Origin of the sequence: Mesorhizobium sp. ES1-1 (assembly GCF_020164785.1) — a bacterium.
Lineage (GTDB): Bacteria > Pseudomonadota > Alphaproteobacteria > Rhizobiales > Rhizobiaceae > Mesorhizobium.
The window spans coordinates 1-56501 of the sequence record NZ_JAIUGX010000004.1 but is presented as its reverse complement, the minus strand read 5'-3'; the positions used below and the strand labels follow the sequence as shown (position 1 = coordinate 56501).

54 protein-coding genes and 1 pseudogene are annotated in these 56501 nt (G+C 65.2%); 34 read left to right on the top strand and 21 right to left on the bottom strand.

Annotation, left to right across the window (positions count from 1 at the left end; genetic code table 11):
* The first annotated feature begins 232 nt into the window (after positions 1-232).
* Positions 233-523 (top strand): hypothetical protein, encoded by a 291-nt coding sequence (locus LB513_RS08070; protein WP_224662954.1) that lies wholly within the window; start codon positions 233-235, stop codon positions 521-523.
* A 101-nt stretch (positions 524-624) separates the two neighbouring features.
* Complete coding sequence (locus tag LB513_RS08065; protein ID WP_224662953.1) at positions 625-822, top strand: hypothetical protein; 198 nt, start codon at positions 625-627, stop codon at positions 820-822.
* Positions 823-921: 99 nt separating this feature from the next.
* Here the strand turns inward: LB513_RS08065 and LB513_RS08060 are convergent, their stop codons facing one another.
* Entirely contained in the window at positions 922-2901 is a 1980-nt protein-coding gene (locus LB513_RS08060; protein WP_224662952.1) for an AI-2E family transporter, read from the bottom strand.
* A 38-nt stretch (positions 2902-2939) separates the two neighbouring features.
* Here LB513_RS08060 and LB513_RS08055 point away from each other — a divergent pair, with 38 nt between their 5' ends.
* A complete protein-coding gene (locus tag LB513_RS08055; RefSeq protein WP_224662951.1) occupies positions 2940-3077 on the top strand; it encodes a hypothetical protein in 138 nt (45 codons plus the stop codon).
* An 18-nt stretch (positions 3078-3095) separates the two neighbouring features.
* Here the strand turns inward: LB513_RS08055 and LB513_RS08050 are convergent, their stop codons facing one another.
* The 3 genes from LB513_RS08050 to LB513_RS08040 all read right to left on the bottom strand — a co-directional run bounded on the left by LB513_RS08050 (position 3096) and on the right by LB513_RS08040 (position 5295).
* Positions 3096-4169: a D-alanine--D-alanine ligase family protein gene (locus tag LB513_RS08050; RefSeq protein WP_224662950.1), complete on the bottom strand. Its 1074-nt coding sequence runs from the start codon at positions 4167-4169 to the stop codon at positions 3096-3098.
* A gap of 15 nt (positions 4170-4184) precedes the next feature.
* Entirely contained in the window at positions 4185-4799 is a 615-nt protein-coding gene (locus tag LB513_RS08045; protein WP_224662949.1) for a C39 family peptidase, read from the bottom strand.
* A gap of 67 nt (positions 4800-4866) precedes the next feature.
* Positions 4867-5295 carry a VOC family protein gene (locus tag LB513_RS08040; RefSeq protein ID WP_224662948.1) on the bottom strand — a complete coding sequence of 143 codons (429 nt, stop codon included), beginning with the start codon at positions 5293-5295 and terminating at the stop codon, positions 4867-4869.
* A gap of 316 nt (positions 5296-5611) precedes the next feature.
* Between LB513_RS08040 and LB513_RS08035 the strand changes: the two genes are divergently transcribed.
* Positions 5612-5866, top strand: a complete 255-nt coding sequence (locus LB513_RS08035; RefSeq protein ID WP_224662947.1) for a hypothetical protein — start codon at positions 5612-5614, stop codon at positions 5864-5866.
* A 17-nt stretch (positions 5867-5883) separates the two neighbouring features.
* Here the strand turns inward: LB513_RS08035 and LB513_RS08030 are convergent, their stop codons facing one another.
* Positions 5884-7083 (bottom strand): PLP-dependent aminotransferase family protein, encoded by a 1200-nt coding sequence (locus LB513_RS08030; RefSeq protein ID WP_224663339.1) that lies wholly within the window; start codon positions 7081-7083, stop codon positions 5884-5886.
* A gap of 355 nt (positions 7084-7438) precedes the next feature.
* Complete coding sequence (locus tag LB513_RS08025; protein WP_224662946.1) at positions 7439-7933, bottom strand: hypothetical protein; 495 nt, start codon at positions 7931-7933, stop codon at positions 7439-7441.
* 116 nt (positions 7934-8049) lie between these two features.
* Between LB513_RS08025 and LB513_RS08020 the strand changes: the two genes are divergently transcribed.
* Positions 8050-8643 (top strand): DUF922 domain-containing Zn-dependent protease, encoded by a 594-nt coding sequence (locus tag LB513_RS08020; RefSeq protein WP_224662945.1) that lies wholly within the window; start codon positions 8050-8052, stop codon positions 8641-8643.
* Between the two features lie 370 nt (positions 8644-9013).
* On the opposite strand, the gene LB513_RS08015 is transcribed toward LB513_RS08020, so the two are convergent.
* Positions 9014-9718, bottom strand: a complete 705-nt coding sequence (locus LB513_RS08015) for an SDR family oxidoreductase (protein WP_224662944.1) — start codon at positions 9716-9718, stop codon at positions 9014-9016.
* 306 nt (positions 9719-10024) lie between these two features.
* Complete coding sequence (locus LB513_RS08010; protein WP_224662943.1) at positions 10025-10642, bottom strand: helix-turn-helix domain-containing protein; 618 nt, start codon at positions 10640-10642, stop codon at positions 10025-10027.
* Positions 10643-10775: 133 nt separating this feature from the next.
* On the opposite strand from LB513_RS08010, the gene LB513_RS08005 reads away from it, so the two are divergent.
* The 3 genes from LB513_RS08005 (at position 10776) to LB513_RS07995 (ending at position 14827) form a co-directional block, all read left to right on the top strand.
* The gene (locus LB513_RS08005) at positions 10776-11909 is read left to right on the top strand and encodes an NAD(P)/FAD-dependent oxidoreductase (RefSeq protein WP_224662942.1); all 1134 of its coding nucleotides are present in this window, start codon (positions 10776-10778) and stop codon (positions 11907-11909) included.
* Between the two features lie 43 nt (positions 11910-11952).
* Positions 11953-13551, top strand: coding sequence for an ABC transporter substrate-binding protein (locus LB513_RS08000; protein ID WP_224662941.1), 1599 nt, complete (start codon positions 11953-11955; stop codon positions 13549-13551).
* Between the two features lie 172 nt (positions 13552-13723).
* Positions 13724-14827 carry a serine hydrolase domain-containing protein gene (locus LB513_RS07995; RefSeq protein ID WP_224662940.1) on the top strand — a complete coding sequence of 368 codons (1104 nt, stop codon included), beginning with the start codon at positions 13724-13726 and terminating at the stop codon, positions 14825-14827.
* Between the two features lie 18 nt (positions 14828-14845).
* Here the strand turns inward: LB513_RS07995 and LB513_RS07990 are convergent, their stop codons facing one another.
* Positions 14846-15583, bottom strand: a complete 738-nt coding sequence (locus LB513_RS07990) for a 3-keto-5-aminohexanoate cleavage protein (RefSeq protein WP_224662939.1) — start codon at positions 15581-15583, stop codon at positions 14846-14848.
* Between the two features lie 174 nt (positions 15584-15757).
* Between LB513_RS07990 and LB513_RS07985 the strand changes: the two genes are divergently transcribed.
* A complete protein-coding gene (locus LB513_RS07985) occupies positions 15758-15943 on the top strand; it encodes a hypothetical protein (RefSeq protein WP_224662938.1) in 186 nt (61 codons plus the stop codon).
* 37 nt (positions 15944-15980) lie between these two features.
* Here LB513_RS07985 and LB513_RS07980 read toward each other — a convergent pair whose 3' ends face one another.
* The gene (locus tag LB513_RS07980; protein ID WP_224662937.1) at positions 15981-18086 is read right to left on the bottom strand and encodes an EAL domain-containing protein; all 2106 of its coding nucleotides are present in this window, start codon (positions 18084-18086) and stop codon (positions 15981-15983) included.
* A 423-nt stretch (positions 18087-18509) separates the two neighbouring features.
* Here LB513_RS07980 and dinB point away from each other — a divergent pair, with 423 nt between their 5' ends.
* On the top strand, positions 18510-19757 hold the full coding sequence (gene dinB / locus LB513_RS07975) for a DNA polymerase IV (RefSeq protein WP_224662936.1): 1248 nt from the start codon (positions 18510-18512) through the stop codon (positions 19755-19757).
* 151 nt (positions 19758-19908) lie between these two features.
* Positions 19909-20973: a ribosome small subunit-dependent GTPase A gene (gene rsgA, locus LB513_RS07970; RefSeq protein ID WP_224663338.1), complete on the top strand. Its 1065-nt coding sequence runs from the start codon at positions 19909-19911 to the stop codon at positions 20971-20973.
* 23 nt (positions 20974-20996) lie between these two features.
* Here rsgA and LB513_RS07965 read toward each other — a convergent pair whose 3' ends face one another.
* Positions 20997-21530: a sterol desaturase family protein gene (locus LB513_RS07965; RefSeq protein WP_224662935.1), complete on the bottom strand. Its 534-nt coding sequence runs from the start codon at positions 21528-21530 to the stop codon at positions 20997-20999.
* Between the two features lie 163 nt (positions 21531-21693).
* On the opposite strand from LB513_RS07965, the gene LB513_RS07960 reads away from it, so the two are divergent.
* Positions 21694-22164, top strand: coding sequence for an NUDIX domain-containing protein (locus LB513_RS07960; RefSeq protein ID WP_224662934.1), 471 nt, complete (start codon positions 21694-21696; stop codon positions 22162-22164).
* 271 nt (positions 22165-22435) lie between these two features.
* On the opposite strand, the gene LB513_RS07955 is transcribed toward LB513_RS07960, so the two are convergent.
* Both LB513_RS07955 and LB513_RS07950 read right to left on the bottom strand, forming a co-directional pair.
* Positions 22436-22816 (bottom strand): RidA family protein, encoded by a 381-nt coding sequence (locus LB513_RS07955; protein WP_224662933.1) that lies wholly within the window; start codon positions 22814-22816, stop codon positions 22436-22438.
* Positions 22817-22920: 104 nt separating this feature from the next.
* On the bottom strand, positions 22921-24105 hold the full coding sequence (locus LB513_RS07950) for a Gfo/Idh/MocA family protein (protein ID WP_224662932.1): 1185 nt from the start codon (positions 24103-24105) through the stop codon (positions 22921-22923).
* A 240-nt stretch (positions 24106-24345) separates the two neighbouring features.
* Here LB513_RS07950 and LB513_RS07945 point away from each other — a divergent pair, with 240 nt between their 5' ends.
* The 10 genes from LB513_RS07945 (at position 24346) to LB513_RS07900 (ending at position 37789) form a co-directional block, all read left to right on the top strand.
* Positions 24346-25239: a MurR/RpiR family transcriptional regulator gene (locus tag LB513_RS07945; protein WP_224663337.1), complete on the top strand. Its 894-nt coding sequence runs from the start codon at positions 24346-24348 to the stop codon at positions 25237-25239.
* A 311-nt stretch (positions 25240-25550) separates the two neighbouring features.
* Positions 25551-26333: an SDR family oxidoreductase gene (locus LB513_RS07940; protein ID WP_224662931.1), complete on the top strand. Its 783-nt coding sequence runs from the start codon at positions 25551-25553 to the stop codon at positions 26331-26333.
* Positions 26330-27865, top strand: coding sequence for a mannitol dehydrogenase family protein (locus tag LB513_RS07935; protein ID WP_224662930.1), 1536 nt, complete (start codon positions 26330-26332; stop codon positions 27863-27865). Before LB513_RS07940 ends, LB513_RS07935 begins: the two co-directional genes overlap by 4 nt.
* Before the next feature lie 32 nt (positions 27866-27897).
* Positions 27898-28812 carry a sugar phosphate isomerase/epimerase family protein gene (locus LB513_RS07930; RefSeq protein ID WP_224662929.1) on the top strand — a complete coding sequence of 305 codons (915 nt, stop codon included), beginning with the start codon at positions 27898-27900 and terminating at the stop codon, positions 28810-28812.
* A gap of 86 nt (positions 28813-28898) precedes the next feature.
* A complete protein-coding gene (locus tag LB513_RS07925; RefSeq protein ID WP_224662928.1) occupies positions 28899-29933 on the top strand; it encodes an ABC transporter substrate-binding protein in 1035 nt (344 codons plus the stop codon).
* 267 nt (positions 29934-30200) lie between these two features.
* Positions 30201-31751 carry a sugar ABC transporter ATP-binding protein gene (locus LB513_RS07920; RefSeq protein ID WP_224662927.1) on the top strand — a complete coding sequence of 517 codons (1551 nt, stop codon included), beginning with the start codon at positions 30201-30203 and terminating at the stop codon, positions 31749-31751.
* A complete protein-coding gene (locus LB513_RS07915) occupies positions 31748-32719 on the top strand; it encodes an ABC transporter permease (RefSeq protein WP_224662926.1) in 972 nt (323 codons plus the stop codon). Before LB513_RS07920 ends, LB513_RS07915 begins: the two co-directional genes overlap by 4 nt.
* A gap of 217 nt (positions 32720-32936) precedes the next feature.
* Positions 32937-33989 (top strand): ABC transporter permease, encoded by a 1053-nt coding sequence (locus tag LB513_RS07910; protein WP_224662925.1) that lies wholly within the window; start codon positions 32937-32939, stop codon positions 33987-33989.
* A 223-nt stretch (positions 33990-34212) separates the two neighbouring features.
* Positions 34213-35361: an SMP-30/gluconolactonase/LRE family protein gene (locus LB513_RS07905; protein ID WP_411962688.1), complete on the top strand. Its 1149-nt coding sequence runs from the start codon at positions 34213-34215 to the stop codon at positions 35359-35361.
* Between the two features lie 304 nt (positions 35362-35665).
* Positions 35666-37789: a putative bifunctional diguanylate cyclase/phosphodiesterase gene (locus tag LB513_RS07900; RefSeq protein WP_224662923.1), complete on the top strand. Its 2124-nt coding sequence runs from the start codon at positions 35666-35668 to the stop codon at positions 37787-37789.
* A 51-nt stretch (positions 37790-37840) separates the two neighbouring features.
* On the opposite strand, the gene LB513_RS07895 is transcribed toward LB513_RS07900, so the two are convergent.
* On the bottom strand, positions 37841-38653 hold the full coding sequence (locus LB513_RS07895) for a class I SAM-dependent methyltransferase (RefSeq protein WP_224662922.1): 813 nt from the start codon (positions 38651-38653) through the stop codon (positions 37841-37843).
* A gap of 286 nt (positions 38654-38939) precedes the next feature.
* Between LB513_RS07895 and LB513_RS07890 the strand changes: the two genes are divergently transcribed.
* From LB513_RS07890 to LB513_RS07865, 6 genes are all read left to right on the top strand, one after another.
* Positions 38940-39116 carry a hypothetical protein gene (locus tag LB513_RS07890; RefSeq protein ID WP_224662921.1) on the top strand — a complete coding sequence of 59 codons (177 nt, stop codon included), beginning with the start codon at positions 38940-38942 and terminating at the stop codon, positions 39114-39116.
* Between the two features lie 124 nt (positions 39117-39240).
* The gene (locus tag LB513_RS07885; RefSeq protein WP_224662920.1) at positions 39241-39807 is read left to right on the top strand and encodes an OsmC family protein; all 567 of its coding nucleotides are present in this window, start codon (positions 39241-39243) and stop codon (positions 39805-39807) included.
* Positions 39807-41099, top strand: coding sequence for an NAD(P)-binding domain-containing protein (locus LB513_RS07880; protein WP_224662919.1), 1293 nt, complete (start codon positions 39807-39809; stop codon positions 41097-41099). Before LB513_RS07885 ends, LB513_RS07880 begins: the two co-directional genes overlap by 1 nt.
* A 396-nt stretch (positions 41100-41495) precedes the next feature.
* Positions 41496-43037: an ATP-dependent nuclease gene (locus LB513_RS07875; protein WP_224662918.1), complete on the top strand. Its 1542-nt coding sequence runs from the start codon at positions 41496-41498 to the stop codon at positions 43035-43037.
* Positions 43000-43191 (top strand): hypothetical protein, encoded by a 192-nt coding sequence (locus LB513_RS07870; protein WP_224662917.1) that lies wholly within the window; start codon positions 43000-43002, stop codon positions 43189-43191. The genes LB513_RS07875 and LB513_RS07870 overlap by 38 nt, the downstream gene beginning before the upstream one ends.
* Before the next feature lie 367 nt (positions 43192-43558).
* Positions 43559-43978, top strand: a complete 420-nt coding sequence (locus tag LB513_RS07865; RefSeq protein WP_224662916.1) for a hypothetical protein — start codon at positions 43559-43561, stop codon at positions 43976-43978.
* 280 nt (positions 43979-44258) lie between these two features.
* Here LB513_RS07865 and LB513_RS07860 read toward each other — a convergent pair whose 3' ends face one another.
* The 4 genes from LB513_RS07860 to LB513_RS07845 all read right to left on the bottom strand — a co-directional run bounded on the left by LB513_RS07860 (position 44259) and on the right by LB513_RS07845 (position 48131).
* Positions 44259-45227 (bottom strand): hypothetical protein, encoded by a 969-nt coding sequence (locus tag LB513_RS07860; protein ID WP_224662915.1) that lies wholly within the window; start codon positions 45225-45227, stop codon positions 44259-44261.
* Between the two features lie 78 nt (positions 45228-45305).
* Positions 45306-45548: a hypothetical protein gene (locus LB513_RS07855; RefSeq protein WP_224662914.1), complete on the bottom strand. Its 243-nt coding sequence runs from the start codon at positions 45546-45548 to the stop codon at positions 45306-45308.
* A gap of 471 nt (positions 45549-46019) precedes the next feature.
* Positions 46020-46985 (bottom strand): AraC family transcriptional regulator, encoded by a 966-nt coding sequence (locus LB513_RS07850; RefSeq protein WP_224662913.1) that lies wholly within the window; start codon positions 46983-46985, stop codon positions 46020-46022.
* Between the two features lie 177 nt (positions 46986-47162).
* Positions 47163-48131 carry an alpha/beta hydrolase family protein gene (locus tag LB513_RS07845; RefSeq protein WP_224662912.1) on the bottom strand — a complete coding sequence of 323 codons (969 nt, stop codon included), beginning with the start codon at positions 48129-48131 and terminating at the stop codon, positions 47163-47165.
* A 284-nt stretch (positions 48132-48415) separates the two neighbouring features.
* Between LB513_RS07845 and LB513_RS07840 the strand changes: the two genes are divergently transcribed.
* Together LB513_RS07840 and arr are read left to right on the top strand one after the other, a co-directional pair.
* The gene (locus tag LB513_RS07840) at positions 48416-48799 is read left to right on the top strand and encodes a VOC family protein (RefSeq protein ID WP_224662911.1); all 384 of its coding nucleotides are present in this window, start codon (positions 48416-48418) and stop codon (positions 48797-48799) included.
* Positions 48800-48804: 5 nt separating this feature from the next.
* Positions 48805-49227 carry an NAD(+)--rifampin ADP-ribosyltransferase gene (gene arr, locus LB513_RS07835; protein ID WP_411962693.1) on the top strand — a complete coding sequence of 141 codons (423 nt, stop codon included), beginning with the start codon at positions 48805-48807 and terminating at the stop codon, positions 49225-49227.
* 222 nt (positions 49228-49449) lie between these two features.
* Here the strand turns inward: arr and LB513_RS07830 are convergent, their stop codons facing one another.
* Positions 49450-50994 (bottom strand): alpha/beta fold hydrolase, encoded by a 1545-nt coding sequence (locus LB513_RS07830; RefSeq protein WP_224663336.1) that lies wholly within the window; start codon positions 50992-50994, stop codon positions 49450-49452.
* 203 nt (positions 50995-51197) lie between these two features.
* Between LB513_RS07830 and LB513_RS07825 the strand changes: the two genes are divergently transcribed.
* Positions 51198-51833, top strand: a complete 636-nt coding sequence (locus LB513_RS07825) for a class I SAM-dependent methyltransferase (protein ID WP_224662909.1) — start codon at positions 51198-51200, stop codon at positions 51831-51833.
* Positions 51834-51862: 29 nt separating this feature from the next.
* On the opposite strand, the gene LB513_RS07820 is transcribed toward LB513_RS07825, so the two are convergent.
* Positions 51863-52489 (bottom strand): DNA-3-methyladenine glycosylase, encoded by a 627-nt coding sequence (locus LB513_RS07820; protein WP_224662908.1) that lies wholly within the window; start codon positions 52487-52489, stop codon positions 51863-51865.
* Between the two features lie 110 nt (positions 52490-52599).
* Between LB513_RS07820 and LB513_RS07815 the strand changes: the two genes are divergently transcribed.
* A complete protein-coding gene (locus tag LB513_RS07815; protein ID WP_224662907.1) occupies positions 52600-53748 on the top strand; it encodes an amidohydrolase in 1149 nt (382 codons plus the stop codon).
* A 24-nt stretch (positions 53749-53772) separates the two neighbouring features.
* Here the strand turns inward: LB513_RS07815 and LB513_RS07810 are convergent, their stop codons facing one another.
* Positions 53773-55278: an ATP-binding protein gene (locus LB513_RS07810; RefSeq protein ID WP_224662906.1), complete on the bottom strand. Its 1506-nt coding sequence runs from the start codon at positions 55276-55278 to the stop codon at positions 53773-53775.
* Between the two features lie 192 nt (positions 55279-55470).
* On the opposite strand from LB513_RS07810, the gene LB513_RS07805 reads away from it, so the two are divergent.
* Both LB513_RS07805 and LB513_RS07800 read left to right on the top strand, forming a co-directional pair.
* Positions 55471-55776, top strand: a complete 306-nt coding sequence (locus LB513_RS07805) for a hypothetical protein (protein ID WP_224662905.1) — start codon at positions 55471-55473, stop codon at positions 55774-55776.
* A gap of 159 nt (positions 55777-55935) precedes the next feature.
* A pseudogene (locus LB513_RS07800) lies at positions 55936-56306 on the top strand (endonuclease domain-containing protein).
* Positions 56307-56501 lie beyond the last annotated feature (195 nt).

Here is a 56501-nt window from a genome sequence, read left to right as displayed (position 1 = left end):
TACTTGACTAACTCTACCCACAGGTAGGATGGCGCGCAAAAAACGTCAAGAGCGGCGAAAGCATCCTTTGAGCGTCACCCCCATATAGCTGATCGATCGTCTCTGCCTTATTTGGATAACTATACTAACTAATTGATTTATATACGCATTTAATCGGAAGTTACTTGCTGTGGCTGTTTGATCGGCGCATGGTGCAGCCTGACAAGAACCGTTCCCACGGGGAGGTTTCCAAATGCGCTACAACTATTCCAGGACGCTGCTCGAGGATGTGAGTTCGTCAGTCAAGGCAGCCTTCACTTCAGCCGGCATCGTCAACATCTCGGTTGTGGCTGAGCAGATCAGGCTGAGAAACCTGGCGGAGAACGTCGCTCTCGAGGACGTCGAACATCTTGTTTTGCAGGCAGCGCAGCTTCTAGGCGCCGCCATAGAATTCGATGTGCTGCCGGAGGGGCATGACCATTCCCCGCTCAACGGTGACGGCAGAAAGCCGTCCGACCCTCCCTACTCGACTTCGGTCCAGTAGCGGAAAACGATCGCTCGAACTGCGTTGGGACGTCTCGCTGCGACGTCTGGAACAAGTTGCGCCCTTGCGAATTATACCGTCGCCCACCAGAGGAGGATGCTGTGAAAGAACTGCGCGGTCTCCTAGCCGAACTGTCTTCCAACTGGCTCAAGCGCCGCAAGACGCAAGCGCCTCGCAAAGCGGATTCCGTGAAGGCGGCTTCCGCGGTCAAGCAGCCCTATGCCGAGCACAAGCCAAGGCCACGGCCGGCGCACAAGCCCAAGCCGATCTCGACCCGGGACGTCGCTTCCAACATGTGAAGCTCGGCGCGTCCGATCCCATTGGTCGGCTCGCCGATACTCGCCCGATCCTTAGAGCCCGATGCCTGGATGAGCCGCACGAACCATCGCAGGACAGTCCTAACTCGTGGCTGCCGCGGCCGAGGCCTTCCGCGCGGCTGCCCGAGGCCGCCGTGTCCGGCGCTTGGCCAATTTCAGCACCACGGCCGGCTCCTGCGACAGCGCGCCGACGGCCGCGTCCACCATGCCGTGCGCGACGAAATCCGCGTTGAGGTCCTCCTCCAGCTTTACCGCTGCTTCCTTGTCGCCGGTGCCGTCCTCCGACCAGAACACGATCCCGACGCGCAGTGAGGGCTTCGCTCTCTTGAGCCGGCGAACCAGAAACCGTGCATGCTTGACGGAATCGCGGTTGAGGAAGCCGACAACGACTGTGTCGATGCCCGCCAAGTCGAGGTTGCGGATGCTCGAAGGTTCCATGTCGGCGAAACCGGCTGTCGCCGCCGTCGCCCCCTGGACCTGCAGCACCTGGGCCAGCATCGCGGCGGCGGCGTCGTCGAGTTCCCCACGCCCGCCGGCGCAAAGCACCGACAGGCCGGCGCCGTCAGGCAGGTCCACCTGTTCCTCGGCGGCGCCATCGTCATCCGCGTCGGCCTCGCTGGTGACCACCGTATCCTCCTCATCGTCCGCTTCCTCCCTGGCATCCTCGTCGAGATTGGCCACGAGCGTCAGCGCGCTCGCCGCCACCTGTCGTCTTTGCACGTCGCCCATCACGCCGCGCGCCCGATCGCGTTCGCCCAGCAACAGCGCGGGAATGGCCACCTTGTGGTAGAATTCGACCAGGTATTTTTCCTCCAGTATCTCCTCGGCGTGGTCGGTCGCCTCGTCGGGATCCCCGGCCAGTAGCCGTTGGTAGAGCCGCGCATGGGGTTCAAGTACGGGCTCGTTGCCGAACAACACGTCGAGGAATTCAAACTGCGGCACATGCCTGCCCAGCACCACAAGGCACACGGTGAGCGGCGTCGACAGGATTAGCCCGAGCGGCCCCCACAGCCAGGTCCAGAAGATGGCCGCGACGATGATCGCCAGGGGCGACAGGCCGGTGCGCGAACCATAGAGCCAGGGTTCGATGACATTGCCGGTGATCAGTTCCATCATCACGAACAGCGCCGCGGTCCACAGAAGCAGCGACCAGCCGGGCGCCACTGCCAAGGCCAGGAACAGCGGCAACAGCATGCCGATGGCCGGGCCGATATAGGGAACGAAACGCAGCGCCAGCGCCAGCAACCCCCACAGCAGCGCATTGGGGATGCCGAGGATCCAAAGTCCGGCAGCGATGGGGATGGCATAGACGATGTTGACCACCAGCTGCATCAGCAGGTAGCGGCCGACGCGCTTGCCGGCATCCCGGAGCGCCTCCGTGGTGCGGTGCAGGTCGCCATAGCCGACCAGCCGGATGAAGCGGTCGCGCAGATCCTCCCGCTCGAGCAGCATGAAGATGACGACGACGATGATCAGGCCCGCCGATCCCAGCGGGCTGATCAGCGGGCCGACTATGTTCTGCAGGACTTCGAGCGGTTTTTCACGCGCGACGATCTCGACTGGCACCGGATCGCGCGGCGGCTTGTCCGGCGTGGCGGCCGGCAGCGAAGCGTCCTGCCGGTCGATCTCCTGGCCGACACGCTCGATCACGGCGCTCAGCCTTGAGACGATGCCGCCCCCGACGCCGGTTTCCTTGAGCGAGCGAATCTTGGTCAGGATGTTGGTCTGATAGATGGGGATGTTCTGCGCCAGTTCGCTGACCTGCGTGGCGACGACGAAGCTGAACAGGGCGAGCGCCGCGAAAGCGCCCACCACGCTGGCAATGACAGCGGCGATCCGGGGGATGCCGATGCGCTTGAGCCCCGACACAAGCGGTGCCAGCGCGAATGTCAGCAGCAGCGCGATGGCGATCGGCAGGAACACCTCGCGCCCGAAATAGAGCGCCGCCACGGTCGTGACGATGGTTGCCACATTGGGCAGGGTTGTCCGCGGATGGGAAGCGGAGGACAGCATGTCCTCCAGAGCCGGCGCTGCCGTGCCGTTTCGGCGATTGGCCGCCATGTGGTGTCTCCCCCTGCCAGGCGCCATGATCGGATATAATGAGCCGGCATCCATCCTATGCCGGCAGTGACCCGCTGGCCACCATCAAGTCCAGGCATGCGATAATGTTCCCCGGCGCGCTCGATCAGCGCGCCGCGTTGCCGGCCAGTGGGCCCTCGATCAGCGCGCCGCGTTGATGGCCAGAGGGCGCTCGATCAGCGCGCCGCGTGCCTGGCCAGCGCATGTTCTATAAGGGCGTCGATGATCTCGCCATAGCCGATGCCGATCGCCGCCAGCGCCTTGGCATACATCGAAATGTCGGTGAAGCCGGGAAGCGTGTTCACCTCGTTGAGCAGCAGGCCGCCATCCGGGCGCAGGAAGAAGTCGACGCGCGCCATCGCCTCGCAGCCCAGCGCCTGGAAGGCCTGGCCCGCCATCTCCCTGGCCCTGTCGGCGACCTCGGCCGGAATGTCGGCCGGCACCTTGACCATGGCGCCCTCGGCATCGAGATATTTGGCCTCGTACGTATAGAAGCCATGCTTGCCGGCCGGGATGATCTCGCCGGGCGGCGACACGGTCATCGACCCGTCGGCGCGCTGCAGCACCGAACATTCGATTTCGCGGCCTTCGACGAACTCCTCGATCAAAACCTTGCCGTCATAGCGGAACGCTGTGGCGACGGCCTCATCGAAACCGTCGCGGTCATTCACCTTGCTGACCCCGAAAGACGAGCCCTGGCGCGCCGGCTTGGCGAAGAAGGGCAGGCCGAGCGCGCCGGCGATCTCCTGGAAGGAACCGGCATCGCCTCGCAGCAAGGTGATGGAGCGGGCGACGGGAATCCCTGCCTCGCGCAGCAGCCGCTTGGCGACGTCCTTGTCCATGGCCGCAGCCGAGGCCAGGATGCCGCATCCGACATAGGCGACATCGGCGACTTCCGCGTAGCCCTGCACCGATCCGTCCTCGCCGAACGGGCCATGCAGAACCGGGAACACGACATCGACCGGCGGCAGGTCGGGCCGGCCGCCGCCATTTGTGACCGCCACCAGTCTGCCCCTGCCGCCGGGCAGCAGGGCGACCTCGATGCCATTCTCGGAAACCGAAGCCCCTGCCCCGTCGCCGGCGGCCATGGGCTGGTCCTGCAGCAACCATCTGCCGGTCCGCGAAATCGCGATCGGCACGATGTCGTAGCGCGCCCGGTCGATAGCCGTCAGCACATTGGCCGCAGACAGGCGCGACACGTCATGCTCGGCCGAACGCCCACCATAGAGAATGGCAACCCTGCTCTTCATGAAAACCCCTCAAGATCAAATGCTGACGGCAATGCCGCGATTGGCAAAGAAACGATCGAAATCGGATGGCGCCAACTGTGCGTTTGCCTGTGTGGCGCTGGTATGGCCGGACGGATTGTGGAAGCGGAAATCCTGTTCGGACGCCGCCGTCACCAGCACCAGATGGCCGCCCTTGGCGGGCGGCTCGCGGTCCGGCCAGCGGATCCAGCTGCTGACCGAAGCGATGAAGAAGCGCGAGCGCCCCAGGATCGCCGGTATCTCCGCCGTCGCGACATTGGTCATCACCTCAGCCCGCAGCCCGAAGGCCTCCCGCACGAAGCTGACGAAAGGCGCGTAGATCAGTCCCTTGATCGCGCCATCATTGACCACGTAGCCGCCATATCCCGTGCATCGCCTGGCCAGTTCGATCGTCGGCACGATCTCGCCGCGCGTCGCCAGGATCATCTTCAGGCAAGCCATGCCGCAGATGTTGCCGGCCCAGAGCGCATATTCGTCCAGCGTCCGGGCGCCGGACCCCTGCCATAGCGGATCCCGCCTGAGCGCCTCAGCGCCTTCGGCGAGCACGTCCATGGTCATGCCGGGCGTTTCCCACTGGCTGAAAAACGGCACCGCTTCGGGCAAGGATCCCATCCGACTCCTCGGGCGACTTGATCCGGTCCCGTATACGCGGACAGGCGGCGATGGGAAGCCGGTTAGTTTAGAACGTGATCTTCACCGAAGCGGCGCTGCGCGTGTGGGGACCGTGATGGACGGCCTCGATATTGTTGCCGTCGGGATCGAGCAGGAAGGCCGCGTAATAGCCGGGATGATAGGAGCGCTCGCCCGGCGCGCCATTGTCCTTGCCGCCGCCGGCCAGCCCCGCCTTGTAGAAGGCTTCGACCATGGCGTGGTCCCTGGCCTGGAAGGCAAGATGATGTCGGCCGGTGAGCTTGCCGAGCGCCGCCTGGCTGTCGGCGCTGGAGACGAAGAGTTCGTCGCACCAGAAGTAATCATCCCCCTCGCCACCGATCGGCACGTCGAGCGCGCCCAACACCGCCTCGTAGAAACGCCGGCTGGCCCGCAGGTCCTTTACAACCAAATGGATGTGGTCGATGAGCCGGCCGCGATACAATTCCTGGGCTTCCATGCGCGTTCCTCCAAGCAGGCGGCAAATCTACGCATCGATGGGGAGCCGTCAATGCCAGCGGATGGCCAAGGCTTGAGGCTGCTGACAGACCCTGTCTCGCGCCGCGACGCGGAGATCACCCGTCGCAGCTGTCCGCCGGCCGCATAACAAAGAGCCCGCCGGAGGGGGCCGGCGGGCCTTTGGAAAGCCAAGCTGGGGCTTTCGGCTGTCTGCGGGGGGTCAGACGGGGCAAGAACGCAGATCCGACCAACTGGTTCCAGCGTTTCTGGAACTTTCCGCGCCAAGACAGGTTTCGTGGCCGGACGGGAGATATGGATTGGACGTTTTTCAGAAGCTCGAAAGCCTGGTCGACAGCGCCGGCGCAGACGATGTGGAAGCCGCGTCGGCCTTGACGCGCAAGCTGAAGGGCGCGTCGGAACCGATCCAGGCCGCCATCGACGACTTCATGCTGGACTTTCGCACGCTTGTCTTCGTCGTTGAAAGCGGCGAAGACGGGCACGCGCGAACGGCGCGCAAGCTGGCGCGAGCCAGGCTTGCCAGTCTGCAGCAGCTGATGGGTGTCGAGGCGTAGGCACGCCCCCCAACCCCTCACCCCTTCAGCAGCGCCGCCAGCCGCGGTATGCCCTCGGTGACGGCCCGACGGTCGGCAAGTGTGAAGGACAGCCGCAGCGTATTGCGCCCGGTTCCATCGGCGTAAAACGCGTTGCCGGGCACGAAGGCAACGCGTGCTTCCTTCACCGAGCGTGCCAGCAATTCGGTGGCATCGGTCCCGTCCGGCAGCGTGACCCAGACGAACATGCCGCCGTCGGGGCGGCTCCAGGTCACACCCTCTGGCATGTTGGCCTCGAGCGCGGCGAGCAGACCGTCGCGGCGCTGGCGATAGGCGTCGATCAGCTTGTCCACCTGGGCGTCGAATACGGATTCGGCCACGCGGTGCATCACCACCTGGTTGATCGACGGGCTGTGCAGGTCGGACGCCTGTTTCATCAGCACCAGCTTTTCCACGATATGGCGCGGCGCGCAGACCCAGCCGACGCGCATGCCCGGCGAAACGATCTTCGAGAACGAGCCGGAATAGAGCGTGCGCGCTTTGTCGATGCCGCCGGAACGGGCACAGTCGAGGGCCAGGATCGGCGGCTCGCCCTGGCCGTCATAGCGAAGAGCGCGGTAGGCGGCATCCTCGATGATTGCGATGTCGAGTTCGCCGGCAAGGTCGAGCACCTGTTCGCGCTGCTCGCGGTTCAGCGTCTCCCCGGTCGGATTGGCGAAATCCGGCACCAGATAGGCGAACTTGACCTTTCCGCCCTTGGAAGCCGCGGCGGCGCGATAGGCGTCGGGGGTCATGTTGCCGCCTTCCGGCCGCAGCCGGTCGTAGCGCGGCTCATAGGCATTGAAAGCCTGCAATGCGCCGAGATAGGTCGGCCAGGTCACCAGCGCCGTGTCGCCCGGCGACAGGAACAGCTTGCCGAGATAATCCAGAGCCTGCTGCGACCCTGAGGTGATGAAGATATTGGCCTCGTCGCATGCGACGCCGAGCTTGCCCATCTGGCCGGCGAGCCAGCGCCGCAACGGCAGGAACCCTTCCGAAACCTGATATTGCAGCGCTGCGCCGGCTCCGCCGCCGCCCAGCACATCGGCATAGGCATCCCGGATAGCTTCCGCCGGAAACAGCGCCTGGTCGGGGATGCCGCCGGCGAACGAGATGATGTCCGGCTTGTCGAGCAGCTTCAGGAGTTCGCGGATTTCGGAGGCTTTCATGCGCGACGAGCGCGAAGCCAGCAGGTTCATAAGGGTCACGCACGCCTCCCCGGACGTTGATATAGGTCAACCTAGCTGACCTATATCCGCTTTGCCTGGCGATTTGAATAGGGCCTGAGGGTGTTGCGGTATACGCCAGTCGCCGCCGGGCGGAACGGCTACAAGTTCTTGGCAACGGGGGCGGTGGCAACAAGGGGCGCCTTCCCTTCTCCCCTTGCGGGAGAAGGTGGATCGGCGCGCAGCGCCGAGACGGTTGAGGGGTGTTCCAGCGGAGTGAGGCGTCGGCATTCCGTGGAACACCCGTCATCCGACCTCGCTTCGCGAGGCCACCTTCTCCCGCAAGGGGAGAAGGGAAGGCGCGCTACTGCCAACTCCAGTTCGTCTCTCAATCGCCATCCGCCGGCCTGGCCTTGCCGCACTGCGCCAGCACCTTGCCGATCGCCCCTCTCGAGCCCTTCAAGGGGAATCTGGCCTGCCCATATTTGGCCGAGCCGACCGACACATCGCCTTTCCCGCGCAGCAGGTCGAGCAGCGGATCGGCCTTGGCCAGATCGGCCACATAGTAATTGTACATCTCCTCCAGCCGCAGCGTCTTGCTGACAGTCTTGCCATCCGCCTTGAAGTCGAAGGAGCCGCTGGCGTCGGGCTCCCCTTGCCCGCCGGCCGCCCCAAGGTCATAGCTCAACACCGGATTGTCGAAGCAGGTCAGCATCAGATACGCATCGCCTTTGGGCCCGCCGCAGACCGAGGCGGTCAGCACCTTGCCGCCCTCGTCATCCTCCATCTTGGCGCTCCAGCCGCTGCACGACGCGGCAAAAGACGGCGACGCCGCCAGTAACACCGCCATCGCACCGGCGATAGCAAGGTGGTTTATTCTCATGACTTCCCCTCCCACATTTGCAGAACCCGGCGGCAGCCTATAGGAAAATCGGCCCTGTGGCATGGCCCTGTCGGCCAAGATCGCCCTGTTTCGCGGAGAGAGTGTTGAGACACTGCGTGCGCCTGTATCTCCTGGTGGCGGCCTTGCTGGCCTTGCCGCTTGCTGCGCATGCCGAATGGAAGCCAGTCGAGCGGATCGAGCCCTACGCCATTTCCGGCCGGACCGGGCAAGAGCTCTATCGCTCGATCGGCGAAAACGGCCCGCTGATCCGCGGCGCCAAGACGCGCACCATTGCCTACACCAATTTCAAGCTGACCTGGAGCGGGCGGGACTACAAGCCAAGGGGCAAGGACTGCGTTGTGGCGTCGGGCAAGCCGAAGCTCGTCATCACCTACACTTTGCCCAAGCCGTCGGGTCCGTTGCCGGCCGCGGTTCAGAAGAGCTGGGACAGCTTCATCGCAGGCGTCACGGCGCATGAGAAGGTGCACGGCGCCACCATGATCCAGATGGTCCACGACGTCGAGGCGGCGATCGACGGCCTGACGATCGCCGACGACAGCAGATGTACCAGGGCCAGAGCCGAGGTGGTCACGCGCCTTGACGCCATATCGAAGGCGCGGGTGCTCGCCAGCCGGGATTTCGACCGCGTCGAATTCGGCCAGGACGGCAATCTCATCAAGCTCGCCTTTGCCCTGGTGACCGGGCCCTGACGGGGGCGCCGCCAATATGACGATTTTCCAAAGGCTTACGGGGCGGGTTTGAATCGGATTGTGCCGTTCAAGAAGTCACGCGACGGGCCGAGAATGGCTGACTGGCGGGGCTGATCAGCCCCAGGGAACTGGCAGGTGGTTCCCCCAATCCGTCGCTGCTGCGCCGCGCCACCTTTCCCCCTCCGGAGGGAAAGGAAGGGAGCGTAACTGGACAAGCGCTGACGGCAAAAAGCCTGGCGCCTTCCTCTACCCCGTCGATCGGGGGGTCCGAAGGACGGGCGGGACCCGTGGCTCACCCCGGCAAGGTGTCGAGCGAAGCTCGACGGAGTGGGGGTCGACCAGCGCGGCAAAGCGAAAGCCCGCCGCCCCCTCACAACGCGCGGATAACGCCCCCATCCACCCGGATGTTCTGCCCGGTGATATACCCCGCTCCATCCGAAGCCAGGAAGGCGATGGTCGCGGCGATTTCCTCGCTGGTGCCGTAGCGCTGCATCGGCACGTTTTCGCGGCGCTCCTCGGTGGCCGGCAGGCTGTCGATCCAGCCCGGCAGCACATTGTTCATCCGCACATTGTCGGCCGCATAGGTGTTGGCGAAGATCTTGGTGTAGGCGGCGAGCCCGGCGCGGAACACGGCCGAAGTCGGGAACATCGCGCTCGGCTCGGCCACCCAGGCGGTCGAGATGTTGATGATGGCGCCGCCCTTCTGCTTGACCATCTGCGGCGCCACGATACGCACCGGCCTGACGACGTTGAGCAGGTAGACATCCATGCCGGTATGCCACTGCTCGTCCGTGATCTCCAGGATCGGCGCGCGCGGCCCGTGGCCGCCGCTGTTGACCAGCACGTCGATGCGGCCGAAGCGCTCCAGCGTCAGGTCGACCAGGCGCTGCAGGTCGTCGTTGGACTGGTTGGAGCCGGTGACGCCGAGCCCGCCCAATTCCTTGGCCAGCGCCTCCCCCTTGCCCGAAGAGGACAGGATGGCGACCTTGAATCCGTCGGCCGCGAGCCGCTTGGCCGCCGCCGCGCCCATGCCGCTGCCGCCGGCCACGATAACGGCTGTCTTTTCTGTGCTCATCGGTTTTTCCTCGTCGGGTTGGCGATTTCAGCGCCGGTATAGCCGGTTTCGCCGATGAATTCGAATGAGAAAGGCTGAATCGACCGGTAGAAAACTTGGTCAGGTCGCGCTGCCCCTCATTGCCCTGCCGGGCATTTCTCCCCGTATAGAGACGGGGAGAAAGAAGCTGGCCGCACCCTCGGCGCTCTTTCTGAATCGCTGGTCATTGGCCGCGACAGCCTCCCTCTCCCCGTCATTACGGCGAGAGGATGCCGGCAGGCAGGTGAGGGGCGGCGCGGACCTTCGTTGGCTTTACGCGGAGTGGCCTTACCCCTCCACGGTCTCCAGCTCGCTGAGCAGCGTGCCCTCCATATCGGGCTCCTCGCCCGAGCAGACGCACAGCATCTCGGCATCCTCCGCGCCAACCGAGAGATAGGCGTGGCCCATGGTCGAATCGATGTAGACGCTCTCGCCCTGTTTCAGCCGCACCGGCGCATACTGGTCGGTGTGGAGTTCGATCTCGCCCTTGAGCACGATCAGGAATTCCTCGCCGGCGTGTTTGGTCAGCGGCCCGAATTCCTCCGGCGTGCGCGCACGCGCATAGGCATGGATCGGCACCATGCGCTTGCGCACCAGGTCTGTGGCCAGATAGCGGTAGTCATAGTTGCGGGTCAGCTGGCGCAGCGTGGTCGAGGGGGACGTGACCGAGCGCCGTGTGCGCGCAGCCGGCTGCTTGCTGGACCCGCTGAGCAGCTCGGTCACATGGATGCCGAGGCCCTCGCAGATCTGCAGCAGCTTGTCATAGCCCAGCGACATCTGGTCGTTCTCGACCTTGGACAGTGTCGAGACCGCGACGCCAGTCAGCGTGCTGACTTCCTGCAGGGTCCAGCCATGCGTCTTCCTGAGGCCCCGCAAACAGTCTCCGAGGTTCGGTTGCTCCGACATCGTCAGCTCCTGGCACGGCGATCCGTACACCGGCCTTCTAGGTAGTCGAACTCCAGCCCGCTATCAACAATACCAACGGTTTTCTTATACGCGAAACGTTGACTGGATAGGAAATTATTTTTACTACTTTCGCATGCCGTCGCACACCTCCCAGAAAATCATCGTCATTGGCGGCGGCATTGCCGGCCTCTCGCTGGCGGCCGCCGCGCAGCAATGGGCCGACGTCACGGTTCTGGAGCGCGAGCCGCATCTCGGCTACCACGCCAGCGGCCGCTCGGCGGCTCTGTTTTCGGAAACCTATGGCAACGCGCCCGTCCGCGCCCTGTCGCTGGCCAGCCGGCCGGCGATCCTCGACGGCGGTTTCGCCTCGCACCGGCGCGGCGCGCTGCATGTCGGCGGCGTCGCGGACGGCGACGCCGTCGACCGTATGGCCGCCGAGATGCAGGCTCTCCTGCCCAGCGTACGCCGCGTGTCGGCGGCGGAGGTCAACGCTCTGGTCCCGGTCATCGCCGCCGAAACGACCTGCGGCGGCGTACATGAACCTGGCGCACTTGATATCGACACGGCCAGCATGCTCGCCGCCTCGGCCGCGGCGCTGAAGGCCGCTGGCGGCAGCATCCGCACCGGAGCGGAGGTGCATGCCGTTTCCCGGACCGAGCGAGCCTTCGAGGTCACCAGCAGTGCCGGCACCCTCCATGCCGACATCGTCGTCAATGCCGCCGGCGCCTGGGTGGACGTCGTGGCCGGCCTGGCGGGGTTGCCCGGCTTGGGCTTCCGGCCCAAACGGCGAACCGCCTTCCTGTTCGACCCGCCCGTGGGGATGGACGTCCGCGAATGGCCGCTGGTGGTCGACCTGCACGAACAGTTCTACTTCAAGCCCGACGCCGGCAGGCTGATCGGCTCGCTGGCCGACGAGACCGACTCCGAACCGTGCGACGCCTATCCCGAGGACATCGACGTCGCCATCGCGGTCGACCGCATCGAACAGGCGACGTCGCTGCGCATCGGCCGTCCGTCGACCCCCTGGGCGGGCCTTCGCACCTTCGCTCCCGACCGCACACCGGTGATCGGCTTCGATCCGCGCCTGCCCGGCTTCTTCTGGCTCGGCGGCCAGGGCGGCTACGGCTTCCAGGTGTCGCTGACGCTGGCGCGGATCGGCTCGGCCCTGATGCGCGGCGAGCCCCTGCCCGACGACATCGCCGCGCTTGGCATCACCGCCGCGGCACTCGCTCCCGACCGGCTCATCGCTCCAAGGGCAACGCCATGAACGTCACCCGCCCCGCCGTCCTCCAACCTCACAGGAATCTGCCATGAAACCCATGCGCGCATTGCTCGCCTCGTCCCTTCTGGCCTCGTCCCTGCTTCTGGCCGGCCAGGTTTCCGCCAAGACGCTGGTCTATTGCTCGGAAGCCAATCCCGAAACCTTCAACCCGGCCATCGGCATTGCCGATTCCACCATGGACGCCGCCGCCAAGACGATCTTCAACCGGCTGGTCGAGTTCAAGCCGGGCACGACGGAAGTCGGCCCCGCACTGGCCGAAAGCTGGGATGTCTCGCCCGACGGCAAGACCTACACGTTCCATCTCAGGCACGGCGTCAAGTTCCAGACGAACGAGCACTTCACGCCGTCGCGCGAGTTCAATGCCGACGACGTGCTCTACACCTTCAACCGCCAGCGCGATGCCAACAACCCGTATCACAAGCTGGGCGGCGGCAATTACGAGTACTTCAATGCGCTCGGCATGGGCACGCTGATCGACAAGATCGACAAGGTCGACGACTACACCGTGCGCTTCACGCTGACCGCTGCCAACGTCACCTTCCTGCCCGGCATCGCGCTCGACTATCTCTCCATCCTGTCGCTCGAGCAGACCGAGAAGATGGTCGCGGCCGGAACGCCGGAACTGATCGATTCCGCTCCGGTCGGAACGGGACCGTTCATCCTGCAGGCCTATGTGCCCGACAGCCAGGTCCGCTACGCCGCGAACAAGGATTATTGGCGCGGCGCCCCCAAGATCGACACGCTTGTCTTCGCCGTCACGCCGGAGCCGACCGCTCGCGTCGAGCGCCTCAAGGCCAATGAGTGCCAGGTCGCCGCGCCGCCGCCGCCCAGCGCCGTCGCCGAACTCAAGACTGACCCCGACATCACCGTGCTGGACCTCAAGGGCCAGAACATCGGCGTGCTGGGCTTCAATGTCGAGCACAAGCCGCTGGACGACGTGCGCGTGCGTATGGCGCTGGCCAAGGCGGTTGACCGCAAGGCGATCGTCGATGCCGTCTACGCCGGCGCCGGCACAATTGCCGGCAGCGTGGTGCCGCCGGTGCAACTCGGCGCCGTCACCGATGCGGGCATCGACTTCGATCCCGACGGCGCGAAGAAACTGCTGAAGGAGGCCGGCCATGAAAGCGATCTCAAGATCAGCCTGTGGGCGATGCCGGTTTCGCGCCCCTATAATCCCAACGCCAAGCGCATGGCCGAGATGATCCAGGCCGACTGGGCCAAGATCGGCGTCAAGGCGGAGATCGTCAGCTTCGAATGGGGCGAATATCTCAAGCGTACGGCGGCGGGCGAACAGGACGCCTATCTGCTCGGCGGCAGCAGCGACAATGGCGACCCCGACAATATGCTGAGCTATCTCCTGTCCTGCGACGGCGTGAAGGGCGGCTCCAACCGCTCGCGCTGGTGCAACCAGGATTTCGAGAAGCTGCTCCAGCAAGGCCGCGTCACCGCCGACCTCAAGCAGCGCGCCGACATCTATGCTAAGGCGCAGGCGATCCTGAAAGTCGAGGTTCCGGTGGCGCCGATCGCCCATTCGGTGGTGGCGATCCCGATCCGCAAGAGCGTGCTGAACTATGTCCTCGACCCGTTCGGCCGGCAGAACTTTTCTGCCGTCGACATGGCAGAGTAGGACGCCGCTTCCCCTTCTCCCCTTGCGGGAGAAGGTGGCCGAGCGAAGCTTGGTCGGATGAGGGGTGTTCCAGCTTGGCACCGACTGCATTCCGGCCAACACCCCTCATTTGTCTCGGCGCTGCGCGCCGATCCACCTTCTCCCACAGGGGGAGAAGGAAGAAAGGTGAACCATGCCAAAAGACCTCACTTCCCTGCTCGACGCCTACATCGCCGATGGCGCGGTCGGCGCATCGCTCGCCTATTCGACAGGGGCGACGCCCACCGCCATTGCCGCCGGCCTCGCAGACCGTGACGATGGCGTCCCGGTGACGCCCGACCGGCTGTTCAAGATCGGCAGCTGTACCAAGACCTTCGTCGCCGCAGCCCTGGTCAAGCTCGCCGAGAGCGGCAAGCTTGACCTCGGCGCGCCGATCTCCTCGTGGTTTGCGGACCTGCCGGGCGCCGGGGGCATTTCGGTACGCCAGCTGATCAACCATCGCAACGGCCTGCCGGAATTCGAATATTACATTCCGATGGATGCCGGCCGGCAGTGGACGCCGCAGCAACTGGTCGATATCGCCTTCGCCTCAGACAAGCAGAAGGCGCCCGGCGGGCCCGCCGTCTACAACAACACAGGCTATGTGCTGGCCGGCATGGTCATCGAGTCCGTCTCCGGCCAGTCGCTGGGCGGTTATGTCCGCAGCGCCATCCTCGAGCCGCTGGGGCTGGAAAACACTTGGTCGCCGGCAACCGAAGCGTTTCCGCAGAGCGCGATGGTGCGCGGCTATTATCACCGGCCGCCACCCGCGGAAAACGCCCCCACCGACCTCGCCTCCGGCGGCGAGATGTGGCGCATGGAAGGCGTCCTGCCCTATTCCGACGATCTGCAGGATTCCTCCGACCTGTTTCCCTATAGCGGCGCCTATGGCTGCGGCGACATGGTGTCGACGCCATCCGACATGGTGATCTTCATGCGCGGATTGTTTTCCGGCCAAGTGTTGTCGCCGCCCTTCTTCGCCGAGATGTTCGACGGTCGCGTGCCGGTCAGCTTCCCCGGCACGCGCATGCGTGAAACAGGCGCCGGCATGTTCAACAGCCTTTATGGCGGCCGCGCCTTCTACGGCCATCAGGGCAGCATTCCCGGCTATGTCGCGGTCATGCAGCACGATCCGGCTTCGGGCCTGACCATCGCCATGACCAGCAATGTCGGCTCCGGCAACCGGCTGTCCTTCCAGGCCAGCGGGCTGCACCCGGTGGTGGACAAAGCGATCGGGATCATTCTGGGCGACCGGTGATCTCCGGCCTGTAGGAGGTTAAGCCGAGGGAGCGGGACCGGGCGTGGCGCGAAACACCGCCACGGCTGCTGCGACGATGGCCGCATTGTCCTTAGCCACCGTCCCGTCGGGCAGCGTCCTGCCGTCCTCCAGCCCGACCCGCGTCGACCAGCGCTTTCGATGCGCAAGTTCGACAAACGGCCAGACCGTGGCGTCGGAGCCGTGCAGCAGGATCGGCCGCCGCACTTCGGCGCGTTCGAGCACGGCGGCGATGCCCTGCGCCTCGTCGAGAGCCGCAGAGAAGTCCTGGATGTCGATCTCTATCAGGATGCGCAGCACCCTCCCGTGCCCGGCCAGCGCCACGAAGCGCTCGGCATCTGCGACGCTGGCCAGCCCCGCCTCGATGCCGATGGTGCGCAGGCGCAGAAGCTCCATCACCGCGGGCGCATCGGCTTCCGACAGATTGACCGAGGCGTAGTCGGGCGGCTCGCTCCAGGCGGCGATCGCATCGCGGGTCCGCTCCGCATCGTTCTCGATCCAGGCGCCGGTCGAGACGCCGACCAGCGTGCCCGGGCATGCCCGGCGAACCGCCAGCACGGTCTCGTCGACCGCCGACAGGCTTTCGCGCCACTCGGCGCCGCGCGGATGGATGTGAAGTTCGGCCGCGCCGGCGGCGATGCAGGCCGCGGCGTCCCCGGCCATGGCTTGCGCGTCGAGCGGCAGCCTTGGATGAAAATCGCGCGCACGCGCACCGTTGATGCAGGCCTGGACGATCATGCTCTTACCTCGGGCAAGCAAGCCCCCAGTCTAGCCGCATGGCAGGGCTACGCAATGCGCGACCGACATGGCCGCCTTGAAGCGTGGCATTTGATTAAAACCGGGCTGTGGATATTTACCCGGCATTTCGCCAGAGCCGACAAGGTCAATTAGGGCGGGATAATGGAGGGAACCTTGACCAGCGATTTTACAGCCGCCCATGTCCACCTCGAACGCGCCTGTTACTATCTACGCGGCAATGACGAAACGAGCCGTTCGCTGCGTGACACGCTGGACCTTGTGATCGAAGCGGTTGTGGAGGCGCAGCACAGGCGGCCATCGACGGAGGTCGTGGAGTTTCCGCACCAGGCGGCGCGGTGAGGCTCGTCGCGCGTGGTCTCCAGCAGCGGAGCGCTAATCAGGATATCCTGCGGATCGGCGGCGTCGCGGCCCCGGCCGTCGCTCGGCCGATGATCGCCTCCAGCGGCTCGGGCCGGTGCAGGAGGAAGCCCTGGCCGAATGCGACGCCCATGTCGCTGAGCATCGTCACCGTGTCCTGCCGTTCGATCTTCTCGGCGACGACGACGCAGCCGGCGCTGCGGGCAATGCTGGTGATGGCCAGCACGATCTCGCGGTCGAAGCGGCTTTCCGTGATGTGCTCGATGAAGGAGCCGTCGATCTTGATCGCGTCGACCGCAAAGCGCCGGAGATATTCGAAGGAACTCATGCCGGTGCCGAAATCGTCGAGGCTGACCCTGCAGTGCCGCTGCCGCGCCTTGCGCACGAACCGTTCGGCGGCGTCGAAATTGGTGACGGCGGCTGTCTCTGTGATTTCGAAGCCGATCCCCGAATGGGTCGCTCCGGTCTCCTCGATGACGCTGTCGACGAATTCCCACAGCTGCGGGTCGCTCAAAGTCTGCGCCGAGAGGTTGAAGCCGAGCGTCACCGCTCCAGCGCGCAGAGTCTCGCCGTGCCGCGACAGCGCGGCGCGTATGATCCAGCGGTCGAGCCGCGAGGCGAAGCCGAAGCGCTCGGCCACCGGTATGAACTCGCCCGGCGGCACCATCCCGCCATTGCGGCCGACCAGCCTTGCCAGCACTTCGACATGGCGGCTTTCATGCCATGGCCTGTCGAGCAGATGGATTTCCTGGCCGAACAGCTTCAGCCGTCCGTCCTCCATGGCATCGACCGTGTCGGCGGCAATGCGGGCCGCGTTGAGCCCGCCCGAACCGGGCTTGGCCGTCGCCGAGAACATGGCGTAACGGTTGCGGCCGGCGGCCTTGGCCGCGTAGCAGGCATCGTCCGCGCAGGCCAGCGCGTCCGCCACCGTGGTGTCGCCATCCGCGATGAAGGCGATGCCGATCGAGGCCGCAAGCTTGCGCGACGGCGATGTCGTGCCGAGATCGGCCTCGCGCACCGCGCCGAGCACGGCCGTGGCGAGGCGCTCCGCCCGGGCCGCGTCGCAATGCGGCACCAGCAGCGCGAATTCGTCGCCGCCCAGCCGCGCTGCGTCCGCCCCTGGCGGCAGGCAGGAACGGATGCCGTTTGCAACGCTCTTCAGCGCCACGTCTCCGGCCGCATGGCCGGCAAAATCGTTCAGCGCCTTGAAGTAATCGAGGTCGACATAGAACACCGCAAGCGGCACTCCGGCCGCGATGTGATCGAACAGCAGCCGGTCGAAGGCCGGGCGGTTCCACAGACCCGTCAGCGCGTCATGCTGGGCCGCATGGGCAAGTTCCCGCTCGCGAAGCTTCTCCTCGGTGATGTCGCGCACCGAGCCGAGGGTCTGTCCGGCCGATAGCGGTTCTGGGATGAAACGCAGCAGCGATTCCACGTGCCGGACCTCGCCATCGCGCCTTATGATGCGGTACTGGACGGCCACGACGTCCGGCGTGCCGGACGGCGCCAGATGCGCCTGCACGGCCGCGTCCCTGTCCTCGGGGTGCAGATAGCTGTGCCAGAGGTCGTCGGGCACCTCGTCAGTGTCAGCGACCAACCCGAAAATATCACGTGTGCGCTGGTCCCAGTAGCTTTTCCGGGTGGCGGCATCATGATGCCAGATGCCGGTCCCGCTCGCGGCCAGCGCGAGGCGGAAGCGCACATTGACCCGCTCGAGTTCGGCTTCGACGGCCTTCTGCCTGGAGATATCGGTTTGCACGCCGACAAGGCGAATGGGCTTGCCGTCCTTGTCGCGCTCGACGATGCCACCGCGGTCGAGCACCCAGACCCAGTGGCCCTGCTTGTGCCGGAGCCGCAACTCGGTATCGATCCTGTCGGTCTCGCCGGCAATGTGGCGTGCGCCATTGGCCAGGGCGTGCTCGCGATCGTCGGGATGGATCAGTTGCAGCCAAAGGTCGCTGGCATTGGGAAGCTCATTGTCACCATAGCCCAGCATTCGAGCCCAAGTTGCCGAGTAGAAGCAGTCGCCGGAGCGAAGATCCAAGTCCCAGACGCCAAGCTCGGCACGTTCCAGTGCCTTCGCCCACAACGTTTCCGTCCGATTTTTATTGTCCTGGCCCGCCATCTTCTGTTTCGCTTGTTGCCCGCCCGACGCAATCTGAGGCAAAACCAAAGAAGAAACAGTTACCGCCGGATTCGTACCAAGAATAGCGATCCCAGGCAGCCGGTTTATCGGCAGCCTGTGCCGCAGAACTTGCGGTCGGCCTCATCGACCATGGCGATGGGCAATCGGATGCGGATGTAAGTGGCTGGATTTGCGATCGAACCCAGGCGGCGACTTAGGAAATCTCGAAAGGGATCAGAAACCTATGCGCCTGACAGTCACGTACCAAGCCGTCAAAGTAGCTTCGGCCTAATTGTGTTTGGCCCAAAAGTCCTTCCATTTTGGGAACAGAGGCTTGGCGTCGCGCGCCCGCGTCAACTTGACAATCGCCGCCATTTGTTCTCTATTTGTTCGCATCCATCAGCAGTTTCGGAAATGCACGGCATGGAGACGACAGCCACCATCCTGCATGCCGATCTCGACGCCTTCTATGCCTCGGTGGAGCAACTGCTCGACCCTTCGCTGCGCGGCAAGCCTATCGCGGTCGGCGGCGGCGTTGTGCTCGCAGCGTCCTACGAAGCGCGTGCCTTCGGCGTGCGCGGCGGCATGCCGGGGCGAAAGGCGCGCGAGCTCTGCCCGCCATTGATCTTCGTCAGCGGCAATTTCACCCATTACCAGCGGCTGGGCGACGCCGCGATCAAAGTGCTCGACGATTTCACGCCGGTGGTCGAGCGCATCTCCATCGACGAGGCCTTCGCCGACGTCGCCGGCTGCACGCATCTGTTCGGCCAGCCGCACGAGATCGCCACTTCCATACGCCGCCGCGTCCGGGCGGAGCTTGGCCTGCCGATCTCGATCGGCGTTGCCCGCACCAAGCATCTGGCCAAGATCGCATCGCAGGTCGCCAAGCCCGACGGGCTGGTTGTGGTTGAGCCCGGCACCGAGCTTGCCTTCCTGCACGACCTGCCGGTCGGATTGATGTGGGGCGTGGGCCCGGTGACCAGGGCGCGGCTTGCCGAGATCGGCGTCGAGACCATCGGCCAGCTGGCGAGGACCCACAGCGGCGCCTTGAGCCGGCTGCTCGGCCCCGCCGCCGGCGAAAAGCTGGCGGCGCTGTCGTGGAATCGCGACCCGCGCAAACTGGAGACCAGGCGCCGGGCGCACTCGGCCGGCGCGCAATCGGCGCTGGGGCGCAAGCCGGCTGTGGCCGATGTGATCGTTCCCACCCTGCTGCATCTGGCCGACCGCGTCGCCAGCCGGCTGCGCGCCAAGGGACGCCCCGGCCGGACCGTGACGGTGCGCGTGCGCTTCGCCGATCTCAGCGCCGTCACCCGCTCGATCACGCTCGACCAGCCGGTGTCAGCGACGGCGACGCTGGCCGAGATCGCCGGCGACCTTGTGCGCGGCGTGCTGGCCGACCACCGCGCGGAGACGACGATCTCGCTGCTGGCAATCTCGGTCTCGCAGCTGGAAGAAAGCACCGAGCTGCAGTTCGACCTGCCGCTCGGCCTGGCTGACGAGAAGCGCCGGCCCGGCAGCAGCAAAGGCCTGGCGCGCCTGGGCGCCGATCGCGCCATAGACAAGATCCGCGAACGCTTCGGCAAGCAGGCGGTGGGCTATGGCAGCGTGGCGCTGGAGGCGGCGCGCTCGGTGCCAGACGAATTCCGGGAGCTGGCGCAGAAGGAATTGTGAGGCGACGGCCCTGCGGCGGCACGGATCGGCCTTGGCGCCGACCTGCTTGCCAAATCCCGCCGTGCCGCCCATACAGCAATCAAGCGCGTTGCCCTGCAACACGCTCGGCGTCCGACATCGTCCTGCCAGGAAATCTGCCAATGCCCGCGACATCGTACCGTTGGTTGAAGCCGTGACGGTCGCAGACCAGGCCAATACGCTCGCCGGCCTTGGCTGGTCGGACTTCTTCGGCGACCAGCTCGACGCTGACGAATCCGGCCTCATCCCGACGCGCATCGCCATGGTGCATCGCGACCGCATCGCCGGCCTTTCCCACGCAGGCCAAACCGATCTCACCCTTGCGCCGCAGGACAGCACCGGCGACTATGCCGTCGGCGACTGGGTGCTGGTCGAACCTGCCAGTCATCTGCTGAAGCGCCGCCTGACCCGCAAGACGGTGCTGGAGCGGCGCACCCAGGGTGGCAGGGTCCCGCAACTGGCCGCAGCCAATGTCGATACGCTGTTCATCGTCACCTCCTGCAACGCCGACTTCAACATTGCCCGGCTCGAGCGCTATCTGGCGCTGGCCAATGAGGCCGGAACGACGCCTGTTATTCTGCTGACCAAGGCCGACACGGCCGAAGACGCCGAGACCTATCGGACACAGGCCGCCGCACTGCAGCGCGGACTGCCCGTGGTGATGCTGAACCCGCGCGCCGCCGACGCGGCGGACGCGCTCGCCCCATGGTGCGGTCCGGGCCAGACGGTGGCACTGATCGGCTCCTCCGGCGTCGGCAAATCGACGCTGGTCAACAGTTTGGCCGGATCGGCGCAGCAATCGCCGCAACAGACCGGAGCGATCCGAGAACATGACGCCAAGGGGCGACACACCACCACGGCGCGGTCGCTGCACGCCATTGCCGGCGGCGGCTGGGTGATCGACACGCCGGGCATGCGCACATTGCAGGTCAGCGACGTCGCTTCGGGCATCGACACGCTGTTCGCCGAAATCACTGAACTGGCGCCGCTGTGCAAATTCCGCGACTGCACCCATGTCCATGAACCGGGCTGCGCGGTCCAGGCCGCGATAAAGGCAGGCACGCTCGATCCCGAGCGGCTCGCCCGCTGGCGCAAGCTGTCGCACGAAAACCAGCACAACACGCCGGTCCAGAGCGGTCCGCGCGGCGGCAAGTCGCCCGCCGTCAAATCTTCCGGCGCCCGCGGCAAGCGACGCTGAGCCGCCGGCCTACTGCCTACTGCCTACAGCCGCGCCGTGCCGAACACCCTGTCCCAGAAGATCGAGGTCACGCCGAAATTGGCGTTGTCGTCGACATGGTGATGCACCGCATGCCGGCGCTTCAGCGTGTAGAGATAGCTCGAATGGGCGGGGTGCCGGTGATGGATCAGGTGGTGGATGGTGATGTACCAGAGGTAACCCAGCATCAGCCCGCAGCTCACCGCGCTGGCGGTCGCGAAATCCGCAAGCAGCCATACCGGGAGAAACACGACAAGCCCGTGTACGCCAAGGCTTAGCCAGGTCGGCGTGCCGACCGGACTCCGTTCCTCGACATGGTGACGGTCGTGCAGATCCTTGATGTAGGGGATATGGTGGAGCACGAACCGATGCAGCAGATACTCGGTCAGCGTCCACAGAACGAGGCAGGCGACGACCGTGCCTATCCAGCCCGGCGCATCATGCTCTCCCGCCTCTGCCAATCCCGCCACCGCGAGTATGACGATCACCAGCGGATACACCACGAAGTCGCTATAGTAACCGATAAGACCGAGTTGCATTCAGCCCACCTAGCCTTCGATGCCGCCGTGCAGCGACCACCCCATATTGCCGACCTCGCGTCCGGTGATCAATGGGGATGCGGCTGACATAGCGTCGCAATGGACAAACGCTCGACGATTTGAGCAGGATGGCGGATAGCCGATCCCGGCACCGGAGGAAACAGTGGCCAAACGCAGCGCCGGCTTGCTGATCCATCGTCGAGAGCATGGCGAGACCAGGGTCTTGCTGGTTCATCCGGGCGGCCCGTTCTGGGCGAAGAAGGATGATGGCGCATGGTCGATCCCCAAGGGCCTCGTTGACGGCGACGAGGACGAGTTGTCGGCGGCGCAACGCGAGACCGAGGAAGAACTCGGCGTCAGGGTCGATGGCCCGCTCACGCGCCTCGGCGAATACAGGCAGCCCGGCGGCAAGATCGTCATCGCGTGGGCGGTGGAAGCGCTGACGCCGATCGATGTCGCCGCCATCAAAAGCAACAGCTTCACCATGGAATGGCCGCCGCGATCGGGCTCGATGAAGGCGTTTCCCGAAGTCGACCGGGCCGGCTGGTTCAGCCTGACCGAGGCCGAGGTCAAGATCCTCCAGGGCCAGCGCCCGATGCTGTCGGATTTTGCGAAGCAACTGGGAAGTGAGTGATCTCTCCCTCGTGGGCAGAGCCATCGCATAAGGATTCCATCGAAGAGCGACCCCCACCCTAACCCTCCCCACAAGGGGGAGGGAACGCTGCCGCGCGCCCTACCTATCTGCTGATCTGGGGGAAACCTCGGTAGATTGCAAAATCAGCACCAAGTCTCCCTCCCCCTTGTGGGGAGGGGTTAGGGGTAGGGGTATTCGTAGGGCGAAAGCCATCGGGAAATTCATATCCGATTGCTCTGCCCTCGTTGGAGAGATCGGCTAGCCGCGACCTCTAAGCCTCGGCGATCACCGCAATGGAAATCCGCAATCCGGGAACGCGAACCGGCAGCTTGGCGCCCTGGCGTGCCGGCGGGTCCTGCGGAAACCATCGGATCCATTCTTCGTTCATGCCTGCGAAATCGTCCTCTTCGAGCAGGATGACGGTCGCACTGACGATTTGCGCAAGCGACGAGCCCGTGGCGGCGAGGATGGCGGAGATGTTTCTCAGGCACTGGCCCGTCTGTTCCTGGATAGAGGCGCCGACGATCGCGCCTGTCACGGCGTCATAAGGACCTGTGCCGGAAACAAACACCAGCCCGGCTGCCTTGACCGCCTGGCTGTAGGCAGGTGGCGGCTTCGGAGCATCGGCCGCCCGGATGATTTCGATCGACATGACAGCGGCCTCCCCGTTTCAAGCAGGCGCGGAGTGATTTCCAGTGCCGGCAACCAACTGTAACGCCGCTCACGCCGCATGGGAATTGGTCATTGCCGGCGCAGTCAGGCGAACCGTGCCGCCGTCCACGCCCCGCCGGCCGCGTTGGATTCCACCGCCGCCGCGACAAACTTCACGCCGCGCGCGCCGTCGACCACGTCGGGCACCTGCGCGGCGCGGGCCGGATCGACCGTGCCGCCCGAGCGATGCGCGCGGATGATGTCGGCGGCGTCGCGGTAGAAATTGGCGAAGGCCTCGATATAGCCCTCCGGGTGCGCGGCCGGCATGCGCGAGAGGCGCCGGGCTTCGGCGGTCGAGCCGTGGCCGCCGCGCACCAGCGTGCGGGTCTCCTCGCCATAGGGCGAGAAGCGCAACTCCTCCGGCCGGCCGCCCGACCATTCGAGCCCGGCCTTGTCGCCATAGATGCGTACCGAAAGATCATTGTAATGGCCGGGCGATGTCTGGCTGGCCAGGATCGTGCCGCGCGCGCCGCCCGTCCAGCGCACCAGCACATGCGCATTGTCGTCGAGCCGGCGGCCCGGCACGGCGGTGAACAGATCGGCCGAAACCTCCTCTGCCTCGCTGCCCGAGATGAAGCTTGCCAGGTTGAAGGCGTGCACGCCTATATCTGCCAGCACGGCCGACTGGCCGGCGCGCGCCGGATCGGTGCGCCATTGCGCCTGCTTCTGGCCCTCGGCGTCGATGGGCTTGGTCAGCCAGTCCTGGATATAGGCGCCGTGCACCGAAACGATGCGGCCGAGTTCGCCGGCGGCCACCATCTCGCGCGCCTGCCGGACCATGGCGTAGCCGGTATTGTTGAGCGTGACCACGAAGCGCCGCTTTCTCGCCTTCGCCAGCGCCACCAGCGCCTGCGCCTCGCCCAGCGTCGTCGACAGCGGCTTGTCGCAGATCACGTCTATGCCGGCTTCCAGGAAAGCCGTGGCGATCGGCGCGTGCAGATGATTGGGCGTGACGATGACGACCGCCTCGATCCCGTCCGGCCGCGCGGCCTCGGCCTTGGCCATGTCGTGGTAATCGCCATAGCTGCGCTCGCGCGCGATGCCGATCTCGGCGGCCGAGGCGGCGGCGTTCTCGGGATCCGACGACAGGGCACCTGCCACCAGTTCGATCTGGTCGTCGAGGCGCATGGCCAGACGGTGCACGGCGCCGATGAAGGCGTTGCGGCCCCCGCCGACCATCCCGACCCGTAAGCGTTGGCGCGTCGAACCATCTGATGTTGCATAGACCATCTCGAACTCCTCCCGGATGCGATCGGCATGGATGCCCTCCGGATGCCGCTAGCATTTTCGAACAGGATTTCCAATTTCCATTTTGTAAAACGAACATGCCGGGCTAACCTGATCGTTCAGGCTTGGGAGGGTCCGGATGACGAAGCGTTTGGCGGCGCGGGGAAGCTGCCGTGATTCCAGTCGACGAACGTTCCAATGCAAAGCGGCCCGGGTCGCCGCGCGCTGCCGTCGGCGTTCTGCGTGAGCGGGGCGCGCAAGCCATCGGCGCGATCGATCGCCGACGAGGCGGGGACCCGCAAGCGCGGACGCTCGCTCGCCGCCCTCGGCTATATTCAGCCGCGCACCTACGAGGAGCTGCGCGCCGTGCTCTCTTCGGGCACAGTGCATTTTCCCAAGCGGCTGCGCCAGGTCGCGATCTTCCTGTGGCAGCACCCGAGCGACGTCGCGCTCGGCACCATCGCGCAGGTGGCGGCCCAGGCCGGCGTGCAGCCATCGACATTGGTGCGCTTCGCGCAAATCTTCGGCTATTCCGGCTTTTCCGATTTCCAGGGCCTGTTCAAGGATCACGTCAAGGGATCGTGGCCCGAAGGACGCGGCGTCGAGCGCGCAGAGGCCGAACCCAATGCGGAGCTTCATTTCCTGCACGGCATGGTCGGCGCCTCGCAGGCCTCGCTCGGACGCATCGAGGCGGGCTTCGACCTCGAAAGCTTCGAGAAGATGGTGGCGCTGCTGGCTGCCGCGGACCTGGTCTACGTCATCGGCTCCAAGCGCGCTTTTCCCGTCACCACCTATCTGTCGCTGACGCTGTCCCAACAGGGCGTGCGCAATGTGCTGGTCGACAATGTCGGCTCGACCGCGCTCGACCAGGTCGGCTGCATCGGCAGCCGCGATGCCGTGCTGGCCGTCTCCTTCAGCCCCTACAATTCGATCACGCCCGACCTCGTCGCCGTGGCGCATGAGCGCCAGGCCCGCATCGTCACCATCACCGACAGCACGTTCAGCCCGCTGATCGGGCTGTCGGACAGTTGGCTTGAGGTCGTGGAGTCCGACTTTGCCGGCTTTCGCTCTCTGGCGGCGTCGCTAGCGGTCGGCATGGCGCTTGTCCATGGCGTCGTGGCGAAGCGGGGCACGTGAGGTGGTTGCGCAGCTATCGCCAAAGTCGGCGCCGCCCCTCACCTGCCTGCCGGCATCCTCTCCCCGTATAGGGACGGGGAGAGGGGCGCTGCCACCTGCGATTTCGCCAATCACTACCGTTGCAAGAAAGGCGCCAGCGTCGCGGCCAGCCCCTTCTCCCCGTTACACACGGGGAGAAGTGCCCGGCAGGGCGATGAGGGGCAGCGCCGGCTTTGCCAATCGATAGCCATCAAAGCAGGGCGCACCGATTGACTATCCAGAATTTTCATTCCATGTTCTAAAAAATAGAAACTGTGTTCCAGGGAGGAACCGTGGAGATCAGGCTGGAAGGCAAGGTGGCGTTGGTCACCGGATCGACGCAGGGCATCGGCCGGGCGATCGCCGAGACGCTGGCCCGTTCCGGCGCCGCCGGGCTGCTGGTCACCGGTCGCGAGAAGACCCGCGGAGAAGCCGTAGCCGCCGAGCTTTCGCAGTTGGGCACCCCGACCATATTCGTCGCCGCCGATCTCTCCGACGCTGCCGCCCCCGCTTTGCTGGCGCAGGCCTGCATCGAGCGCTTCGGCCGCATCGACGCGCTCGTCAACGCCGCCGGCCTGACCGACCGCGCCTCCTTCCTCGATGCAGGCCTCGACGATTGGGCATCGCTGTTTGCCGTCAACGCGCGGGCGCCGTTCTTCCTGATGCAGGGCGCGATCGCCGATATGAAGAAGCGTGGGGAGCCTGGCGCGATCGTCAACATCCTGTCGATCAACGCCCATTGCGGCGCGCCGGACCTTGCCGTCTATTCCGCCACCAAGGGCGCGCTGGCAACGCTGACCAAGAACGCCGCCAACGCCCATCGCTCCGACCGCATTCGCGTCAACGGCATCAATGTCGGCTGGACCGACACGCCGGCCGAACGCGCCATGCAGGCCGACACGCTCGGCCATGGCCCGGGCTGGCTCGATGCCGCCAACGCGTCGGTGCCCTTCGGCCGCCTGTTTTCCGCTCAGGACGTGGCGCAGCTTGCCGTCTTCCTGCTTTCGGATGCCGCCGGGCCGATGACCGGCACGCTGGTCGACCAGGAACAATGGGTCGTCGGAGCCAACCGGTGAGCGACGCGGCCCGCCAGACTCTTGGACCATCCCTGCTCGAGCGCCTGCCCGTGTCGGTGCAGAAGCCCGCCTATGACCGCGCGGCCCTGGCGCCGGGTATGGCGCATCTCGGCGTTGGCGCCTTCCATCGCGGCCACCAGGCCGAATATACCGACGATCTGCTGTCGCTGCGCTTCGACCGCTGGGGCGTGGTTGGCATCAACATCCGCCCGCCTCTGCTGGCCGATACGCTTGGCCGGCAAGGCGGCCTCTACACCAGGCTCATCCGGGACAGCCAGCGCATCGAGGCGCGCATCGTCGGCAGCATCGTCAAGGTGGTCGACAGCCAGGAGAGTGCCGCACCCGCGCTCGATGTCCTGGCCGCGCCTGAAATCGACCTGGTGACGATGACGGTGACCGAGAAAGGTTACTGCCACCGCCCCTCCAGCGGCGAACTGGACCTCGATCATCCCGACATCGTCCACGACCTTGCCAATCCGGAAACGCCGCGCAGCGTCCCCGGCATCCTGGTCAGGGCGCTCGAGTTGCGTCGGGCCACGCATGGCCGGCCGGTGACGCTTCTGTCCTGCGACAACATCCAGACCAACGGCGTGATCCTGGCCAATGTCGTGCGCGCCTTCGCGCAGAGGCGCGGCACCGGCCTCGACGACTGGATCGCCGCCAATGTCGCCTTCCCTTCGGCGATGGTCGACCGTATCGTGCCGGCCACCACCCAGGCCGATCTCGACAGCGTCGAACGCCATTTCGGCTATCGCGATGCCGCCGTCGTCGTCGGCGAGCCGTTCCGGCAATGGGTGATCGAGCAGAAATTCGCTGGCCGCGTGCCGCGCTGGGATCTGGTCGGCGCCACTCTGGTCGATGACGTCACGCCATTCGAGCATCTCAAGATGCGGGTGCTCAACGGGGCCCAGACGACGCTCGCCACGCTCGGCGTGCTGGCCGGCCTCGAGCACACATTGGACGCCATCGCCGACCCGCTTCTCTCGACCTTCGTTCACCGCATGCTGGTCGAGGAGACGCTGCCGACGCTGACGCCGGTGCCGGGCATGGACCCGTCGGCCTATGTCGAGCAGAGCCTTGGCCGGTTGCGCAACACGGCGATCCGCCACCGCAACCACCAGATCGCCACCGATGGGTCGCAGAAGATCGTCCAGCGCCTGCTCAACCCGATCCGCGACCGGCTGCGCCAGGGCGCCGGCATCGGGCTGCTGTCAGTACCCGTTGCCGGCTGGATGGCCTATCTGATCCAGGCCTCGGACCGCTTCGGCAAGCGCTGGCCGGTGTCGGACCCCTATGCCGGCAGGGTCGCCGCCATCGCCGACGAAACCGGCCACGATCCGCGCGCGCTGGCCGCCGCGATCATCGCCATCGACACGATCTTCGACCCCGGCCTCGCCGCGAACGAGACGTTCCGCGCCGCCGTGACATCGGCGCTCGGCGCCATGCTCTCGGACGACCCGATGGCGGCCGTCAGGGACAGTCTGGGACAAAGCGAGGCCGCACGGTTGAAGCGGACAGCGCAATCGGCATAGTAGGCATCGGTCGTGAGACCAGGGGAGGCGTGATGAAACTTGGAGTGCTCACCGCACCATTCGCGGAGACGCCGCTTGGCGACGTCGCCGCCTGGGCAAGCTCCGCCGGCTTCGAGGCGCTGGAAATCGCCTGCTGGCCGAAAACCTCCGGCGCCACGCGCCGCTATGCCGGGACCAGCCACATCGACGCGGACAGCACTTCGCCTGCCCAGGCCAAGGAGATCGTCGCCTCGTTGGCGGAGAAGGACATCTCCGTCTCCGGCCTCGGCTACTACCCCAACCCGCTCCACCCGGACGCGGCGCATCGCGAGGCTGTCATCGGCCACCTCAAGAAGGTCATCGTGCTGGCCGCCAATATGGGTGTGCCCGTCGTCAACACCTTCTGCGGCGGCGACGCCTCGAAGACCGTCGACGTCAACTGGCAGGACGCGCTCAAGGTCTGGCCCGAAATCGTCGCCTTCGCGCGCGATCATGGCGTCAAGCTCGCCTTCGAGAACTGCCCGATGATCTTCAGCTATGACGAATGGCCGGGCGGGCACAACATCGCCTATTCGCCGCAGGTCTGGCGCCGCATCCTCGAAGCCTGGGGCGGTGATGTCGGCATGAATTTCGACCCGTCGCATCTGGTCTGGCAGATGATCGACCAGGGCCGCTTCATCAGGGAATTCGGCCCCTACATGCTGCATGTCCACGCCAAGGACCTGATGATTGATCATGATGGATTGTACGAGCGCGGAATTCTTTCATCCGGCATAGGCTGGCAGGTGCCGCGCATGCCGGGGCTGGGCGATGTCGACTGGAGCGGCTTCTTCTCCGGCCTCTACCGCGCCGGCTATGACGGATCCGTCATCATCGAACATGAGGACAGGCGGTTCGAGGGCAGCGACGACAAGGTGAAGCGTGGTTTCCTGCTCGCCCGCGACGTGCTGCGCCCGTTCGTCAAGTGAATGAAGGCGCGCCGTTTGAATCGGATTGTCAGCGCCGCGCCCTAACGAGTTGAACTGAAACTGAAAACAAAGTGGAGGAAGTCTAGATGAAGAAATATGTGACCATGGTCCCGCTCCTTGCGAGCGCGGCCTTGCTGGCCTCAGTAGGCGTCTCGTCCGCCGCCGGCAAATACACGATCGGCATCTCCAACACCGTGCAGGGCAATGGCTGGCGCGAGGAGATGGTCTGCGCGATGAAGGCGCAGGCGCTCGCCTCCGGCGAGGTCACCAAGCTCAACATCGCCCACCGCAACACGGATGCCGCCGGCCAGCTGGAGGACATCCGCAATTTGATCAGCGCCAAGGTCGACGCCATCGTCGTCAACCCGGCCGATCCGGCCGGCATCAAGGCGGGCCTGGAAGAAGCCACCAAGGCCGGCATTGTCGTCGTCGCCGTCGACCAGGCGGTCACCGAACCGTCGGCCTACATCATCTCCAACAACCAGGAACAATACGCCTATCTCGGCGCCAAATGGCTGTTCCAGCAGATGGGCGGCAAGGGCGAGGTGTTCTACATGCGCGGCGCCGCCGGCGCTTCCGCCGACAGCGATCGCGACAAAGGCTTCAAGAAGGCGCTGGCCGAATTCCCCGACGTGAAGGTCGCGCAGGAAGTCTTCACCGGCTGGCAGCAGGACCAGGCCAAGCAGCAGATGCTGTCGTTCCTCGCCACCGGCACGCCATTCAACGGCGTCTGGACCTCCGGCATCGACAACGTCATCGTCGACGCGATGGTCGAATCGCAGGCGCCGCTGGTGCCGGTGGTCGGCGCTGACAATGCCGGCTTCGTCGGCCAACTGAGCTCGGTCAAGGGGCTCGTCGGCGCGGCCGTCACCAATCCCGGCTCAATCGGCGGCGCCGGCGTGACGCTCGCCCTGCAAATCCTCGATGGCAAGAAGCCGGCCCAGCAGACCGTGCTGGTCGATCCGCAGCTGTGGGAGAACGCCACCGAGGAAGGCAAGGCCAAGCTGAAGGGCGCGGCCGACCCGTCGCTCAGCCCCGAATGGCCGGTCTCCATCTCGATCCCGGACTGGACGACCTACACCAAGGAGCAGATCGTCGCCTGCAAGGGCCCGGGCGAGTAAGGCTTGGTTGATGGCGTAACGAGGACGGCGAACTGCCGTTCTCGTTACTGAAATTGCGCTCTACGGCGCCCCCCTCTGTCCTGCCGGACATCTCCCCCACAAGGGGGGAGATTGGCAGTCCCGACGCCGGCCCCTCTTCTTTCGACGCTGAAAATTGGCGAAAGCAAAGGTGACGGCCGATCTCCCCACCCGTGGGGGAGATGTCCGGCAGGACAGAGGGGGGCGCCGTAGAGTGCCAGCAGAAAAGTTTCTGATGCGGACAGCAATTTGACCACCAGCCCCCTCCTCGACGCCACGGGCGTCGCCAAGAATTACGGCGCGGTCGCGGCACTTCGCAACGCGTCGCTGTCGGTGCTGCCCGGCGAGGTGCATGCGCTGATGGGCGCTAATGGCGCCGGCAAGTCGACGCTGGTGAAGATCCTGACCGGGGCGATCTCGGCCAATGCCGGGCGCATCCTGATCAAGGGCGAGGCGCGCGACATCCGCTCGCCCGCCGCGGCGCGCCGCGCCGGCCTGCTGCCCGTCTACCAGGAGCCCTCGCTGATCCCCGATCTGGACGTCCTGTCCAACCTCAGGCTCACCGGCACGCCGGTTGAGCCCTTCCGTGCGTGGGTGCGCGAACTTGGCATTCCCGACCTCGATATCCGCGACACGGCGCGCGACATTCCGCTGGCCGTGCTGCGCGTGCTCGACCTTGCCCGCGCGCTCGCCGTAGAGCCCGACGTGCTGCTGCTCGACGAGATGACCGCGGCGCTGCCCGCCAACCTCGCCGAAAAAGTGCTGGAGGTGGTTCGCCGCCAGGGCGACAGCGGCCGCGCGGTGATCTTCATCTCGCACCGCTTCGTCGAGATCGCCGCACTGTGCGACCGCGCCACAGTGCTGCGCGACGGCGAAACCGTCGGCGTCGTCGACATCGTGCCCGGCGTCGAGGAGAAGATCGTCGAGCTGATGCTCGGCACACGCATCGTCAAGACGCACATCGCCGCCCGCACCGCCGAGCAGAAGGCGGCCCCCGCCCCTGCCCGGCCCCGCATCGCCGTGCGCGACCTGCGCGTCGGCACCAAGCTCGCCGATGTCTCCTTCGATCTCGCCGACGGCGAGGTCGCCGGCGTCGTCGCGCTAGAAGGCCAGGGCCAGGATGAATTGTTCGCAGCCCTCGCCGGCTCGATCCGTCCGTCCGGCGGCACCATCGAGGTCGACGGGCAGCCGGTGAAATTCTCCCACCCGATCGACGCCATCCGGGCCGGCATCGCCTATGTGCCGGGCGACCGCTCCGAGGCGCTGGCCATGCAGCGCTCGGTGCGCGAGAACATCGCCCTGCCCTTCAGTGCCGCGCTGCGCAATTGGGGGCCAATTCCGATACGCCGCGAGCGGGCCAAGGTGCTCAGCGCCATCGAGCGGCTGCAGATCGACACCCGCGCCCAGGGCGAGGTGCAGCGCCTGTCGGGCGGCAATCAGCAAAAGGTCACCATCGCCCGCTGGATCGCGGCGGATGCCCGCACCATCCTGTGCTTCGACCCGACGCGCGGCATCGATGTCGGCACCAAGCAGGAAATCTACAAGCTGCTGCGCGAACTCGCCGGCAACGGCAAGTCGGTCCTGTTCTACACGTCCGAGCTCGAAGAGGTGCAGCGCGTCTGCGACCGCGTCATCGTCATCTTCGGCGGCCGCGTCGTCGACATCTTCACCGTCGAGGAGGCCGACGAGCCGGCGCTGATGCGCGCCGCCTACGGCCTGCCGCGCGGCGCCGAGGCCGATATCGGCATCCTGGCCGACCCGTCATCGCCTTCGGCGACGGCGCCGGAGCCGACGCCATGAGCCATCTGTTGCGTCGCCAGGGCTGGGTGCTCGGCCTGTTCGCCCTCTTCGTCGTCCTGTTCATCGTCACAAGGCTGATCCAGCCGGCCTATGGCAGCAATGATTTCGGCTCGCTGGTGCGCGCCGTGCTGCCTTACGCCTTCGCCGTCGCGGCGCAGACCGTAGTCGTCATTGCTGGCGGCATCGATCTGTCGGTCGCCGCCATGATGGCACTGACCAGCGTCACGGCGGCCTCGATGATGGCCGGCGCCTCCGAAGAATACGCGCTCTTCGTGGTCCCCTTCGTGCTCGCCATGGGCCTGGTGCTCGGAGCGCTCAACGGGCTGCTCATCGTCGTCACCCGCGTGCCCGACATCGTCGTCACGCTCGCCACTTTGTTCGTGCTGCAGGGCGCCGCCCTTCTGGTGCTCGACGCGCCCGGCGGTGCGGCCGCCGAATGGCTGAAGGCGCTGATCTCCGGCACCGTGCCGATACCCGGCCTGCCCGATGCCATCGACGCCTGGCTGCCCAAGGCGCTCCTGGTGCTGGCCGTCTGCCTGTGCATCGTCTGGATCCCGCTGCGCCGCTCGCGGCTCGGCCTATCCATCTACGCCATCGGTTCGAGCGAGCTGGCGGCGTTCCGCTCCGGCGTTCCGGTCAAGCGCACGCGCATCATCGCCTATGCGCTGTCGGGCCTGTTCGCCGCCATGGGCGGGCTGGCGCTGACCATGAGCACCGGCATCGGCGCCCCAATCCCCGGCCCCTACCTGCTCGCCAGCGTCGCCGCGGTAGTGCTGGGCGGCGTCGCCCTGGGCGGCGGCAAGGGCGGCCTGCTCGGCCCCATCATCGCCGTCTTCGTGCTGCGCCTGGTGCGCACGGATCTCACCCTGCTCGCCATCGATCCCAACGTCACCGCCATCATCGAAGGCCTGATCATGGTGGCCGTGGTGATGTTCGGCGCCTTCATCACCATGCGGGGGCGGCAGTGAGCGGGAGCAGCGCTCTACCGCGCCCCCCTCTGTCCTGCCGGACATCTCCCCCACGAGGGGAGAGATCAACAGCTTTGGCGCCCCGCTCTTTCTTGCGGCATTGGAGATTGGCGAAAGCCGCGAAGACAGCCAATCTCCCCACAAGTGGGGGAGATGGCCGGCAGGCCAGAGGGGGGCGCCGTAAGGCACTGCCCATCCAGAACATCGGACCAACCCCATGAGCACATCAGCGATCACGCCTCCGCCCGTTCCGCTCGGCCGCCGCGTCAAGCGCTTCATGGCCGATCGGCCGCTGGTGCCGCTGCTCATCCTGCTGGTCGTCCTGGTGGTGATCCTGCAGATCCTGCGCCCCGGCATCGTCAACGAGCGCTGGATCGCCAACACCATCAAATTCGCCATTCCGCTGGCCATCCTAGCCGGCTGCCAGACCATGACCATGCTGACCGGCGGCATCGACCTTTCGGTCGGCACGGTGGCGACGATGAGCGCCTTCATCATGGCGACGCAGATCGTCAACCAGGACCCGGCCGTGGCCTTCCTGCTGGCGATGATGCCGGCGGTGCTGATCGGGCTGGTCAACGGCATCGGCGTCGGCGTCTTCCGCGTGCATCCGCTGATCATGACGCTGGGCACCAGCCTGATCGGCACCGGCTGCCTGCAGGTCTACCAGCGCACGGTGATCGCCTCGGGCGCGAAGATCCCCGACTTCCTCGCCTGGCTCGGCACCGGCGTCACCCGCCTTCCCGAGGCATGGGTGCCCTCGGAGCCGGCGCGCCAATGGCTGGCCGATACCGGCATCGGTTTCGCCTTCCCCAACGCCCTGCTGCTCTATGTGCCGGTCGCCGCGCTGATCGTCTTCACGCTTGCCCGCACCGGCTTCGGCCGCCTGCTCTACGCCGTCGGCGACAATGAGCACGCGACGCGCCTCTCCGGCGTGCGCTACTGGCAGGTCATCACAGCGCTCTACATCACCTCCAGCGTTCTCGCCGGCATTACCGGCCTGCTTTATATCGGCCTGATCAAGGCGCCATCCCTGTCGCTGGCCGAACCGCTGGTGCTGCCTTCGGTGGCCGCCGCCGTCATCGGCGGCACCTCCATCTTCGGCGGCCGCGGCGGCTACACCGGCACCGTCGTCGGCGCGCTGATCCTCACCGTGCTGACCACGCTGCTGACCATCCTGCAAATGCCCGAAGGCGCGCGGCGGATGCTGTTCGGGCTGATCGTGCTGTTCGTCACGGCGGCCTATCTGCGGATTGTCGAGGAACGGTGAACGGATAGAAGCAGCGCAGCAAGACCGGACGACCCGCTGTGGGGCGGCAGCGCCGGCTCGAGGATTGTCTCCGCCTGTTCGCATGCAGGCCTGTTCGTACGCAGGCACGCGCCCACACGCTTCCCTGAGCAGTGTCCCTGATAAAAAATGGAACATCATCCGGCGCGCTAGGTTCTGTCTGATCTCGCAACCGACAACCAGCTGCGGCTCGATGGAGGCAATCATGCTCAGGCTCATCACGGCAACCTTGTTTTGTGGAACGCTCCTGGCCACGACTGCGATGGCGCAGCAGAGCGGATCGACCTCTCAGGGTACGGGGCAGTTGCAGCAGGTCGCCCGCTTCGACCACCAGGTGACCGGAGTGAGCGTTTCGGAAGATGGGCGGATCTTCGTCAACTTCCCTCGCTGGACGGAGGACGCGCCGATCTCGGTTGCCGAGGTGTCCCGCGACGGCCAGATCAAACCCTATCCGGACGAGGAGTGGAATTCCTGGCGCAATGCCAAGAAAAACAAGATGTCGGCCGGCGATCACTTCGTCTGCGTCCAGAGTGTCGTGGCGGATGGCCACGGCAATCTGTGGGTCGTCGATCCGGCCGCGCCGGCCACCGCGGCGGTTGTGCAAGGCGGGCCGAAGCTCGTCAGGATCGACCTGAAGACGAACAAGGTTGCACAGGTGATCCACTTCGACGAGGGGGTGGCGCCGCAAGGCAGCTACCTCAACGATGTTCGGTTCTCGCAGGACGGGCAATTCGCCTTCCTGACCGACGCCGGCGCCAAGGGTGCCCTTGTCGTGGTGGATCTCAAGAACGGCAAGGCCCGGCGCGTGCTTGACGGACACCCAAGCACCCAGCCGGAAAAGGATGTGGTGGTGAAGACCGACGGCAAGGAGTTGCGCCGGCCCGACGGGCGCGGCGTGGAATTTGCTGCCGACAGCATTGCGCTCTCCGCCGATGGCCGTACCCTTTACTGGAAAGCGCTGACCGGCCGGACCCTCTACCGAATCGCAACGGATGCGTTGCAAGATCCGGGTCTATCCGCGAAGGACCTCGAAGCCCGGGTGGAACGTGTTGCCGAAACCGAACCCACGGATGGGCTCTGGATCGACCGGCGCGGCCGGTTCTACCTGAGCGCGATCGAGGAGGATGCGGTGAAGGTTCTCGACGGGGACCGCACGACCACGCTCGTGAAGGACAAGCGGCTGCGTTGGCCCGACACGTTCTCGGAAGGCCCCGACGGGAGCATCTATGTCACAAGCTCCCGCATCCAGGACATGAGCTGGTTCAAGCCCGAAAACGGTCCGCGTCTCAAGACGCGGCTGTGGCGCATCGGGCCTGAGCAGGGCGCGGATCCCGGCTCGGTCAAGCAGCCCTGAACACGCTGGTGCATCGGTTCGGTTCGATCATGCTGTTCGTAACGGCCGCCTCGCCCCGACCGCTGGCTTAGTTCCGCTCTTGCTTGAGATCGCCCGTGGCACGCGCCGGGCTACGCTCCATGCTGCATGCCCGAAGGCTTGGAACCGGGCCGCGTCAGCCTTGCTCTATTGCGGCCCGGGGGCCCGCCCCTGCGGACACAAGTAACCGCTTCGTAACCACGGCAGCGTGCAATTCATAAGCAATCGCTTTGTCAACCATTTGCAGGTAAGGTGTTCCAATAAACAAGAAGAAACCGGGCCCGCAATGTTCAAATTATCATCTGTTCGCGCTCGTTTGATTTCTTACTATTTGCTCTCCGTCGCGTTGCTGGTGGGCGTCAGTGTCTATGCACTGATCCAGATGCTGGCGCTCGACAGACTGACGGAATCCCTCGACCGCAGGTGGATCGTGGGCACGCGTGTTCTGGGCGAGATGGCGGATCTGCTCTCCGAGACACGCCTGGCCGAAACCCGGCTTGCCCTGGCGATGGACCAGCAGACGACCGACAAGGCGGTCGCCGATGCTGACGGCTTCCTCACATCGCTCGGTTACCAGCGGGCCGCCTATGGGCTGTTGCACAAGACCGAGGAAGAGCAACGCCTGCTGGCGACCTTCGACAGCGCCTGGGACAACTGGGTGGCGCAACATCGCGCATGGCTGGCGCTGCCGCCGGACCAACGGCTGGCGACCTCGCCGGCCTTCCAGAGCGGCGCCGAGGCGCTCTACCAGAGCGCCGACGACGCCATCGACGCGCTGGGCGACGTCAACGCGGCGGGAGCGGCCGCGGCCGGCGCGCGGGCCGACCACATCGTCGACACATCAGGGACGATCTTCGGGATTGTCGTCTTCTTCGCATTGCTGCTGGCGAGCTGGGTGACATGGATCATCCACAGCAGCATCTCGCAGCCGCTCGCCTCCATCACCAAGGCCCTGTCGGAACTGGCCGCCGGAAACCGCGGCATCGTCATCCCCCAAGTCGGCCGGCATGACGAGATCGGCAGCATGGCCGCGGCCTTCGAAGTGTTCCGCAACAACGCCGTCAAGCTGGAGGAGTCGCAGGCCCTTGCCGAGGCGCTGGCCCGCTACGACACGCTGACCGGCCTGGCAAACCGCCGCGTCCTGGCCGAAGAGCTCGAGAAAGCCTTGAGCCGCGTCGATCGCGGCGAGGCGCCCTTCGCGGTGCTGCTGATCGACCTCGACCGCTTCAAGCCGGTAAACGACATCCATGGCCACAGCGCCGGCGATCTCGTGCTGGGCGAAATCACCGCGCGACTGCGGGCGGTCGTGCGCAAGCACGACACGCTGGCGCGCATCGGCGGCGATGAATTCGCCATCATCTGCGACCTGGCCGACGAGGGTCGCGATTCCACCAGCATGCCGATCGCCCTTGCGGAGCGTATCATCGCGGCGGTCGCAGCGCCGGTCGCCATCGGCACGAGGATGGTGGAGGTCGGCGCCAGCATCGGCATAGCACTCTGCCCCGCAGACGGCGTGAATGCGGAGGCGCTGCTGCGCGCCGCCGACATCGCCATGTACCGCGCCAAGCAGGCGGGCCGGGGACGGTTCCGCTTCTACGAAGAGAGCATGGACACGGAACTGAAGGCGAAGGCGGCGATGGAAGCCGACGTCCAGCGCGGCCTGGCCGCCAGCGAGATCGAGCCGCACTACCAGGCGCTGATCGAGCTCTCCGGCGGGCGGCTGCTCGGCTTTGAAATCCTCGCGCGCTGGCGCCATCCGGAAAAGGGCCTGGTCGCGCCCGACCTGTTCATCCCCGTCATCGAACGGCTTGGGCTGATGACGGAGTTCACCCTGACCATGTTGCGGCGGGCCTGCCTCGACGCGAAGGAATGGCCGGCCGACCTCAAACTGTCGCTCAACGTGTCGCCGCACGAACTGACGGATGTTCTTTTCCCCGTCCGCCTGCTTGCCGTCCTTGCCGAAAAGGACTTCAAGCCGAGCCGGCTGGAGATAGAAATTACCGAGAACGCCCTGGTGGCCGACCTTGCGACGGCCAAGACGATCCTCCAGGCGCTGCAGAATGCCGGCATCAAGATCGCGCTCGACGATTTCGGCACGGGCTACTCCAGCCTGTACCATTTGCGCGAGCTCAAGCTCGACAAGATCAAGATCGATCGCAGCTTCATCAAGTCCATGAAGGACAATGCCGAAAGCACGAAGATCGTGAACGGCATACTCGGCCTTGCAAAGAGCCTGGCCCTGCCGGCGACAGCGGAGGGGATCGACGACGCCGATATACTGCTGCGCCTCAGCGACGCCGGCTGCGAGATCGGACAGGGCAATTATTTCGGCAAGCCGATGCCCGCAACCGACGCCTCGAAAATTGCCCGCCAGCCGCGCGGCAAGGGAAAGCTGCGCGTCGTCGCGTGAGCCGGGCTGCGTGATCTATCCACGTCGCTTGTCAGCCCTGTAGGCCAAGGCTCAGGGCGCGCGCGCCGCCACCACCAGCGCGCTGATGCGTCCCCTCACCTCGCCTTGCCCGAACCGTTGCGCAATGGCGTCCGCCGCGACCTGCGTCGCCGCCTCCAGCGAGCCGCCACGCGCCTCGATCTCGGCGCGCAAGGGCGTGCCCTGGCAATAGGCGGCGGCTGCCTCATAAGGCGACGACGCCGAGCTCACCGCTTCCACCGTGTCGATGGCGACATCGTGGAACCCGGCCGCATGCAGATCGGCGCGGATGGTGTCCGCATCGTGATAGCCATGCGGCGTCCTGGCCAGGAAGAGCGGCGGATCGCCGGGAAAGAGCCGGCCGAGCGCCTGTGTGACCACATCCGCGAACTCGTTCTCTTCGATCGCGCTCCAGACATTGAACAGGAAATGGCCGCCGGGCCGCATCACCCGCCGCGCCTCGCCATAGGCGCCCACCCGGTCGGGGAAGAACATCGCGCCGAACTGGCAGACCACGGCGTCAAAGCCTGCATCTTCGAAAGGCAGCGCCTGCGCATCGGCCTGCCGCCAGCTGATGCGCGCGTCATGCGCCATGCGTGTCTGCGCGTGGTCGAGCATGGGCTGGTTGAGGTCTGTGGCAACGATGCGCGCTGACGCGGGCAGCGTCGCCGCCAGCGCCCGCGTAACCACGCCCGTGCCGGCCGCCACCTCGAGCAATGTAGAAGGCGCGAGCTTCGCCACCCGCTCGGCCAGGTCGCGCGCATAAGGCTCGAAGATGAGCGGCACCATTGCCCGGTCGTAGAATTCGGGAATGGAACCGGTGAACAGCTTGTCGCTCGTCGACATGGCCCCTCCGAGAGTTTCGACATTGTCCCCCCATCCTGTGGCACCAGCCACATCGTCGTCAATGGCCCTTTGCAGTCTTGGCGATGGTTCGGCGCGAGAGCGGCCTGCAATGAAAACCGGGCGAAGCAGCCTGCGTTCACGAAGACGGGACTATTCCCCGCCCACACGACGTTGTTACGGAGCGGGCGTTTTGGTGCAACCTTGCAGATACAAATGTGGAGCATTGAACACGCCTCGTGTGGTCGCCGCAACCAGGCGGCGGCCGTTCGACCGGCAGGAGAGGACGATGTCGATGTTTGAAACGCTGGCCCGCTACCGGGCGGCCTACAGGGATGCGCGCGAGGCGCGCAGGGGCGAACGGATACTGAACAGCCTGCCGCCGGACATCCAGAAGGACATTGGCTGGCCGGTCACGCACCACCCCAAACGGCTCTCGTCGAACAGCTGGGGCAGGATCCTCTGACCGCGCCGCAGGGCCGGGGCGCATACGATTCCACGCCGGCTCCCATGCCGTGTCCCACAGGCGCGTGAGAAGACAAGGGCCCGGCCGCAGAACCATTTCAACCGCAACCAACAGGAGCAAGACCATGACCGAACACACAGACATCGCGACCAATGGCGTCAATGTAGCCGCCCTGCTCGGCGCTCGCGAGGCGCTGAAGGACGCGCCCGAGGCCGCCCGCTTCAAGTGGCGCGCGACCAGCGAGTGGGTGAAGGGCACCCACAACCGCGCCATCGTCGACGGCTTCTTCGGCCTCGGCGAGGAGCAGAAGCACCGCCAGACCTACACATTCGAATCCGACCATCCCGAGATCTTCGCCTCGCAGGACAATGGCGCGACGCCGGTGGAGTTTATCCTGGTTGGCCTTGCCGGCTGCCTGACGGCCGGCATCGCGGCGGTCGCGCAGAACCGCAACATCCAGCTCCACTCGGTCAAGGCGACGCTGGAAGCCGGCATGAACATCCAGGGCATTCTCGGCGCCGATCCGGACGTGCGCAACGGCTTCGACGGCATCAAGGTGCATTACGACATCGACGCCGACGCCAGCGCCGACGACATAGCCGCACTCGTCGCGCAGTCGCAGAAGCGCTCGGCCGTGTTCGACATCATCACCAACCCGACCGATGTGACGGTCACCACGAGCAAGGCCTGATGAGCAGACGCGCACAGCGCGCCATCGCCGGCACCGTTGACGTCGTCGTCATCGGCGCCGGCCATTCGGGCCTGGCGATGAGCTGCCTGCTTGGCCGGCGCTCGATCGGCCATGTGGTTCTGGAACAGGGCGAGATCGCCAACAGCTGGCGCACGCAGCGCTGGGACTCGATGCGCCTTCTGACGCCGAACTGGATGGCGCGGCTGCCCGGCCATGCCTACCGGGGCGATGACCCGGACGGCTATATGCGCGCCGGGGCGCTCGCCGATTTCATCGCCGCCTATGCCAAATCGTTTTCCGCGCCGGTGCTGACGCGCACCCCTGTCGGCAGGGTCTCGCGCGGCAGCCGTGGCTATCGGGTGGAGACGCCGCGCGGCGACTGGCTGTGCCGGGCCGTCGTGCTGGCGTCCGGCGCCTTCTCCAAACCGTCCGTGCCGCGCCTGGCTGAATCCATCCCCGCCGCCATCGAACAGCTCCCTGCGCAGGCCTACCGCAATCCGCGCCAGCTTGCCCCCGGCGGTGTGCTGGTCGTCGGCGCCTCCGCGACCGGCCTGCAATTGGCGCAGGAGATCCAGCTCAGCGGAAGGCCAGTCACCCTTGCCGTGGGCGAACATGTGCGGCTGCCGCGCCTTTATCGGCAGCGCGACATCCAATGGTGGATGCTGGCGACCGGCGCGCTGGACCAGCGCATCGAAGAGGTGGACGACCCCGACCGCGCCCGCAGGGTGCCCTCGCCGCAGCTCGCCGGCACGCAAGAGCGCGCCACGCTCGACCTCAACCTGCTGCAGCGGCAGGGCGTGCGGATCGTCGGGCGCCTGGCCGGCATGCGCGGCGCGACGGCGCAGTTTTCCGGGTCGCTGCGCAATGTCTGCGCGCTGGCCGATTTGAAGATGAACCGGCTGCTGGCCTCGATCGACCAATGGGCCGAGGCCAGCAGGCCCGAAGGCATCGGCCCCGCCGAGCGCTTTGCCGCCACCGAGATCCCCGAGGCGCTGCCGCTGGCGCTGCAACTGGGCCAAGACATAAGCACCGTGCTGTGGGCCACGGGGTTCCAGCCGGACTTTTCCTGGCTGGACCTGCCGGTCTTCGACGCCAGGGGCCAGCTCAAGCACGATCGCGGCATCGTCGCCATGCCCGGCCTCTATGTGCTCGGCCTGCCCTATCTGCGCCGCCGCAAATCCAGCTTCATCCACGGCGCCGAAGACGACGCCCGCGAACTGACCGCGCATCTGGCGGCGTATCTGGACAGCACGGCCGAGAGTGCGGTGCGCCTGCGCGCGGTGGCGAGGTGACGGGCGGGGGGAAGCTTGATCGGGCGGCTTCGATGGCGGCGGCCCGGAAGGCGCCTTGGCGCGCCGGAGCCTCCTTTGATGTCTCACCTTGTGCGTTAGAGAAGGCGCATGTCTGAGCGACCGGTTTGGGACCGAGTGCGGGCTGTCCGGTTCTGATTAATCGACGCAGAAAGCCGCCGTTCGGCACCCGAGCCCCTTGTCACCGTTCGGAATGCTGCGTACGCCGACCGAAACTTGCCATTCAAAGACATCCGATTTTGGCTCAAACGAAGAGCGACCTGATCGCTATAGCGGCAACCGGACGAGACTGCATTCGTTAAACGCCTAGCCGCGAAAGGTCGTCTTCCGGCCAATCCGCAAAGGTGCGAATACTTCGCTTGTTGAAGGGATTCGAAGATGGCGATCGACTACAAGCTTTCGAAGATTGTTATCAGGAAATTTCGCGGCGTGGACAACATGGAGTTTGATCTTCGCGATGGGTTTCCAACCTTGCTCATTGGCTCGAATAACGCTGGCAAATCCACGGTACTAACTGCAATCGCGCTGACTCTGAACAACCCGTCGTTCAGCCAATGGACTGCAGAAGAGATGGACTTCTATGTCGACACCAATGGCAGCCGCGTCAACGAGTTTGTGATCCGAGTGCTATTCAGTGCCGATCGTGAGGAAGGGTACCCGGCGGTTCATGGCGTGGGGGCGGTACAAGTCGTCTATGGCGTTCAGATGAAGGGCAAGAGGACGAAGGCCGGCAAGATCAGTTGCAGCCGCACATTGCTCGACTCAAATCTGCAAAGCATCACGATCTCCACCAGGTCGCCGCTGAGCGTTGGCGACAAGCAGAGGTTTGCGGAGCATGACGTGAACTACCGGCCCGTGAACGCTCGCCTCGACGACATTTACGACTTTATGCCCGAGGTCTGGCTATTTAAGCCGCAGAACATCGAGGCGTCTTTGTATGTTTGGAGAACGGGCCCGATCCAGAAGCTATCGAAGCTGCTGGCCCAGCGGTTCCTCGTTGACGATTGGGTGCTCGAAGTACCGGGCGGGAGTCGCAAAATGCCCGACGCCTTACACGCGGCATACGGTTTCTTTCGCAGAGCCGTCGATGACTTCCCGTTCTGGAAGAATGAAATGAAGCCCAAGCTTGAGGAAATCTTCGGACGCTACGTGGGCGCGCCCGCCCAAATCGACCTCAAGCCCAGCACGCAAGTCATTGAGGACTGGCTGGCGCAGCAGCTTGCCATTTCGCTGGCGACAGATCCGGAGAGTGCACCGACTCCGCTCCGTAGTATGGGTGATGGGTGGCAGGCAGTGATCCGACTGGCGGCACTGGAGGCGCTTACCGAGTTCAAAGACCTTATCAAGGAACGGGTAGTGCTTCTGCTTGAGGAGCCAGAAACCCACCTGCATCCCCACCTACGCCGGCGAATCCGCAAGGTTCTTGCTCGCCTTGCTGACAAGGGTTGGGTGATCGTCATAACGACGCACTCGCCGGAACTGGTCACCTTCGATTCCAAGCAGGTGATCCACCGCCTAGTTCGCCACGGCGGCAAGGTGTTGTGCGGGACCGTTCACACGGATTCGATCGATCCCGAAGCAAAGCTCCAGTCCAAGCTCGACGAGCGGGGTGCGCATGACTTCCTGTTCAGCAACGGCGCCATTTTCTGCGAGGGCAAGGACGACGGCTTCGCGACGCGGCTGGGCTTCGAAAAGACCGGCGTCGACTATGACGGGCGATCGATAAGCATTACGCAGTGTGGTGATCGGGGCAATCCCTGCCTTTACCTCCATCTCCAAGCAGCTAGGCATCCGATGGTGCGCGCTGACAGACGAGGACTTGCTGCCAGATGGAGCTGTCAAGCCTATGACAACGAAGGCACGGCAGAAAATCCAGAAGCACTTGAGTGCCACCGACCTGATTTTAATGTGGCCGGGTGATTTGGAACGGTGCTTTGGGGTGATGACGGGAAAGGCAACGCCGGAAGTGGTGCTGAACAAGCTTTGTGATCCTGCGTGGCAGACCGCACATCCAGACTTCAAGAAGATTCTTGCCGACTTGGCCGCGTGGATTGATCCGAATATTGCGATCTAGTTGACGGGCGCGCCCCGGCGACCTCCCAGACTATCCGACAGCCAGGTCTCCCGCTAGCCTACCAAAAGCCTACAGTCTCTTTCCACCCAATAGCGGTTGTCGAGAGCTTCTCGGGGTGACTGAAGACGGGCGGAGGACATAGCATGACTAGTAATTTCCCGCGCAGAATGAGGGCAGGCGAATGTTAGATCATCGATCGAGATGGAGTGTTCTCCGGCGTTTGGGAAACTCCCGCGTTGCTTCGGCGACCATTGTGGTACCTCTCGTAGGTTATCTCCTGCTGTTCAACGCCCAAATCGTACAATATCTTAGCATACACACCGAATTTTGTGGGCAAACCGAATGTGTCCCATCGGTACGGCTTCTGTTGCTGTATCTCGGCGCCTGTTCGATCGCGACAGGGGCAGCGCTGTACGGCATTAGATGCCCATCGCTCATCAAAAAATATGACTCGGCCGCGGCCTTCTTCGACGCCGAGAAAGCCTATTTCAGCCAACCACGAAACCACGACTATCTCTTAAAGCTAATCAGATTGGGAACAGAGACAGAGCCGCTGGCTAACGACGCGCCGGATTTCAGCTACAAGGGCGCAATACGGGACATCGATCCGAATTGCCTCGCAGATCCAATGGGAGAGCTTTATCGGCTCCTTAATGTCTCGCGTTCGAAAAGCAGAGTGGCCGCGCTCGTGGCTTATTGCCTCGGCATCTTGTTGCTACTTATTCCCAGCGCGATAACGTTCGGCCAAGTGTTGGCGTCCTTCGATTGGAGCAGCTTAGCGTCGTAACTCCGGTATCGATCTATACGGTGCTAAACCGTCGGTCTGCTTTTGCGTGAGAGGGTGCTTACCCTCACGCGTCTGCCCGCCTTCCAGCTCCGTGGTGCCAGCCAGCGCTGGCGGATTGAGAGTGACCCAATTCCCTCTCCTGGGGCTTCATCGGCCAAAGGAGAAACGGGACTGCCAGAAACACGGAATAAAGGGGCCATTTCCGGAAGACCCGGTGGCAGCATGTGATTGGCAAAAGCCGACATTCTGCTGGAGCCCTCCGGAATGTGCTTGGACGGGCTTAGTCTGCCTCGACTAAGGCCAAGGCGATCGCCTTTGAGATGGCGATCCCAGTAAGCTGCTCTATCCATAGCCACTGACCAGACGGGTTGATTTCCAAAAACACCAAATCTCCCTTGGTGTCTTCCACAAAATCGATACATCCGAAGTGCAATCCCAGCCGATCCATTAAAGAAAAAACCATGTCATTAACACGGTCACCTAACTCAACGGCCACGTGCGGCAAAAGACCTGACACATTCATAAATCTGAAATCTGTCTTGGTATCTTCCCGTGACTGTGAGTCTATCGAACACGCGAAGATTTTTCTCCCCACTACTGTGACTCTGATATCGCTTCTTTTCTCTATACGTTTTTGAAAAATGGCCGGCGACCATCGTAGAGTTTCATAGAGCGAACCCGTCATATCTTCCGTTAATTCTCTCGTATACATATACTCTGTTTCGTATTTAAAACCAAAGTCGAATTTACTTCTCTCGGTTGGAGATAGAGCATTGAAGGCGGCCTGGTTAAATCTACGTAAGGGAACTTGGGAGGCCGAGACAGCTTTGAAAATCGTGCGTCCAACGTTCTTGGAGAAGGCTAAAGCCTCCAATGCGCTATTCGTAATAACCGTTGGCGGCACCACGAACCCAATGCTTTGAGCAGTGGTAAGTTGCAGCACTTTATTCGACGCAATTTTTTCTCTATCTGGCCTATTGAGCCAAAAGCAATCATCAAGGTGGGGCAATCCTGAAAGTAAAGAGGACAACTCGCTGAAAGCGAGCATTGTGGAAACTTCGTCAAAACTTGACGGATAGATGGGAAAGCCCCAACGCCTCATCCATACAGAAGTCGGCTGAAAATCGGCAATTTCCTTGTTTTCGATCCGAAACGATGGACCGCCTTGCCCTATATTTGCCGTCCAAAGATGCGAGGAAGCTGCGAATTCATAGTCAACGCGGAGCACCTCGGCGTCAAAATCCTTCAAATGGTGGATTACATGATCTGTGCAAACCTCATTAAGTGAGGAAAAAATTAGAACCCGAGCGTCGGTCACCTCTAGTATCTAGATGGTGGTATCACCCAACTCACCCGGCCCTCCGCCGGCAGGCGCGGTCGATCCTACGCCTTCCCCGAATGGCACGACCTGCGAAAAGGTGTCACCATTCGTCATCGCTGTGTCCGAGAAGACACTCGTATGACCATCAGCCGACTTAACATCGTGTTTTACAGCCCACTTGAGTATAAACGGCTTATCGATTTTTCCGCCTTCGATTTCGCCTAGCACATAGGTCTTCTTGTCGCTCACGGACTCGCTCCATGTTGGTGTGAATAACGCTCGTCTAATCCCACCGGGCTGCAACGCTGCGCGGGCTACCTGTTTTCACTCCGCCCAATTCGCAGCCCTCTGAATATGATGGCAGCGCTTTGCTCTGCTTAGAAGCCATATTATTTCGCTACTGATCCGCGTTTGCAAGCGGGTGCTATTTTAATGATGACCGAGCTAGCGACAAAGGTGATGTCCAAGGCAAAAAGCAGGGTTGGCCGCTGTCCAAAATGGACGCGCACTACACCTACAGTTCATGCTCCGGCAGCGTCTGCTTTCAAGCTGTGATGTTGGAGTTGAAGGCCGAGATGCGGGGCGCAAATCAGTCGTCCACCCCCACTATCCCCGCAATCCCCACCAGCAGCGCCGCCTGCTCGCCCACTCAGTGGCCTTCCCCCGCCGCAGGCGAAGGTGTCGGACCGATTGCGCACAGCGCGGCTGCGCGCGCGTGCCTCAGCCTGGCTGCATCATTGCGTTGCGGCTGCGCCAGGCCTGGGGGCTGAGGCCCTCCCAGCTGCGGAATGCCCGGTAGAACGAGGTGGTGTCCTGGAACCCGAGGATGCAGGCGACCTCCGCGACATCGGCATCGGGGTCCGAGAGCAGCTTGTGACCCAACTCCTTTCGCGCCTCCTGCACCAGCGCCCGAAAGCTGCCGCCCTCGTCGGTGATGCGCCGCTGCAAGGTGCGCTCGCTCGTCCCGAGGTTGCGCGCCACAGCGGAGATTTCGGGGCGCCCGCTGGCAAAGCCGCGCTTCAGCACGGCCTTGACCTGCTCCGAGAACGAGCTGCGAGGCCTCAGCCGGCTAAGGCTTTCCTCCAGCGCGGGGGTGATGATTTCGATCAGCTCGGCATTGTAGCCGGGAAACGGGCGATCGAGATCGGACGCCTTGAACACGAGCGTGTCGTTGGCTTTTCCTGGGACGATGGGGCAACCGAAGAAGCTGTCCTGTGCGGCGGTCGGCGCACCGCTGCGGGTCAGTTCCAGCCGCAGCGGGGTCAGTCGCTGGCCGGTGCCGCGCCGGCCAAGCGACAGCAGAAACGCGAAGCTGACATCGACCGAGAGGTCCGGTTCCAACGCTTCGGCGTGAAACCAATATTTGTGGATATGGACCTCCGAACCGCGCTCCTCCACCGTGATCCGCTCCGGCATCGTGAACTGCTTGAACCGCGCGACGCGCTTGATGCCGTCGCGGAAATCGCAGGCGTGGCATGCGGCCACGAACATGGGCTGGTGGCCAACCGATTCCGTCGCCTGAACAAAGCGGAGCCAATAGTCCGGGTCCCCCGCGAGGTCCGACATCGCGGTCCACAGGGAGAACAGTTGCGCGGTGCTGACGAAGCGCCTGATATCGAGGTGCAGCGTCACCGGCAAGCGGGCCTGGCGCAGCACCGCAACCGGGTTCAGGCCGGTCGCCTGCATCGCCGACCAGAAGGACTGCTGCAGGCGGCATTTGTCGGGAATGCTGTTTGTCATCTCGGCACATCATCAGCCCAGCTTGATTTGGCGGTCAAGACCGTGACGCATTGTGCTGCGCCACGGCCCGGTGTTGCGTGAGCGGGGCGCGCCCATCACGTTGCCCGGTCCGGCCTGCGCATGTCACTTGAGCTCGACCCGGGCATGGTCGGCGCAATGCGCGACGAGCGCCTGCCTTGCCACCGTCCAGGCGTCGTCGCCCTCGTACAAGGCCGAGCGCAGATAGGCCCATGTCGTTCGAAGGACGATCTCCAGGCGCTCCGGGTCCTCATCGTCGGTTTCCTTGGCATCATAGCCCGCTATGCCGCCGAGGCCGTGCTTGCCGCCGATAATTGTCATGAGGGCGTCCGCGCCGCGGCTGTCATGGAAGGCGTCGGCATGCCAGGCCGGACCACGGACCGTCAGATGCGCAGAGGCGTCCTCATCGCCGATCACCACCAGGGTCCTGGTGGTCAGATGGGAGAAGTCGGGGTTGAAGAAGGAGTAGCGGCTCGCCGCCATCTCGCTCAGCGAAGCCCCGCCATTGCCGGGCGCCGTCAGCATGATCCCCGCGGCGATGCGCGGTTCACGCATGTCGATGTTCTGCGCGTCCGGATCGTTCGGATCGGTCAGCCGCGCGCCCAGCAGAAGGCCTGCGGTCTGCCCGCCCATCGAGTGGCCGATGACAGCGACGCGGCTGCGATCGATTTGGCCCGCGATTGCCGGGACGGCAGCCTCGATCGTGTCGAGCTGGTCGAGAATGGCCGTCATGTCTTCGACGCGCGAGCGCCAGAAGAGCGGGCCGCCCGCAGAATCGGCCGGCATGCCCGCGACCTTCGAATTGAGGTGGGTTGGCTGGATCACGACGAAGCCATGCTCTGCGTAGAAATTGACGAGCGGCCCATAGCCATCTTTCGACGGAAGGTAGAGCGAGGGCCCATGGCCATGCGAAAGCAGCACCACTGGCAGCTTGTCGCCGATCACAGGCGCCGTGATGCGCAGTTCGAGCGGGATCGGGCGGTTTTCGACCTGGAGGACCACGGGGTTGATCGAGATCGTCTGGCTCGGATCACTGACCGGGATCAGCAGGGCATCCTTGATGAGATTGTTCATGTGTCTTACTCCATCTGGCCGGGACCGATGTTGGCCGGGTAAGATCACGCTATGCCACCTGCCGCGTTTGATCATTGGCGCTTTCCGCCAATCGATTTGCATATGACGCCAAGCGAAGCGTTCGACCGGCAGCGGGGCGCGTGCAGTCCAAGCTTGGATCAAACCACCCCCAGGGCGCGCCGGGGCCTCCTTCGATGTCTCACTTTCTGCATTCTGCCGTCCGCCCGAATGTCGGAACCGGAGCCGGCCATACGTCCTTTGGGTGTCAATCAAGGAGGAATTCCATGAACGCATTCAACGCAAAATCTTCCTCGGCCATTGTCGCGGTCAGCGATCTCGATCGGGCAAGGCGCTTCTATAGCGATGTGCTGGGACTTGAACTCAACGACGAAGCCATGGAAGGCGTGCTGGTCTACAAGACCGGTGCGACGCATCTCGTCGTCTACCCTTCGGACTCCGCGGGCACCAACAAGGCCAATGCCGTGGTGTGGGACTGCGGACAAGATATCGACGCCATCGTCGCCGACCTGCGTGCCAAGGGCGTGACCTTCGAGCGCTATGAGATGGAAGGCGTGTCCTACAAGGACGGGGTCCACGATGCGAACGGGTTCAAGATGGTCTGGTTAAAGGACCCCGACGGCAACATCCTCCATCTGAACAGCGCATGAGCGTGATGACTAAAGCGCCGCAGCAAGGGCCGTTCTTTCACGGCACGATCGCGGATCTACGCGTGGGTGACTTGCTCACGGCAGGATACCGCTCCAACTATCGTCCCGAGGTGATCATGAACCATGTTTACTTCACCGCTCTTGTGGACGGTGCCGGGCTTGCTGCTGAGATCGCGGCGGAGCTTTCCGGGCGCGGCGCGGTCCCACGTGTCTATGTCGTCGAGCCGACCGGGCCGTACGAAGACGACCCGAACGTGACGGACAAGAAATTTCCCGGCAATCCCACCCGCTCCTATCGCAGCAGCGCACCACTCAGGGTCGTCGGCGAGATCACGCAGTGGACACGGTTGACGCAGGAGGCGCTCCAGATGTGGAGAGAGCGACTGGCCGCCCTGCGTACGAACAAGCGAGGCGAGATCATCAACTGACGCACGGCGTCCTCGCGACTGGCACCTCTGCGTCGGCGGCAAATCTCACGCCGGCTTGCAGCCTGTGCGCAGGAGCGCCAATTTCCTTGCGATGTCGCCCCGCTTACGACAGGATTGCTTCGCCGGTCCAGCGGCATGGTAAGACGAGTTGAGTGCGTCGCGGCAATCGGAGCCTGCGCGATGGGGAAAGCAGCTCGGCGAACGCCGCTTTGACGACCAGGTTTAGCGGGCGCTCTTGCCACCCCGCACCATCCCCCCAATCCCCTCCAGCAGCGTCGCCTGCTCGCCCACCCAGAACCAGTGGTCCTCCCCCGCTACCTCGACGAATCGCGCCCCTTCTATGCGCGCCGCCAGGTCCCGGCCGGCCTCGACGCGCACGGCGCGGTCGCCGCTGCGGTGCAGGACCAGGGTCGGCGCTTTCACCCTCGACAGAAGCGGGCGCACGTCGGCGTCGCGCAGGGCGCGCAGCAGGCCGGCCAGGGCGCCTGGGCTGGAGGCGGCCCTGAGCAGGCCGGCCCACCAGACGCGCGCCTGGCGGTCGCTGGCGACGCTTGGCGCAAAGGTCTCGATTTCAGCCGGCCCGCCCCAGCCGGCCAGCAGGCGCCGCTGCCAGAGGTCGTATTGCGCCGGAGTGAGCGCGTGGGGATAGTCGGGCGCGCGGCTGCCCTTGGCGAGCGAACCCCACAGCACCAGGCCGCTCAGCCGGCCGGGGTGGTCGACGGCGAAGCGGATGCAGCCCGGCCCCCCCTCGGAGGCGCCGACCAGCAAGGCGCGGCGGCTGCCTGCGGCGTTCATCACCGCCATGATATCGCGCGCGGTCGCCTCCACGGTCGGGCTGGCGCCGACGCGGTCGGACAGGCCCATGCCGCGCCGGTCGAACAGGATCAGCCGGCCGAGCCGCGACACGGCATCAAGCCAGGCGCGGCAGTGCGGGTCTTCCCAGATGCGCTCGACATGCGAGATGAAGCCCGGCACCAGCACGATGTCGGCCGGGCCGTCGCCCACGGCGTGCCAGGCGATGTGGATGCCGTCGACCTCGACATAGCGCGTCCTCGGCGCCTCGGCATCCGGCGCGCGCAGCAGAGCGAGCGTCGCGGGGTCGGGCGCGACGCCCAGTTCGTCGCGCAGCAGCCGCGCGCAGGCTTCTAACTGGCGCTCGGCCGCCGCCTTGTCGCCCGCCGCCAGATGCGCGCGGATGAGATGGCGGTGCGCGCTTTCGCTCAGCGCGTCAAGCGCCGTGAGCCGCGTGGCATGGAGGACGGCGGCGTGGGCATCGCCGGTCGCGATCCGCGCTTCCACCAGCCGCTCCAGCGCCTGCATCAGCCGGCTGCGCAAGGCCTCGCGGCGGAAGAACACCCATTCCTCGAATTCCGGGCAATCCGGCAGCGAGAAGCCGGCGAGATAGTCGCCTTTGTAGAGTTCGGCGGCCGCCTCGAACCGGCCGGCATCGCAGGCGCGCTCGAAGGCGCCTGCGTCGATCTCGACGGACAGCGAGGGGGCAAGGGCGAGCGACGCCGCGCCGGCGGCGATGATTTCGCAACCGAAAGCCATGCGGATTTTGTAGAGCGTGCGCCTCAGGCGAGCGCGTGCGGCGTCCGCGTCGGCCTCTGGCCACAGCAGCGTGGCGGCGACATCGCGCGCTATCGGTCCGCCGGCCTCGGCCAGGTGGATCAGCAGCGCCGCCGCCTTGCGCAGCGCAAGCTCCACCCGCCGCCCGTCCAGGCGGAACTGGGGAAAGCCGAGAAGGCGCAGCTCCAACCGCTCCATCGATCCGCACGCGGCCGCCCGGCAGTTCAAGAGGACGCCGAGGGGACGCCGGCCGTCTATCCATCCCCGCGACGCCGGGCCGCTGAGGCCCCGGTCAGGAACCCTTGGAGCGAGAAATGCCGTCGGTCAATGCCTCCCCTCATCTCTTGGTCGAAGCTTACGCGGACGCTGCTGGCGGCTCGTCAAGGCAGGGTGGTTGAGCCATGTGCCAGACCTGCCTGTCCTGGTATGCGCGCTGCGTCGCGCCCTATCTCGTCCATTTCGGCTGCTCGGCCAGAGCCTTCGCGCGGATGCGCGAGCGCGTCATTCCGCTGGCGCAGGGCACGGTGGTGGAGGTCGGCTTCGGCTCCGGCCTCAACCTGCCCTATTACGACCCCGCCCGCGTGACGCGGCTTGTCGGCATCGACCCCGACGGCACCATGCTCGGCCTCGCCGCAGCGAAAACTCACGCGCTGCCCTTCCCCGTCGAATGCCTGCGCGCCGGCGGCGAGAGCCTGCCGCTGGCCGATGGCTTTGCCGACACGGTGGTCGTCACCTATGCCTTCTGCACCATCCCCGATCCGCAGGCAGCCCTTGCCGAGATCCGCCGCGTGCTGAAGCCCGCCGGCCGGCTCATCTTCATAGAGCATGGCCAGGCCGCGGGGCCAAGGCGGCGCCGCTGGCAGCACCGCCTCAACGGGCTGTGGGGGTCGATCGCCGGCGGCTGCAACCTCAACCGCGATCCGCTGGCGCTGATCCGCGCCGCCGGCTTCCGCCTCGTCGACCGCCAGCACGGACGCTTCCCGCTACCTCTGTGGCACCTCGGCAACCACCATGCCGGCGTCGGATACCTGCGATGAAGGAGTCTTGCGAAGAGGACCCCCACCCATCACCGATTCAGCAATTTCGTCCCGCTGACGAACGGATTGCCCCTGACGTAAAACCGCAGCGGCCGATCGGCATCCTTGGTGATGCCGATCCTGACGCTGGCGCCGATCTCGCCGGCCTCGCTTTCGCCATGCGCCAGCCAGAGCGGACCCTGCCGGCAGAGGTCGAGCCCGTCCAGCGAACGGTCGATCCGCAAGGCCTGGGCCAGCCGTCCCGGCCCGCGCGTCAGGTCGCGCAACCGGTCGAGACCGCGATTGGCCCGCATGATCTCGATGCCGTCGAGCGGCTCGAGCGCCCGGATCAGCACGCCGGTCCCGATGCCCGCCGCCTCGCTGGAGACATTCAGCATCATCGAGATGCCATAGGCGAGATAGACATAGGCGTGACCGCGCTCCAGGAACATCGACCGGTTGCGCGGCGTCATGCCTCGGAAGCCATGCCCGGCGGCATCGCCGACGATATAGGCCTCGGTCTCGACGATCCGGCCGCTGACGATGCCTTCGGGCAGGGCCCGCACCACAAGCTTGCCGATCAGTGCTCGGGCGAGCGCGACCGTGTCGTCCGGCAGCTCGGCGCGGTCGATGGGCGGATAGGCGTCGGCCCCGCTCACAACCTCCCTATCGTCCATAGCCCAACTCCCCGATCATTGATGTCGCGCCAATGCATATTTCGCGCAACGTGGCTCTGGAGCAATGGCTGCTTTTGTGGACAATGCGTGGGGAAGACGGAGGAAACAGCGTGACCCTGACAAATCGAGACATCATCGAAGTAACCGAATGGCGCCGCCGGCTGCACCAGAACCCGGAAATCTCCAACGAAGAGGAGAAGACGGCGCAGGCCGTCGTCGACTTCCTCGCCGACACGCGCCCGGACAAAGTGCTGACCGGACTGGGCGGGCATGGCGTCGCCGCGGTGTACGATAGCGGCAAGCCGGGGCCGACGCTTTTGTTCCGCTCGGAGATCGATGCGCTGCCGATCGAGGAACTGTCGGGCCTACCGCACGCCTCGCGAGTGCCGGGCAAGTCGCATATGTGCGGCCATGACGGACATACGGCCATCGTGGCGTCGATGGGCCGCCAGCTGGGGCGGGAGCGGCCGGCGCGCGGCCGCGTCGTGCTGATGTTCCAGCCGGCCGAGGAGACTGGCAATGGCGCGGCCGGCGTCGTGGCCGATCCGCGCTTCGGCGAGATCGCTCCGGATTTCGCCTTCTCGGTGCACAATCTGCCCGGCGTGCCGTTGGGCGAGGTGCGGCTGAAGCCTGGCGTGGTCAACTGCGCCTCGCGCGGCATCCGCATCATGCTGGAAGGCAAGACGGCGCATTCCTCCATGCCGGAAACCGGCGTCTCGCCGATGCCGGCGATCAGTGAGCTGATGCCGGCCCTGCCGGCGCTCGGCCGCGCCACCTTCGCCGATGACGATTTCGCCATGGTCACCGTCACCCATGCGGAGATGGGCGAGGCCGTGTTCGGCATCGCCCCCGGCCATGCCGAGGTCTGGGCGACGCTGCGCACCAGGCAGGACGAGCGCATGGCCGATCTGTGCGCCGCCGCCGAGGCGCTGGTCACCAAGACCGCCGCCGCGCATGGGCTTGCCCCGACCTGGACCTATCACGAGGTCTTCGTCGCCAGCGTCAACGCGCCCGAAGCGGTGGAGCATCTGCGCCAGGCGCTGCGCGAGGAAGGCGTCTTGCATGGCGAGGAAGCCCTGCCGATGCGCGCCTCGGAGGATTTCGGCCTGTTCGGCCACAACGCGCCGTCGGCGATGTTCTTCCTCGGCGCGGGCGAACGGCACCCGGCGCTGCACAATCCCGACTATGATTTTCCCGACGATCTGATCCCGATCGGCTCGCGGATCTTCATGCGCACGGCGCGCAACCTGCTGGGCTGACCGGCGAGCTTGCCCGGAGTTTGGTCAGAGAGCCAAACTCCCCTGCTCCACCTCGCCGGCGTTGGGGTCCCCCGGCGCCGTCGCCCAGGCGAGTTCGACCAGCGTCACCGTGCGCCGCCCGGTTCCGTCGAGCTGGCACACGATCAGGCCCTGCTCCTCGATATAGGTCAAAAGCCGCCGGGCCCGGCGCATCGAGTGCGAGCCATAGGCGCGGGCGATCGCCGCGTCGCTGGGGCAAGGCCAGCCCTCCTTGGCGGCGCGCGCGATCATCATGAACACGCCCTGCATGTCCTCGGGCAGCACGGAGGCGCGCACCGAGACGTCCTGCCATACGTCGTCGCCCGCCGCGATGTCGGAGCCGAGCCCGGCGCGGGCGTGTGTCAGCATGCGGCGAAACTCCGGCAGGTCGGGCACCACCGAGGCCAGCCCTTCGATGCGGCAGCGCACGACGAACTCCTGGTAAAGCACGCCGATGACGCGGAACCCGGCATCGGGCTGCGCCAGTATGGCGCGCAGCACACGGTCGACACGCTCCCTGCGGTCCGCCAGATCCTCGGCGCTGGCCTGCGGCTGCGCCGGTTCGGGCCGCATCTCCCGGGCCGCTGATTTCGACGCCATCAGCTGGTCGAGCAGGTCCGGCGAGGCCGTCCGGCGCGGCGCGCGCACCGCCTCGGGCGGCGGCGCCGCCAGGATGATGGCGCGCGCGTCTTCCAGCGCCGCCTCCGGCAGCGGCAGCAGCCGCGGCGTGCCGTTGCGCGGGCTGGTTTCGGTCGGGCCGATGCGAAGCCCGAGCGGGCGGCGCGACAGTGCCGGCCCAAGCGCCATGAACTGCCCGCGCTCGAGGTCGCGGAACGCTTCCGCCTGCCGCCGCTCCATGCCAAGCAGGTCTGCCGCGCGCGCCATGTCGATGTCGAGGAAGGTGCGGCCCATGAGGAAATTGGAGGCCTCGGCCGCGACATTCTTGGCGAGCTTGGCGAGCCGCTGCGTGGCGATGATGCCGGCCAGCCCGCGCTTGCGGCCCCGGCACATCAGATTGGTCATGGCGCCGAGCGAGAGTTTGCGCGCTTCGTCCGAAACCTCGCCGGCCACCGCGGGCGCGAAGAGCTGCGCCTCGTCCACCACCACCAGCATTGGGTACCAATGGTCGCGCGCGACTTCGAACAGGCCGCCAAGAAAGGCGGCGGCGCGCCGCATCTGGTTCTCGGCGTCGAGCCCTTCGAGGTTGAGCACGGTGGAGACGCGGTGGATGCGCGCCCGCTCGCCCGCCGCCTGCAGGCCGCGCTCCGTATGTTCCTCGGCGTCGATGACCAGATGCCCGTGGCGCTCGCCCAGCGTCACGAAGTCGCCTTCGGGATCGATGATGGTCTGCTGCACCCAGGGCGCGCTCTGTTCCAGGAGCCGGCGCAGCAGATGCGACTTGCCGGAGCCGGAATTGCCCTGCACCAGAAGGCGCGTAGCCAGCAATTCCTCGAGATCCAGCGTCGCCGGGGCGCCCGCCGACGTATGTCCCATCTCGATCGCAACCGTCATGTCAGACTCAACGCTCCTTCGCAGATGGGCTTATCAACCCGGGCAGAGCCAGTCGAGCACCGATGGCCGGCGGGCGCCCGTTGCGCACAGCCAAGGCGCATGTCCGAGTGCGCCATGGTGCAAACTTTGGGTTGACCCCTTCGAACCGCGAGGCGACACTCCAGCGCCGTCATAGCCGCATGGAGGAGAACGATGGACCAGCCCGAGCAATGGCGCCACATGTCGAGCGCGCCCAAGGATGGCAGCCGCATCCTCGTCACCGTGCGCCCATCCGAACAGGGCCCGGCCGAGGTCGACCTCGCCTACTGGGCGCGCGCCGACCAGTTCGCCGGCGAAGGCTGGCGCGCCTCGGACTCCTCGCCCGGCCGCGTCATCGAATATGCCGACCCCGAACTGAAATGCTGGATGCCCCTGCCCGCCGCCAACCCCAGCCGCGCCACGATGCCAGCCCCCTGGGAGGGCGAGGACGCGCTGCAACTGGACGGCTCGGGGATCTAAGCGCCAAGGGCGAAGCTGCCGATCTCCCCTCGTGGGGGGTTGAGGAATGGTCCGCGAAGCGGATGGAAAGCCAATTGCTTGGCTTTCCAAATGACGAACGGCCGGCAGGCCAGAGAGGGGCGCCGTAGAGCGCTGACCTTACATCAACACCGATCGACAATGCCGCACACGCCATTGCATCCGCGAAACCGCGCAAACGCCAAGTCGATGCGCAAGATCATGACTGACGCCGAGCTGAAACTCTGGAACGAGCTTCGCGCGCATAGGCTGATGGGTCTGGGCTTTCGCCGCCAATATCCGATCGCCGGCTACATCGCCGACTTTGCGTGTCCGGCAAAAAAGCTCGTCGTTGAGGTTGATGGTTCGCAGCACGCCGAAGAGAGCAAGCTCGCCGATACCGCTAGGACAATGCGCCTCGAACGAGATGGCTGACCGTGCTCCGGTTCTGGAACGGCGATGTTCTGCACGACATCGAAAATGTCTGCCAGCACATTGTCATTGTCGCGGGTCTGGGGGGGCCGGACGGCTAGGCCAGCGGGCCAGCGCCCCCCTCTGTCCTGCCGGACATCTCCCCCACATGGGGGGAGATTAGCCATTCATCGCCGGTCTTCGCCAAACTTTCACTGCCGCAAGAAAAGCGCCAGCGGCCGAGCTGCCAATCTCCCCACCCGTGGGGGAGATGGCCGGCAGGCCAGAGGGGGGCGCCGTAGAGCGCTGACCTTCAT

Bases quoted from the DNA above. Each gene is read 5' to 3' on its own strand.
- LB513_RS07880 (WP_224662919.1), top strand. From the start codon at position 39,807: ATGAGCAGACGCGCACAGCGCGCCATCGCCGGCACCGTTGACGTCGTC.
- LB513_RS08050 (WP_224662950.1), bottom strand. From the start codon at position 4,169: ATGAAGAGCAGGGTTGCCATTCTCTATGGTGGGCGTTCGGCCGAGCAT.
- LB513_RS08015 (WP_224662944.1), bottom strand. From the start codon at position 9,718: ATGAGCACAGAAAAGACAGCCGTTATCGTGGCCGGCGGCAGCGGCATG.
- LB513_RS07910 (WP_224662925.1), top strand. From the start codon at position 32,937: ATGAGCACATCAGCGATCACGCCTCCGCCCGTTCCGCTCGGCCGCCGC.
- LB513_RS07875 (WP_224662918.1), top strand. From the start codon at position 41,496: ATGGCGATCGACTACAAGCTTTCGAAGATTGTTATCAGGAAATTTCGC.
- LB513_RS07995 (WP_224662940.1), top strand. From the start codon at position 13,724: ATGCCAAAAGACCTCACTTCCCTGCTCGACGCCTACATCGCCGATGGC.
- LB513_RS07810 (WP_224662906.1), bottom strand. From the start codon at position 55,278: ATGACGGTTGCGATCGAGATGGGACATACGTCGGCGGGCGCCCCGGCG.
- LB513_RS07990 (WP_224662939.1), bottom strand. From the start codon at position 15,583: ATGATCGTCCAGGCCTGCATCAACGGTGCGCGTGCGCGCGATTTTCAT.
- LB513_RS07850 (WP_224662913.1), bottom strand. From the start codon at position 46,985: ATGCAGGCGACCGGCCTGAACCCGGTTGCGGTGCTGCGCCAGGCCCGC.
- LB513_RS07805 (WP_224662905.1), top strand. From the start codon at position 55,471: ATGGACCAGCCCGAGCAATGGCGCCACATGTCGAGCGCGCCCAAGGAT.
- LB513_RS07820 (WP_224662908.1), bottom strand. From the start codon at position 52,489: ATGGACGATAGGGAGGTTGTGAGCGGGGCCGACGCCTATCCGCCCATC.
- LB513_RS08070 (WP_224662954.1), top strand. From the start codon at position 233: ATGCGCTACAACTATTCCAGGACGCTGCTCGAGGATGTGAGTTCGTCA.
- LB513_RS07930 (WP_224662929.1), top strand. From the start codon at position 27,898: ATGAAACTTGGAGTGCTCACCGCACCATTCGCGGAGACGCCGCTTGGC.
- LB513_RS08025 (WP_224662946.1), bottom strand. From the start codon at position 7,933: ATGAGAATAAACCACCTTGCTATCGCCGGTGCGATGGCGGTGTTACTG.
- LB513_RS07845 (WP_224662912.1), bottom strand. From the start codon at position 48,131: ATGAACAATCTCATCAAGGATGCCCTGCTGATCCCGGTCAGTGATCCG.
- LB513_RS08055 (WP_224662951.1), top strand. From the start codon at position 2,940: ATGAGCCGGCATCCATCCTATGCCGGCAGTGACCCGCTGGCCACCATC.
- LB513_RS07900 (WP_224662923.1), top strand. From the start codon at position 35,666: ATGTTCAAATTATCATCTGTTCGCGCTCGTTTGATTTCTTACTATTTG.
- LB513_RS07950 (WP_224662932.1), bottom strand. From the start codon at position 24,105: ATGGTCTATGCAACATCAGATGGTTCGACGCGCCAACGCTTACGGGTC.
- LB513_RS07955 (WP_224662933.1), bottom strand. From the start codon at position 22,816: ATGTCGATCGAAATCATCCGGGCGGCCGATGCTCCGAAGCCGCCACCT.
- LB513_RS08030 (WP_224663339.1), bottom strand. From the start codon at position 7,083: ATGAACCTGCTGGCTTCGCGCTCGTCGCGCATGAAAGCCTCCGAAATC.
- LB513_RS07905 (WP_411962688.1), top strand. From the start codon at position 34,213: ATGCTCAGGCTCATCACGGCAACCTTGTTTTGTGGAACGCTCCTGGCC.
- LB513_RS07840 (WP_224662911.1), top strand. From the start codon at position 48,416: ATGAACGCATTCAACGCAAAATCTTCCTCGGCCATTGTCGCGGTCAGC.
- LB513_RS07830 (WP_224663336.1), bottom strand. From the start codon at position 50,994: ATGGAGCGGTTGGAGCTGCGCCTTCTCGGCTTTCCCCAGTTCCGCCTG.
- LB513_RS08000 (WP_224662941.1), top strand. From the start codon at position 11,953: ATGAAACCCATGCGCGCATTGCTCGCCTCGTCCCTTCTGGCCTCGTCC.
- LB513_RS07885 (WP_224662920.1), top strand. From the start codon at position 39,241: ATGACCGAACACACAGACATCGCGACCAATGGCGTCAATGTAGCCGCC.
- LB513_RS07890 (WP_224662921.1), top strand. From the start codon at position 38,940: ATGTCGATGTTTGAAACGCTGGCCCGCTACCGGGCGGCCTACAGGGAT.
- LB513_RS08005 (WP_224662942.1), top strand. From the start codon at position 10,776: ATGCCGTCGCACACCTCCCAGAAAATCATCGTCATTGGCGGCGGCATT.
- LB513_RS08040 (WP_224662948.1), bottom strand. From the start codon at position 5,295: ATGGAAGCCCAGGAATTGTATCGCGGCCGGCTCATCGACCACATCCAT.
- arr (WP_411962693.1), top strand. From the start codon at position 48,805: ATGACTAAAGCGCCGCAGCAAGGGCCGTTCTTTCACGGCACGATCGCG.
- LB513_RS07895 (WP_224662922.1), bottom strand. From the start codon at position 38,653: ATGTCGACGAGCGACAAGCTGTTCACCGGTTCCATTCCCGAATTCTAC.
- LB513_RS07980 (WP_224662937.1), bottom strand. From the start codon at position 18,086: ATGGCGGGCCAGGACAATAAAAATCGGACGGAAACGTTGTGGGCGAAG.
- LB513_RS07825 (WP_224662909.1), top strand. From the start codon at position 51,198: ATGTGCCAGACCTGCCTGTCCTGGTATGCGCGCTGCGTCGCGCCCTAT.
- LB513_RS07915 (WP_224662926.1), top strand. From the start codon at position 31,748: ATGAGCCATCTGTTGCGTCGCCAGGGCTGGGTGCTCGGCCTGTTCGCC.
- LB513_RS08060 (WP_224662952.1), bottom strand. From the start codon at position 2,901: ATGGCGGCCAATCGCCGAAACGGCACGGCAGCGCCGGCTCTGGAGGAC.
- dinB (WP_224662936.1), top strand. From the start codon at position 18,510: ATGGAGACGACAGCCACCATCCTGCATGCCGATCTCGACGCCTTCTAT.
- LB513_RS07925 (WP_224662928.1), top strand. From the start codon at position 28,899: ATGAAGAAATATGTGACCATGGTCCCGCTCCTTGCGAGCGCGGCCTTG.
- LB513_RS07965 (WP_224662935.1), bottom strand. From the start codon at position 21,530: ATGCAACTCGGTCTTATCGGTTACTATAGCGACTTCGTGGTGTATCCG.
- LB513_RS08045 (WP_224662949.1), bottom strand. From the start codon at position 4,799: ATGGGATCCTTGCCCGAAGCGGTGCCGTTTTTCAGCCAGTGGGAAACG.
- LB513_RS08010 (WP_224662943.1), bottom strand. From the start codon at position 10,642: ATGTCGGAGCAACCGAACCTCGGAGACTGTTTGCGGGGCCTCAGGAAG.